The sequence below is a fragment of the Kitasatospora sp. NPDC059599 genome (genome assembly GCF_042735125.1).
GTDB lineage: Bacteria > Actinomycetota > Actinomycetes > Streptomycetales > Streptomycetaceae > Kitasatospora.
Genome location: NZ_JBHWCL010000071.1, coordinates 1 through 45338 on the forward strand (window position 1 = coordinate 1; position 45338 = coordinate 45338).

A 45338-nucleotide genomic window follows, 5' to 3' on the forward strand; every position below is an offset into this window, starting at 1 on the left:
GTCACGGCCGCCGCCCCCGGGACCGGTGGGGATCATCCCCGGTGGATCACTTGGCCTTCTTCGAGAAGTACTCGAACATGTGCTGGGCCACGTCCTCCAGGTACGGACCGGCCTCGTAGGTGTTCGCGCCGTTGCCGATGGAGGTGTCGCTGACCAGGGCCGGCTTGCCGTCCTTGGTGGCGTACCAGCCGCCGCCGCTGCTGCCGCCGGTCATGTTGCAGCCGATCAGCAGCATCGCCGGGCGGCTCGGGTCGCCGGTCTTCTTGGACGGCTTGCCGCCGTCGCAGTGCTCCAGCTCGACGCCGTCGAAGGGCTTGCCCTCCGGGAAGCCGTAGTTGGAGACCGAGGCGAGCTGGTCGCGCGGGGCGTTGAACCACAGCGGCACGGAGCCGCCGACGGTCTCCTCCAGCGACTTGCCGTTCGGGTCGGGGTTGGCGACCTTGATGATGCCGAAGTCGTACTGGCTCCACGGGCCGCCGTGCTCCGGGTCGGCCTCGCCGGTCCACTGCGGCGAGACCATGCCCGCGGTCGCGCCCCACTCGCCGTACGGCTCGGCGTCGTCCAGCTTGGACTTCTGCTTGTTGCCGTTGCTCAGCACGCCGTTGCTGTTGAACGCCGGGGCGAAGGTGATGTCGGTGTAGTACTTGTTGCCCTTGCCGCCGTGCAGGCAGTGGCTCGCGGTCCACACCAGGTTGCTCTTGCCGGGGTTGGCCGGGTCGGAGACGACGGTGCCGGAGCACACGTAGTCCTCGTTGCCGTCCTTGAAGAAGATCTTGCCGTTGACGTGCATGTTCTTCGGGAACGGGTGCGCCACGGGCTTCGCCGGGACCATGGCGGGCATCTGGTCCGGGCCGGCCGGCGGCTGGGCGGCGGTGGGCTGGGCCGGGGCGGCGCTGGTGGGCTGCGCGGTCGGCTGGGCGGGCGCCTGCGTCGGGTCCTGGGCGGGGGCCTGCGGCAGCGGCTTCGGCTTGGCGTCCAGCAGCTTCTGCAGGGTCCAGTAGCCCTTGACCGCCGGGGTGATGACGTTCGCCTGGGCCCACTTGTCCCAGTCCTCGAGCTTCCAGGTCTTCAGTTCCTCGACCGTCGGGAGCTTGATCGGGGCCGCGCCCGGCTTGCCGGTGGCACTGGCCGCGACCGAGGGAGCCGCGGTCTCGGCGCCGGCCGGGTCGGAGTTGTCCGGTCCGCACGCGGTGGCGACCACCATGGTCAGCGCGGCGACGGAGGCGCCCAGGACGGCACGGCTCGGCCGGGATATCGGTGACATGAGTTCAAATCCCCCTGTTGACTACCGCCATACGGCCCGTTCCTCGGGTACGGCCCCACCGGGCCGCAGGTATGGCAGGTGAGGAGTCTGCCATGCGGATAAGAATCTCCTTACACCCACCCCCGGCTGGGACGAGGCTGTCACCGGATCGGCACGGGATCGGCACGGGGCCTTCGTCGAGGCCCTGTTCGGGGTGCCGTCCGGGGTGCAGTCCGGGTGCCGTCCGGGTCCGGCTGTGCCGTCCGGGTCCCGCCGGGGCCCCGCCCCGGGCCCCTTGCGGGGGTTGCGGCCGGGCCCGGAAAACCGGTTGCACGCGTTTCCCGAGGTGCCTAGCGTGGTCGGGGTCATCAGCCAGACAAGGAGAAGGCCGTTGCTCTACTGAGGTCCCGGGACACCGCCCCGCCGCGCAGGCCCAGTTGCCGCGTGGTGCGCGTGTGTGCGACCTCAGTCACGGCCCCGTGGCGATCCTCCGTGTGACGCCACCCCTTCGTCCTCCTCGGCCGTACCGGTTCCGCACCAGCGGTGTCTCCCCGTGTTGCTCACCACCCCTTCGGCAACCACCCCGGGAGGCCCACATGGCACAACCCACCACCGCCGTCCTCTGCACCGACCTCACCTTCGAGTGGCCCGACGGCAAACCCGTCCTGGACGGCTTCCACCTCGCCGTCGGCCCCGGCCGCACCGGCCTGATCGGGCTCAACGGCGCGGGCAAGTCCACCCTGCTGCGGCTGATCGCCGGCGACCTCACCCCGGCCGGCGGCACCGTCCGGGTCGACGGCGAACTCGGCTACCTGCCACAGGGCCTGACGCTCGACACCACGCTGCGGGTGGACGAGGCGCTCGGCGTCCGGGCCGCCCGCGAGGCCCTGCACGCCATCGAGTCCGGCGACACCGACCAGCGCCACTTCGACGCCGTCGGCGACGACTGGGACGTCGAGGAGCGCGCCCGCGCCACGCTCGACCGGCTCGGCCTGCACCGCCTCGGCCTCGACCGCACCACGGGCGAACTCTCCGGCGGCGAGGCGGTGCTGCTGCGGCTGGCCGCCCTGCTGATGGCCCGCCCGGACGTCCTGCTGCTGGACGAGCCCACCAACAACCTCGACCGGGCCGCGCGCGAGCGGCTCTACGAGACGGTGGCCGACTGGCACGGCGTGATGCTGATCGTCAGCCACGACCGCGAGCTGCTGCGTCACGTCGACCGGATCGCCGACCTGCGGGACGGCGAAGTCGCCTGGTACGGCGGCAACTTCGAGGAGTACGAACGCACCCTCGCGGCCCAGCAGGAGACGGCCGAGCGGCTGCTGCGCAACGCCGAGGCCGACGTCCAGCGCCAGAAGCGGGACTTGGTCGAGGCCCGGAGCCGGCTCGACCGCAGCGCCGCGTACGGCAAGAAGCGCTCGGTCACCCGCAACGACCCGCACATCTTCGCCGGGATGCTCAAGCGCAAGGGCCAGGAGACCGCCGGGCGGATCCAGGGCATGCACACCGAGCGGCTGGAGGAGGCCAGGGCACGGCTCAGCGCGGCCGAGGAGGCGGTGCGCGACGACGCCGAGATCCGGATCGACCTGCCGCGCACCGCCGTCCCGGCCGGGCGCACCGTGCTCACCCTGCAGAAGGTCCGGCTGCCGCACGGCGGCACCGCCGAGCTCGACCTGCGCGGTCCCGAGCGGATCGCCCTGGTCGGCCGCAACGGGGCGGGGAAGTCCACCCTGCTGCGCACCATCGCGGGCGAACTCGCGCCGCTGGAGGGGGAGATCACCACCCCGGTGCCGCTGCGGCACCTCCCGCAGCGGCTCGACCTGCTGGACGACGCGCTCAGCGTCGCGGAGAACGTCAAGCGGTTCGCCCCCGCCGCCGGGGACAACGCGATCCGTGCCCGGCTGGCCCGCTTCCTGTTCCGCGGCGCCCGCGCCGACCAGCCGGCCGCGACGCTCTCCGGCGGCGAGCGGTTCCGCGCGACCCTGGCCGCGCTGCTGCTGGCCGACCCGCCGCCGCAGCTGCTGCTGCTCGACGAGCCGACCAACAACCTGGACCTGGCCAGTGTCCGCCAGCTCACCCAGGCGCTGGCCGCGTACCGGGGCGCGCTGGTCGTGGCCAGCCACGACCTGCCGTTCCTGCGCGGCCTGGGCGTGACCAGGTGGCTGGAGCTGGACGGGGACCTGCGGGCGGTGGAGCCGATGTAGCGGGTACCGGCCCGGGAAAGGGCGAGGGGAAAGGGCGCGGAGGCGCGCACGGGCAGCGCGGCGCCGGCCGAGGTCGGCGCCGCGGTTACTGCCGGTCGAGGCCGGTGCCGCGGTTACTGCCGGTCGCCCCCGGCGTCGTCGGTGAGCACCCGTTGGGCCGTGCTCAGGGCCGGGTCCCTGGGCACGGCCGGCTCGTCGGGGGCCGCCACGGGGAGGATCGACAGCGAACCGTTCTGACGGCGGGTGAGAAGGGGACGCCGGGCGCGATGCGCTGCGCCGGTGTCCGTGGCCCTGGTCCGCCGTCGGTGCCCGCCGCCCGTCTTCGCCGCGGGTGTCCGCCGCCGGTGTCCGCGAGTCAGGTCCGCGGGTCGGGTCCGCGGGTCAGGTCCGCGGGTCAGGTCCGCGAGTCAGGTCTGCGGTGCGGGCCGCACCTTGCCCGCGACCAGCGTCCCGAGCCGGTCCAGCCCGACGACGAGGACGGCCAGGACGACGAACTCGACGGTCAGCTGGGCGATCTGGCCCCAGACGTAGCCGTAGCCCCTGGTGGTCGGGTCGAAGAAGAAGTACGGGTAGGGCAGCGGGTAGTCGTCGAACAGCGCGTTACGGGCGAGCACGATCGCCGCGTAGCCGAGCGGGAAGGCCAGCCAGAGCGGGATGTCCTTCCAGGCCGCCGCGTTGCGCGGCTTGAGTACCAGCCAGTCGGCGATCACCATCACCGGTGTGACGTAGTGCAGGAAGAACGACGACCAGTGCGCCAGTCTGTCCGGGCCGCCGACCAGCCCCGGCAGCGGGCTGGCGCCGTGCTGCAGCAGGACGTGCGAGACCAGTCCGGTGATCAGGATGTACAGCGTGGCGGCGCCGCGCAGCCGGGGCGCGGGCGCGTCCACGCTGTCGCGCTTGAGCATCCAGTACACCGCTCCGATGAAGTAGCCGAGCACGATCACGTTGCTCTGCACGGTGAAGTACACCAGCGGTGCCGTCCCGAGGGTCAGGCCGAGGCCTGCCGAGAGCACGATTCCCATGCGCCACCACAGCGCGGGTCGGGTCCGGACTGTCATGCGGCCACCAGTTCGTTTCAGGCGATACGGGAGGTATCGGACGGCTGAGGGGAAGACCGCACTCTACTCGCCGGTACCGGGGAGGTGGAACCCGCGTGCGATTCCCCGCGGCTGCCCGCGCCGCCTCCGGGCCCTCGCGGCCCGCTGCCCGCTGCCCGCAGGCATCACGCAGCGGGCCCTCAGCCCGGCAGCACGAAGCCCGACTCGTACGCCGCGATGACCGCCTGGGTGCGGTCCCGTGCGCCGAGCTTGGCGAGCACGCTGCCGACGTGCGTCTTCACCGTCTCCTGACTGACCACCAGCCGCGCCGCGATCTCGCCGTTGTTGAGTCCGGTGGCCATCAGCCGCAGCACCTGCCCCTCCCGCTCGGTCAGCCGACCGACCGGTCCCCGGCCGGCCGAGGACTCCCGGCGGCGGTCCGTGCCGTGGCGCACCGCGAGTTCGCGGACGGCCGCCGGGAAGAGCAGCGAGTCCCCGCGCGCGACCAGTCGCACCGCCTGCACCATCTCCTCCGCCCGCGCCCGCTTCAGCAGGAACCCGGCCGCGCCCGCGCGCAGCGCGTCGTACACGTGGTCGTCGTGCTCGAAGGTGGTGACCACCAGGATCCGCGGCGGCTCGGCCATCCCGCCGACCAACTGCTCGGTGGCCCGGATCCCGTTGATGCCCGGCATCCGGACGTCCATCAGCACGACGTCCGGTCGCAGTTCGCGCACCAGGGGGACGACCTCGGCGCCGTCGGCGGCCTCGCCGACCACGGTGAGGTCCGGCTCGGCGTCGATCACCACCCGCAGGCCCATCCGGACCAGCCGTTCGTCGTCCGCGATCACCACGCGGATGTCGTCCGCACCGCCGTCCGCACCGCCGTCCGCGCCGGTCCTCCCGCCGTCGTCCGCCCCGCCGCGTGCGCCGCCGTCCGCCCCGCCGTTCATGCCGTGTCCCTCGCTCACCGCGTCCCCGCCGTTCACCGTGCAGTCCCTCCCAGCGGCAGCCAGACGGCCAGCCGCCACGTCGTTCCGTCCGCGCTCGGCCCCGCCGTGCTGCCGCCGCGCAGCGCCGTCGCGCGCTCCCCGATGCCGCGCAGCCCGCGTCCGCCGCCGGGGCGGCTCGGCCGGGCGGGGCCCAGCGGGTTGGTCAGTTCGATCTCCAGCCGGTCCCCGGCCAGCCCGACCCGCAGTCCGGCAGGCGCCGGTCCGGCGTGCCGCAGCACATTGGTCAGGCCCTCCTGCACGATCCGGTACGCCTCGCGGGAGACCGGCGCGGGCAGGCCGGGCAGGCCGGGGGCCAGCTCGGCGTCCACCGTCACGCCGGTGCGGGCGAGCTGGCGGAGCAGGTCGTCCAGTCCGGCGAGGGTGGGCCCGGCCGGTCCGGTGGCCTCCGGGTCCTCCTCGCGCAGCAGGCCGAGCACGGTGTCGAGTTCGGCGACGGCCGCCCGCGCCGTCTCCTCGATCGCCTGCAGCGCCTCGGCGGCGAAGGCGGGGTCGGTGCGCAGTACCCGGGCGGCCGCCGAGGCCTGGATGCCGACCGCGCTGAGCGCGTGCCCGACCGAGTCGTGCAGTTCGCGGGCCAGCCGGTTGCGCTGGGCGAGTACGGTGGCCCGGCGCTCGGCGGTGGCCAGCCGCTCCTCCGGGGTCGGGCCGAGCAGGGCGGGGGCCCAGCGGGCGAGCAGCGCGCCGAAGCCCGCGTTGGCGAGCACGATCAGCAGCAGGACGGCCAGGCCCAGCAACGGTCCGGTGATCATCCAACCGGGGAAGCGGTTCTCCCAGAACGCGGCGAGGTCCCGGGCGCCGCCGAAGGAGCACATCAGCACCACCGCGAACGGCGCCCCGGCCAGCGTCATCCCGGCGACCACCCCGCCGAAGAACAGGTGCAGGACGAACCAGAGCGCGGTGCGCCGGCGGGCCGGCCAGGAGCGGGCCGGCCCGGTGGCCAACTCCTCCGCCCGGGGCGCCGCGCACAGCGCCCGCGCGGCCGCGCCCTCCAGCCCCCGGACGGTCGGCACCAGTGCGGTGACGGCGGCCATCGGCAGCGAGGTGAACAGCGAGAGGAACTGCAGCAGCGCCTGCCGGGCGGGTGCCTGGGCGGCGTCGAGCGCGCCGAGCACCACCACCGACAGCAGCCAGTACGGCATCAGCAGCGCGCCGCCCAGCACCAGGTGCACCCAGCGCAGCCGGGCCCGCCGTCCGACCAGCGCCCCCGCCGCACGCCGCAGCCGTGTGCCCGCCCCCGTGATCACCCGGGTGACTCTACGTCAGCCGGGTGGTGGTGGGCCCCCCATTCGGTGAGCGCGATCGCGCCGGCGGCCAGCATCAGCAGGCCAGCCGAGAACTGCCCGGCCTGCACCAGCACCATCAGTCCGGGTACCGCGCCCGGCAGGTCGGGCACCGTCGTCGACGTCCCGAACGCCACCAACTGGTAGCCGCCCCAGCCGAACAGCGAGCCGGCGCCGATCCAGGCCGCCGTCAGCGGTACCCGCAGCCGTCGTCCCGGCCCGATCCGGAACGCGAGCACCAGCAGTGCCGCCGCCGCGACCACCGCCATGGCGGCGGTGACGGCCTCCATCGTCGCGATGGACCGGCCGCGGTCGTCGGCCCAGCGCAGCGGGAGCCCCACCGTCCCGCCGGCGGCCCAGTAGGCCCGGGCCGCCGCGACGCCGAGCGCGACCGGGGCGGCGACGGCGGCGAGGGCGCGCTGCACGTTGCGGGTGGGGGAGTCGGGCAGGTCGCCGATCCGGGCCCGCAACAGGCCCGCCCAGCGACGGCGGGCGTAGAGCACGAAGGCGGTGATCAGGGCGATGCCCTGTACTCCGAAGCCGCCGTAGACCAGGGCGAACACCCAGCCCGCCAGCCCGTCGTCGGCGTGCTGCCCGGGCGGGCGGTGCTCCGGGCCGAGCACGAGCGAGGAGAGGAGGTCCGCCGGTACGGCGACCAGGATCGTCCCGAGCAGTCCGGTCGCGACCCACATCGGGAACGCCACCAGTCCGGCGGCCGCCCGGCGCCCCCACGGCCGGACGAAGGCGAGCGTGAGGGCGAGCGCGATCGCGTCCATGCCGAAGGTGAGGAGGTTGAGCGTCCACAGTCCGTCCAGCGCCCCCGGATCGCGCACACCGACCTCGGAGCCGGTCAGCCAGAGCAGCTTCAGCGTCAGGTAGGGGACGGTGGCGGTCATCGCGACCCCGGCCGCCACCACCCGTACCGCGTCGTCCTTGTGTCTCATGCCCCCACGGTCGCGTCCCGCCCGGGCCCCGGTCCTCAGCCCCGGGCGGGATCCCCCTCCCCCCGGCGGGGGATTCGCGGCTCAGGCCATCCGGTGGATCAGCCGGTCCTCCTCGTCGACCCGCCCGTCCGGGTCGGCCACCAGCCCGAGCCGTTCGGCGAGCCGGCGGGAGGGCAGGTTGTCGGCCCAGATCAGGGCGACCACCGGGATCCCGGGGAACCGCGGGCGCCCCTGCGCCATCGCCGCGCGGGCCGCCTCCGCCGCGTACCCCTGGCCCCAGGCGGACGGCCGGAACCGGTAGTAGAGGTTGAACACCCGCTCCCCGTCCAGGGTGTGCAGGTACAGCCCGGCGAAGCCGATGATCACCTCCGGCTCCTCGCGCCTGGCCACGGCGCAGTACCCGATCCCGTCCCGCACCCAGTCGGCCACGAAGCCGTCCAGCGCCTCCTGGGCGGCCGCGAGGTCCCGCTGCGGCCCGTGCGGGTTGTACCGGTTGGTCTCCGGATCCCCGTGCACGGCGAACATGGCCTCGGCGTCCCCCTGCTGCGGCTGTGTGAGCACCAGCCGCTCGGAGACGGCGACGACCGTGCGGGTGGTGTGCTGGGCGGTGCTCATGACGATTCCCCCGTCGTGATTCGTAATGGATGCCTCGCAGGATAGGCCATTACATGTGCAGGTGCCCGTCGATATTCCCGGCTGTGCGGACCGGCGGCCGGACCGGCTCGCGGCGGAGCGGCGCGGAGGTCTTGTTACCGGCGGGTCGCTTGCCTATCATCCCGAGTGTTACAGCTTTACTGTCAAACCCCGAAGGGTTCTGCGGCCAGTGCGTGACACAAGCAGTCCAGCGGGCTCGGGCGGCCCGGCCCCGTCCGCGGGCGGACCGCCGGCGGGCGGACCGCTGGCGGGCGTGCGGGTGGTGGAACTCGCGGGCATCGGGCCGGGCCCGTTCGCCGCGATGCTGCTCGGGGACCTCGGGGCGGACGTGGTGCGGGTGGACCGGCCGGAGCCCTCGCCGCTCGGGACGGACCCGGCGTACGACCTCAGCAACCGCAACAAGCGCTCCGTGCTGGTCGACCTGAAGTCGCCCGGCGGGCCGGGGCTGGTGCTGGACCTGGTCGAGCGGGCCGACCTGCTGATCGAGGGCTACCGGCCCGGTGTCGCGGAGCGGCTCGGCGTCGGCCCGCAGGCGTGCCTGGCGCGCAACCCGGCACTGGTGTACGGCCGGATGACCGGATGGGGACAGGACGGGCCCCGGGCCGCGACCGCCGGGCACGACCTCGGGTACGCGGCGGTCGCCGGGGTGCTGGGGATGGTCGCGGCGGCGCCGGGCGGCGCCGACCAGGCGCCCGGGATCCCGGCCAACCTGCTGGGCGACTACGCGGGCGGCTCGCTCTACCTGGTCGTCGGCCTGCTCGCCGGACTGCACCATGCCCGGGCCACCGGCGCGGGCCAGGTGGTGGACGCCGCGATCGTGGACGGTGCGGCACACCTCGGCAGCATGCTCTGGGGGCTGCTCGCGGCCGGCCACTGGCAGGACCGCCGGGGCGTCAACCTGCTGGACGGCGGTGCACCGTTCTACGCGGTCTACCGGGCCGCCGACGGCGGACACCTGGCCGTCGGCGCGCTGGAGCCGCGCTTCTACGCCGAGTTCGCCCGACTGCTGGAGCTCGGCCCCGAGGCGCCCGGCCAGTACGACCCCGCCCGTTGGCCGGAGCTGCGGGCCCGGATCGCGGCCCGCTTCGCCACCCGGACCAGGAGTGAGTGGGAGGCGGTCTTCGAAGGCTCCGACGCCTGCGTCGAACCGGTGTTGACGATGCGTCAGGCTGCGGTCGACGGCCACCTGGCGGCGCGCGGGACGTACGTCGAGGCGGACGGCGTCACCCAGCCCGCCCCCGCCCCGCGCTTCTCCGCCACCCCCGGCGCGCTGCGCCGCCCGCCGGCCCGGCCGGGGGCGGACACCGCCGAGGTGGCCCGGGACTGGGGCGTCCCGGGCCTCGGCGCCGCGGCGGGCGATCCGACGGCGGACGGTTCCGGGACCGACCGCTCCGGGACTGACGGCTCCGGCGCGGGCCGCTTCGGGACTGACCGTTCCGGGGCGGGCCGCTCCGAGCCGGACGAGGCCGCTGCGGTCGACACCGCGGCAGAGCAAGGAGAGTAGCGTTGCAGCGCGAGATCTTCACCGAGCAGCACGACGACTTCCGGGCCACCGTGCGGGCCTTCCTCGCCAAGGAGGTGCTGCCGCACTACGACCGCTGGGAGAAGGCCGGGATCGTCGACCGCTCCGTCTGGCTCGCGGCCGGACGCCAGGGCCTCCTCGGCATCGCCGTCCCCGAGGAGTACGGCGGTGGCGGCACCCCGGACTTCCGCTACGCCGCCGTGCTGGCCGAGGAGTTCGCCCGGGCCGGCGCCTCCGGGCTGGCGATCGGCCTGCACAACGACATCATCGGCCCCTACCTCACCTCGCTCGCCACCGAGGAGCAGAAGCGCCGCTGGCTGCCCGGCTTCTGCTCCGGCGAGCTGATCACCGCGATCGCGATGACCGAGCCCGGCACCGGCTCCGACCTGCAGGGCATCCGCACCCAGGCGGTCGACCGGGGTGACCACTTCCTGCTCAACGGCGCCAAGACCTTCATCTCCAACGGCATCCTCGCCGACCTGGTCGTCGTGGTCGCCCGGACCACCCCCGAGGGCGGCGCGCACGGTCTGAGCCTGCTGGCCGTCGAGCGCGGCACGCCCGGCTTCGAGCGCGGCCGCAACCTCGACAAGATCGGCCAGAAGGCCCAGGACACCGCCGAGCTGTTCTTCGAGGACGTCCGGGTGCCGAAGGAGAACCTGCTCGGCGAACTCGACGGCGGCTTCGTCCACCTGATGCAGAACCTCGCCCAGGAGCGGCTCACCATCGCGGCCTCGGCGATCGCCGGCGCCGAGTACCTGGTCGAGATCACCACCGACTACGTCAAGCAGCGCGAGGCGTTCGGCCGGCCGCTGGCCACGTTGCAGCACGTCCGCTTCGAGATCGCCGAACTGGCCACCGAATGCGCCGTCACCCGGACCTTCGTCGACCGCTGCATCACCGAGCACAACCGCTACGCGCTCACTCCGGCCGACGCCTCGATGGCCAAGTGGTGGGCCACCGAGCTGCAGAAGCGCACCGCCGACCGCTGCCTCCAACTGCACGGCGGCTACGGGTACATGACCGAGTTCCCGGTCGCCCGGGCGTTCACCGACGGCCGCATCCAGACCATCTACGGCGGCACCACCGAGATCATGAAGGAGATCGTGGGCCGTTCCATCCTCGGCTGACCCCTCCGGCGAACCCTCCCGGGCCTGGCCCGGCACCGGAACCTCGAAGCCCCGAAGTCCCCGGGCCCCGAAGCCCCGGCCCCGAAGCTCTGACAGCTCTGAAGCCCTGAAGTCCGAAGCCCCGAAAGGCATTCCCATCGTGACCACCGAAGCGTACGTCTACGACGCGATCCGCACCCCGCGCGGCCGGGGCAAGGCCACCGGCTCGCTGCACGCCACCAAGCCGATCGACCTGGTCGTCGGCCTGATCCACGAACTGCGCCGCCGGTTCCCCGAGCTGGACCCGGCCGCGATCGACGACATCGTGCTGGGCGTGGTCAGCCCGGTCGGGGACCAGGGTTCCGACATCGCCCGGATCGCCGCCGTCGCGGCCGGCCTGCCCGACACCGTCGCCGGGGTCCAGGAGAACCGCTTCTGCGCCTCCGGCCTGGAGGCCGTCAACCTGGCCGCGGCCAAGGTCCGTTCGGGCTGGGAGGACCTGGTCCTGGCCGGCGGCGTGGAGTCGATGTCCCGGGTCAAGATGGCCTCCGACGGCGGCGCCTGGTTCGCCGACCCGATGACCGCCTACGAGACCAACTTCGTCCCGCAGGGCATCGGCGCCGACCTGATCGCCACCATCGAGGGCCTCTCCCGCACCGACGTGGACGCCTTCGCCGCCGAGTCCCAGGCCCGCGCCGCCAAGGCCCAGGCCGACGGCCTGTTCGACCGCTCGGTGGTCCCGGTGCGCGACCGCAACGGCCTGGTCGTGCTGGAGCGCGACGAGTTCATCCGGCCCGGCACCACCGTCGAGACCCTGGCCGGCCTCAAGCCCTCCTTCGCCCAGATCGGCGAGGCCGGCGGCTTCGACGCCGTCGCCCTGCAGAAGTACCACTGGGTGGAGGCCATCGACCACGTCCACCACGCGGGCAACTCCTCCGGCATCGTGGACGGCGCCGCCCTCGTCGCCATCGGCAACCGCGAGGTCGGCGAGCGGTACGGGCTGCGTCCGCGCGCCCGGATCGTCTCCGCCGCCGTCTCCGGCTCCGAACCGACCATCATGCTCACCGGCCCCGCCCCGGCGACCCGCAAGGCGCTCGCCAAGGCCGGTCTGACCGCCGCCGACATCGACCTGGTCGAGATCAACGAGGCCTTCGCCGCCGTCGCGCTCCGGTTCATCCGCGAACTCGGCTTCCGTCCCGACCAGGTGAACGTCAACGGCGGCGCGATCGCCCTCGGCCACCCGCTCGGCGCCACCGGCGCGATGCTGCTCGGCACCGTCGTCGACGAACTGGAACGGCGCGACCTGCGCTACGGCCTGATCACCCTCTGCGTGGGCGGCGGCATGGGCATCGCCACCATCGTCGAGCGCGTCTGAGCCCACCCGTCGCCCGCCGCCACCCTTCCCGGGGCACGTTCCCCCGGACCCCGTCCGGGAGACCCCCTCGCGTGGCACCTCGCTTTGCAGACCTGGAGACCGTGAACCCATGAGCGACACCACCACCATCCGCTGGGAGCAGGACCAGGACGGCGTGGTCACCCTCGTCCTCGACGACCCCACCCAGTCCGTCAACACCATGAACGAGGCCTTCACCGCCGACTTCGAGACCGTCGTCGGCCGGCTGGCCGGACTCGGGGACGCGCTGCGCGGAGTGGTGATCACCTCCGCCAAGAAGACCTTCTTCGCCGGCGGGGACCTGCGGATGCTCTCCGCGGCCCGCCCCGAGGACGCCGAAGCCGTCTTCGAGAAGTCGATGCGGATCAAGCGCTCGCTGCGCACGCTGGAGACCCTCGGCAAGCCGGTCGTCGCCGCCGTCAACGGCAGCGCGCTCGGCGGCGGCCTGGAGCTCGCCCTCGCCTGCCACCACCGCATCGCGCTGAACACCCCGGCGAGCCGGATCGGCCTGCCCGAGGTCACCCTCGGCCTGCTGCCGGGCGGCGGCGGAGTGGTCCGCACCGTGCGGCTGTTCGGCATCACCGACGCCCTGCTGAAGTACCTGCTGCAGGGCCGCCAGTACCGCCCGGCGCAGGCGCTGGAGCACGGCCTGGTGCACGAACTGGTCGACAGCACCGAGGAGTTGACCACCCGGGCGCGCGCCTGGATCGAGGCCAACCCGACCGCCGTCCAGCCCTGGGACGTCAAGGGCCACAAGATCCCCGGCGGCACCCCGACCACCCCGGCCTTCGCCGCCAACCTGCCCGCCTTCCCCGCCAACCTGCGCAAGCAGCTGAACGGCGCGCCCTACCCGGCCCCGCGCAACATCCTGGCCGCCGCGGTCGAGAGCGCCCAGGTGGACGTCGACACCGCGATGGTGATCGAGGCCCGCTACTTCACCGAGCTCGCCTGCGGCCAGACCAGCAAGAACATGATCCAGGCGCTGTTCTTCGACATGCAGGCGGTCAACTCCGGTGCCGGGCGCCCCAAGGACATCGAGCGCCGGACGGTCCGCAAGGTCGCCGTGCTCGGCGCCGGGATGATGGGCGCGGGCATCGCCTACGCCTGCGCCAAGGCCGGCATCGAGGTCGTCCTCAAGGACGTGAGCACCGAGGCCGCCGAGCGCGGGAAGGCCTACTCCGAGGGGCTGCTGAACAAGGCCGTCGCACGCGGCCGCTCCACCGAGGCCAAGCGCGACGAACTGCTCGCCCGGATCACCCCCACCGGCGACGCCGCCGACCTGGCCGGCTGCGACGCGGTGATCGAGGCGGTCTTCGAGAACACCGAGCTCAAGCACAAGGTGTTCCAGGAGGTTGAGGGCGTCGTCGCCCCCGACGCGCTGCTCTGCTCCAACACCTCCACGCTGCCGATCGGCGTGCTCGCCGAAGGCGTCCGGCGCACCGGCGACTTCATCGGCCTGCACTTCTTCTCGCCGGTCGACAAGATGCGGCTGGTGGAGATCATCCGCGGCCCGCAGACCGGCGACGAGGCCCTCGCCCGGGCCTTCGACCTGGTCCGGCAGATCGACCGGACCCCGATCGTCGTCAACGACTCCCGAGGCTTCTTCACCTCGCGGGTCATCGGCCAGTTCCTCAACGAGGGCGTCGCCATGGTCGGCGAGGGCATCCACCCCGCCTCCGTCGAGCAGGCCGCCGCCCAGGCCGGCTACCCCGCCAAGGTGCTCTCCCTGATAGACGAGCTCACCCTCACCCTCCCGCGCAAGATCCGCGACGAGTACCGGCGCTCGGTCGAGGGCGGCGGCGGCACCTGGACGCCGCACCCGGCCGACGCAGTGGTCGACCGGATGGTCGACGAGTTCGGCCGCCCGGGCCGCAGCGGCGGCGCCGGCTTCTACGAGTACGGCGAGGACGGCCGGCGCGGGCGGCTCTGGCCGGGACTGCTGGAGCACTTCACCGCTTCCGGTGCGGACGCCGCCGAGGTGCCCTTCGAGGACCTCAAGGAGCGGATGCTGTTCAGCGAGGCGCTGGACTCGGTGCGCTGCCTGGAGGAGGGCGTGCTGACCTCGGTCGCCGACGCCAACGTCGGCTCGATCCTCGGCATCGGCTTCCCCGCCTGGACCGGCGGCGTCTTCCAGTACATCAACGGGTACGAGGGCGGCCCGGCCGGCTTCGCGGCCCGCGCCCGCGAACTCGCCGCCGCGTACGGCGAGCGGTTCGCGCCGCCGGCGCTGCTGGAGCGGATCGCGGCCGAGGGGCGGACGTTCACGGACTGACCCGGGTGCCGCCCGGGGTCGGGCGGTGCCGTGTTCCGCACGGTGCCGCCCGACCCCGGGGCCTCACGCCCGGCGGGGTTCCCCGGCCGGCCCGTCGGGTTCCTGCCCGGCCGGTTGTCCGGGCGCCTGTCCGGTCGGCTGTCCGGGCTCGTGTCCGGGCTCGTGTCCGGCCGGTTGTCCGGGCTCGTGTCCGGGCTCGTGTCCGGCCGGTGGCCCGGTCGGTTCGGCGGGCAGCACCACGGTCAGTTCCTCGCCGAGTTCCTCCCGGAGCGAGCGCTGGAACGCCGTGACCAGGGCCTGCGCCACCATCGGCTGGATGTGGTCCGTCAACGCCTTCATCCGGGCCAGCTCGTCCGGCGCCGGCTCGCTCTCCCGGAACGGCTTCCACACCGTCTCCCGGAACAGCCGCTGCAACTCCCGTGCCGTCGCCCGGCTGTGCTCCAGCACCACCGCCCGGGCGGTCAGCAGCGTCTCCAACGGGATCGGCACGTCCAGGATCCGCACGCCCAGCGGCAGCAGGCCCGGATCCACCCGGAACACCTCCGGGTCGTCGGTCCGCTCCAGCGCCCCCATCGCCGCGAGCCGTCCGACCTGCTCCTCCGACAGCCCCCGCCCGGTGCGCCGTTCCAACTGGGCCCGGCCCAGCTCCTCGACGGCCTCCGGCGTCCAGGACGCCACCAGCGCCCGGTGGATCGCCAGGTCCAGCGGAGTGCTGTCCTCCGGCAGCCGCGCCAGGTAACGCTCGATCGCCGCCAGCGTCAGCCCCTGCCGCTGCAACTCCTCGATCAGCCCCAGCCGGTCCAGGTGCGCCGCGCCGTACAACCCCACCCGCCGCGGCCCCAGTTCCGGCGGTGGCAGCAGCCCCTTCGTCCCGTAGAACCGCACCGTCCGCACCGTCACCCCGGCCCGCGCCGCCAACTCGTCCACCGTCAGCCGCACCTCGCCCGCTACGGCGCCGTGCTCCCCCATCTGCTGCCTCCCGCGCTGGCACACTCCTGCTGTGACAGCAGCAGTGTGACAGTGCGGCCCGTGCCGGTCCACCGGCGGCGGGTGGCGGGCCGTGCGTGGTCGGCCGCGGGTGGGCGCGGCGGGTGGCGGGTGGCGGGTGGCCGGTGGTGGGCGGTAGGCGGCGGGCTGTGGGTCGGGCGCGGCGGTGGACGGGGGCCGGCGTGCGGTCGGGCGGGACACCGTGACGCCGACGCGGGCGGGGTGCCGGTTCCGCAGGACGGGGTCACGCCGACGCCCCCGCCCTTCCGCCGGAGGTCCGGCTCGGGTCGGGGGCGTCGGGTGGGGCCGCCCGGAATCTCCCGGGGTCTCCCGTGTTTCCACGGGTCCCCTGGGCTCCCCGGTCGGTCGGGGCTCCCCGGTCGGTCGGGGCCTCCGGTCCTTCGGGGCTGCCGCGTGCGGTGGGCGGTGGGCCCGGGTGCAGCCCCTCCACTCGTTGAGGCCGAAGCCGGATCATCCGCGGGCGACCCGGATCACCCCGGGGGGTGAGCCGGGCCACCCCCGCGGCGGCGCGCTGTCGGGGAGGGTCAGGCGAGGGCGGCGTGGTGGCGGCGGGTGACTTCGGGGTGGGCCCGGGTGTAGCCCTTCCACTCGTTGAGGCCGAAGTCGGCGAAGAGGGGGTTGTCGGGGTCCTCGGTGGCGCCGGGGGCGTGGTGGGCGAGCGGGAAGTCCAGCGGCGCGATGTGGGCGTCGAGGCGCGGGTTGTAGAAGAACGGGACGGAGAAGCGCTCGCGGGCGCCGGCCGGGCTGACGACCCGGTGGCTGGTGGCCTTGAGGTAGCCGTCCGTGGCGACCTCCAGCAGTTCGCCGAGGTTGACGACGAACGCGCCCTCCATCGGCGGCACGTCCAGGAAGCTGCCGTCCTGGCGCTCGACCTGGAGTCCGCCCACGGTGTCCTGGAGCAGCAGGGTGATGAAGCCGTAGTCCTTGTGGGCGCCGACGCCCTGGCCGGCGCCGTCCGGGGCGGTGCCGGGGTAGCGGACCAGCTTGAGGCGCAGGTGGGGGTGGCCCGCGAAGGCCTCGTCGTAGAAGTCGGGGCGGGCACCGATCGCGGTGAGGAGTTCGTGCAGCAGCCGGCGGGCGACCCCGCCGAGGTGGTCGATCCAGCCGAGTGCGGCGGTGCGCAGTTCGGGGAGCGCCGCAGGCCACTGGTTGGGGCCCTCCAGCCACCAGTACGGGGGCTCGCCGGCGCCGGGGACGTGCGCGGGCAGCTCGGCACCGATGTCCAGCTGGTCGCGCCAGTCCTGGCTGCCGCCGGTTCGTTCGTCGCCGGTGCGGGTGTAGCCCCGGTAGTGGGGGGAGTTGAGGTTGCTCACGGCGAGCCGGTCGGCTTCGGGGAGGGTGAAGAAGGCGCGCATGGCCCGGGTGAGCGCGGCCGTCTCCTCCGGGGTGACACCGTGGCCGACGAGCTGGAAGAAGCCGACGCCGGTGGCCGCGGCGCGGAGTTCGTCGTGCAGGCGGCGGCGGTCTTCCGCACTGCCGTCGGCGAGCGAGAGGTCGATCACCGGGAGGGCGTCCGCGGGGGTGGAACCGGAGCCGGTTTCGGATATGGGGGTGTGCTGCTGCGTCATGTGTGACATCCGCTGGGTCTCGTCCCGGCCGGGCCCGGTGGTCGACCGGGGGCGCCTGAGCAGGGCCTGGTGCGGCGGGTGCTCCGGGTGCCGGGAGGCGGGGGCGGCCGGGTGGGGCCGCCGTTGAGGGTGGGTGGTGAGAGGTTCAGCCGGAGCGTCGACAGGACATGGTGGTCACGCGGAGCAGGTCCACGTGACGGCGGCGAACAAGGATGAGCACCTCACCAGCCTAAATGACCGGTTCGGCGGCGGGCGAGCCCCCTGCAGCGGAGGGCCACTCATCACTTGTCGGTGGTCGTTCAGTCACGGAGCGTTCGATCATTCGCGTACGGCGGTCGGCGGCCCCTTTCAGGCGTTGTTGAGGTAGGCCAGGACCGCCAGGACCCGGCGGTTGTCGTCGTCGGAGGGCTGGAGGTCGAGCCGGACGAAGATCGACGCGGTGTGCTTGGCGACTGCCCGTTCGGTGATCACCAGCTGCTGGGCGATGGCGGCGTTGGAACGGCCCTCCGCCATCAGGCCCAGCACCTGCCGCTCGCGGGGGGAGAGGGTGGAGACCGGGCCGGCCGAGGAGTTGTGGGTGAGCAGCCGGGTGATCACCTCCGGATCCATCGCGGTACCGCCCTGGGCGACCCGCCGGACGGAGTCGATGAACTGGGCGCCGTCCATCACCCGGTCCTTGAGCAGGTAGCCGATCCCGCCGGTGCTGCCGGCCAGCAGCTCGCGCGCGTACAGCTGCTCCACGAACTGCGACAACACCAGGACGGGCAGGCCCGGGTGCGCCTGACGGGCGGCCAGCGCGGCCCGCAGCCCCTCGTCGGTGAAGCCCGGCGGCAGCCGGACGTCGACCACGGCGATGTCGGGCCGGTCGGCGTCCACCGCGGCGAGCAGTTGGTCGCCGTTCTCGACCGCCGCGGTGACCTCCATGCCGTTGGCCTCCAGCAGCCGGGTCAGGCCGTCCCGGAGGAGGAAGAGGTCTTCGGCGATGACAACGCGCACGGGATCTCCAGGTTCACGATGGTCGGACCACCGGACGGGCTGCTGATCGCGAGCACCCCGTCGAAGGCGGCCAGTCGGCGTTCGGTTCCGCTGAGGCCGGTGCCCCGGGACGGGTCGGCGCCGCCGCGCCCGTCGTCGGTCACCGATATCCGCAACAGCCCGCCACTGTGCCCTATTTCGATCCACACGTGCGAGGCGCCCGCGTGCTTCACCACGTTGGCCAGCAACTCGGTGACCGCGAAGTAGGCGGCCGACTCCACCGGGGCGGGTGCCCGGCCCGGCAGGGCGCCGGTGAAGGTGACCGGCAGTGGCAGGTCCAGTGCCGTCGCCTGCACCGCGTCGGCCAGTCCGCGGTCGGCGAGCACCGGGGGGTGGATGCCGCGGACCAGGTCCCGCAGCTCTCCCAGTGCCTTCACCGAGGACGTCCGGGCCTCCGCCAGCAGCGGGCCCAGGGCGTCCGGGTCGTCCTTCAGCTGCTCGGCCACGGTCAGCAGCATGCCCAGGGCCACCAGCCGGGCCTGCGCCCCGTCGTGCAGGTCCCGCTCGATCCGGCGCAGTTCGGCGGCCCCGGCGTCGATGGTGTCCGCCCGTGTCCGGGCCAGGTGGCTGACCTGGTGGGCGAGTTCGGCTCGGCGGGAGGGGCCGAGCAGGGCCCGGGCGGTCCACTCGTGGATCCGCAGGACCGGCGGGGCGGCCCACAGCGCGGCCACCGGGGCGACGGTCAGGCCCATCCCGTAGATCACGCCGAGCGCGACGAACGGCCCGTTCCGGCCGAAGACCTGCAGGGCGACCGGGGTCAGCACGATGACCGCGGCGGTGAGGAGCACCGTGCAGCCGGTGAGCAGCACCCAGGCGAGGTCCCGCCAGGTCGCCGGGTCGGTCAGCCAGCCGCCGGCCCGGAGCCGCTGCCAGGGGCCGGTGGCGCCGGGCGGTCGGCGGTACGGCACCGGGACCGGCCGGCCGCTCCACTTCCCGACCACCCGCCTGCTCTCCGTCGCGGTCCAGCGCGCGCCGAACAGGGCGAGGACCAGCAGGGAGGGCGCCAGCCAGAGCGAGACGGAGCGGCCGCCCGGTGCGGCTCCGCCGTAGAGGTGCGTCGCCATCACCGCGATCGCGCCCGGCGCGAACAGGGCGGCCCCGACGGCTCGGCCACCGCCCCCGGTGGCCCAGCAGAGCGCCCAGAGGGCGACCGGCCCCAACGGCACCGTCAGGATCAGCGGGCCGCCCGGCCCGAACGGCCGGGACTCGTCCGGGCCGAACAGCGCGGCGGCCAGCAGGACCGGCCCGGCCAGCAGCGAGACCAGGCCCGTCACGGCCAGCGTCACGGCGTACCAGGCACGCACGCCGTCCACGAGGGCCTGGCCCATCTGCCGGGCGGCCCGGCCGGTCGCCCCCGTCGCACCCGCCCCTGCTCCCGCGCCGCCCGTCCCCGTTCCGGTGCTCGCGTCCGGCCTCATGATGCGCCCCCTCGCCGTCCCGGAGTCCCCGTCCGGGGGCTCCGAAGCCCTTGGCCCCGAAGCCCCCGAGGGCCCGGTGCCGATCTTTCGGTGAGTCAGTCTGCCCGGCCGCCGCGGTCGGCGCTCTAGGCCTGGACACCTACTTCGGGGTGTATCTGGATACACCCCGCAGAGGCCGTCCAGGCGGCTGTCCGCACCCCCGTGCCGATTCGTAGCGTCATGTCCCGTCAGCCGGCCCGGGTCCCTCCGGTGCCGGACCCCGAACCGTGGAGGGCCCGTGAACGCGCCGATCATCCGGATCCGCGGCGTCAGCAGGACGTACGACCGATCCGCCGCCGCCCGCCCCGCCCTGGCCGGCCTCGACTTGGAGGTACGGGCCGGCGAGGCGCTGGCCGTGGTCGGCCGCTCGGGCAGCGGCAAGTCCACCCTGCTGAACCTGATCGCGGGCCTCGACCGCCCGAGCGAGGGAGCGGTGGAGGTGGACGGCGTGGCCGTCCACCGGCTCGGCGAGGCCGCGCTGGCCGAGTACCGGCGGCGCCGGATCGGCATGGTGTTCCAGTTCTTCAACCTGCTGGACGACCTGAACGTCGAGGACAACGTCCTGCTCCCGGCCCAGCTCGCCGGGATGCGGAAGGAGCAGGCCCGCGCCCGGGCCGGCGAGCTGCTGGAGCGGCTGGGGGTGGCCCGGCACGCCAGGGCCTTCCCCGGCCGGCTCTCCGGCGGTGAGCGCCAACGGGTCGCGGTGGCGCGGGCGTTGATGAACCGCCCGCCGTTGCTGCTGGCCGACGAGCCCACCGGGGCGCTGGACACCGCCTCGGCCGCCGACGTCCGCGACCTGCTGCGCGGGCTCAACGCCGAGGGCCAGACGATCCTGCTGGTCACCCATGACACCGCGCTCGCCGAGGCCTGCGCGGACCGGACGATCGAGCTGCTCGACGGCCGGCTGGTCCGGGACACCGCGGCCGTGCCCGCTCCCGGGGGCGCGCGGTGATCCGGGGGCGGGGAGCGCGGTGGAGCGGGCTGACGGGGAACGGGTGCGGGCGGGCGAACGCCGCGCAGGAGCGGAACGGGGTGGGCGGATGAGCGCCCTCGGCAAGGTGGTCCGGGCCGGGGTGGGCCGCAAGCGGGTGCAGACCCTGGTCATGGTGCTCACCACGATGATGTCCGTGACGGCGTGCATCCTCGCGATCGGGCTGCTGGTCGCCGCCCGTGGCCCGTACCAGCGGTCCTTCGCCGACCAGCACGGCGCACACCTCAACGTGCTGTACGACCCGGCCGGGGCGAGCCCCGCCCAGCTCGACGCGGCCGCCCACGCGCCCGGCGTGACGGCCTCGGCCGGTCCCTACCCGGCGGTCACCGTCCGGGCGCGGACGGGAGAGGACACCAGGATCCCGCCGCCGGGCAGCCCGCTCCCGCCGATGACACTGGTCGGCCGGGCCCAGGACGGCCCGATGGACGGCCTGCGGATCACCACGGGCCGCTGGGTCGCGGGCCCCGGCGAGGTGGTGTTCCTCGACGGCCACTCCCCGCTGGCCGTCGGCGACAGCATGCGGTTCCCGGACCTGCCGGGGCAGCCGACGCTCAAGGTCGTCGGCCTCGCCGCCTCCGTCTCCTGGAGCGCGGACGGCTGGGTCGCCCCCGAGCAGGTCGCCGGGCTGACGGCGCCCGGCACGACGCCCGCCGCCCAGTACCTCTACCGCTTCGCCCGCGCCGGTACCGACGCCGAGGTGGAGGCCGACCACGCCGCGATCGCTGCCGCGGTGCCGCCCGGCGCGCTCACCAAGGCGACCTCCTACCGACCCGCCCAGGCGGAGGCGGACCGGACGGCCTCGACCTTCGTCCCGTTCGTCACGGCCTTCGGGGTGCTCGGCCTCGCCCTGTCGGTGCTGATCATCGGCGTCGTGGTCAGTGGCGCGGTCACCGCCGCCACCCGGCGGATCGGTGTTCTGAAGGCCCTGGGCTTCACGCCGGCCCAGGTGACGCGCGCCTACGTCGGCCAGGCGCTGATCCCTGCCGGAGCGGGCACGGCACTCGGCGTGCTCGGCGGCAACCTGCTCTCAGTGCCCGTCCTCGGCATGGCCCACAAGGCCCTGCGCGGCGGTCTGCTCGGCATCCCGCTCTGGGTGGACCTCACGGTCGCGGCGGCGGCCCTGGCCGCCGTGACGGGCACCGCGCTGGTGCCGGCCCTGCGGGCCGGACGGCTGCGCACGGTGGAGGCACTCGCGGTCGGCCGGACGGCGCCGGGCGTCGAACGGGCCGCCGCCCGGGGCGGTGCGGGCCGGGCCGGGACGGCGGGCCTCCTGACGGGGATCCGGAACGGGATCGGCCGACTGCCGGTGCCGCGCTCGCTGAGCCTCGGGCTGGCGGGCCCGTTCCACCGGCCTGGCCGTTCGGTGACGACGGGGGCCGCGGTCGTGCTCGGCACGGCCGGAGTCACGCTCTGCGTCGGCCTGACGCTCTCGCTCGGCCTGGTCCAGGACGGTCTGGAGGCCGGGCGCGCCGACAAGGTCGTGGTCCGGACCCCGATCGAGGGCACCACGGAGCCCGTCGACCAGGTGGACGAGGCGGCCGTGGCGCGGGCGATCGGCGCCCGCCCGGGGACCAGGGCCTGGTACAGCACCGTCCCGTCGCCGGTGGCCCTGGCCGGGAACACCGGGCGCTCGGACGTGGTCGCGTTCAGCGGCGACGCCTCGTGGAACGGCTACCAGCTGGTCACCGGCCGCTGGTTCCACGGACCCGGCGAGGTCGTGGTCGGATCGGCCTACCTCCGCGCCAACCAGGCGAAGGTCGGCGACACCGTGACCCTCACCGACCACGGGCGCACCACCCCGGCGAAGATCACCGGCGAGGTTCTGACCACCGGGGACTCCGTATTCCTGGACCGGGCCGCGCTGGCCCCGATCGGCGGCGCCGTCGCCACCGAGGCGATCTCCTTCCACATCGACCTCACCCCCGGCACCGACGCGAAGGCGTACGCCGACGCGCTCGACGACGTGGTCCGGCCGATGGGATTGGGCGCCGAGCCGGGCGAGCAGCACATCAGCATCGTGGTGCTGGCGATGAACACCCTGGCGGGCACGCTCACGCTGCTGCTCTCCGTGGTCGCGGGGCTCGGGGTGCTCAACACAGTGCTGCTGGACACCCGGGAGCGGGTACACGACCTCGGCGTGCTCAAGGCGCTCGGGATGTCGCCCCGGCAGACCGTCGGCATGGTGCTCACCTCGGTCTGCGGGAGCGGGCTGGTGGCCGGCCTGATCGGGGTGCCGATCGGGATCCTGGTGCACCACCAGGTGATGCCGGCGATGGCCCGCGCCGCCGGGATCGGCGTGCCCGGCGAGGACCTCGGGGTCTTCGACCCGTCGGTGGTGGGGCCGCTGATACTCGGTGGGCTGGTGCTGGCCCTGCTCGGCGCAGCGCTCCCCGCCACCTGGGCGGCCCGGACCCGGACGGTCACGGCGCTACGGACGGAGTGACGGCAGGAGAGCGCTCGGCGGCGGCCCGCTCCCGCAGGACCGTCCCCTGCGGGAGCGGCCCGTCCGGGCGCAGCTACCGCAGGGGCAGCCGCACCCAGGAGCAGTCCGTCCCGGAGCAGCCGAGTTCGGGACAGCCGAACTCGGGACGGCCGAGGCCAGGACAGTCCGGCTCGGGACCGCCCGGCTCAGAGCAGCCGCGCTGCCGCGTACGCCTCCATGGCGCTCCGCTGGTACGCGGCCAGGCCCGGGGCGATGGCCTCGTACGCGGTGCTCCACTGCTCGTTCTCGGTGCAGGACCGCGCGATGGCGAGGTACTCCTCCGCGGGGACGGACCGGATCGTGCCGAGCAGCCCGTACTCCTCGGCGGTCATGCTCTGCACGGGCTCGGCGTCGGCCGGGTGGCCGGCCGCCATCAGCTCGGCCAGGCGGATCATGCGCGCGGTCCGCTCGCGCTGCCCGGCCTCGATCTCCTCCGGGCTCATCGCGGCGGTCGCGTGCCGGGCCGCCTCGGCGTGCTCGGGGAAGTCGCGCAGGCTCGCGTCGACGTCGTCGGGCCGGATGCCCTCGAACAGGTTCTCGGGGCGGTTGATGGTCATGGGTGTGCCGTCCTTCCGGGAGTGTTCCAGGTCGACGATCGTGCGGGAAACGGTGGCGGCCAGGGCGTCCAGCCGGTCGCGTTCGGTGACCAGCCTCCGGTGGTGGCCCCGCAGGGCGTCCAGCTCGTCCACCTGATCGCCCAGGATCCGGGCGATCTCGGTCAGCCCCACGCCCAGCGCCCGCAGGACGAGGATCTGCTGCAGCTGCAGCAACTGCCGTTCCTCGTAGTAGCGGTGGCCGTTGGAGCCGATCCGGGCCGGCGGCAGCAGTCCGATCTCGTCGTAGTGCCGCAGTGTCCTGGCGGTCACCCCGGACAGCCGGGCCACCTCTGCGATCGGCCAGGCCATGGCCGCCTCCCCTCGCTTCCGATTCCCCACGGTCGTCGTACCGGGGCCGGTTCCTCCGGCCCTGGTCACGACGGTACGAGCTGCCGTTGCGGCAACTTCAAGCCCTTGTGTCCGAGGTCCGTCCCGACCCGGCCGCCGGGGCGTCGTCGAACCAGTCCAGGGACTGCCCGTGCGGCCCGGTGAAGGCCACCGGGCGCCCGTCCAGGGCCAGCGCGAACAGCCCGGATCCGGCCGGGGCCGGGCGGGGGAGGCGCCGGGCGACGGCGGGCAGGACGGAGACCGCCTCGTTGGAAATCCAGTGCCCGGGCAGCTCGTGGACGGTCGCCGCGAACTCCTCCCGTGCCTCCGGGGGCAGGTACGCGAGGACGGCGCTGTGGAACACCACCGGTGTGGCCCCCACCGGTACCCGGGCCACCAACTCCCGTACCGTCGCGTTGAGATCGCCGCGCACCAGCAGCGGAGGTTCGGCCCGGGCGACCCGGACAGCGCCGCGCAGCCGGTCCAGCCGGTGGGTCTGCTCCGGCCAGACCAGCGACTCCAGCCAGCGCACGTCCTCCTCGGCCCGGACGTCCAATGGGTTGAGGTCGATGCCGGCCCGCCACACCACCTCCGGCAGCCGCTCCCGCAGGGAGGCGGGCAGCGGCACCGGCCCGCTGACGGCGCAGTCCAGCGCCACCGGGCTCGCCGCTGCGCCGAACTCGGCCACCGGGTCACCCGCGCCGTCCGCGGGCAGGTACCGGTAGCGATAACGGTCGGGGTAGAGGCAGAGCCCGGCCGAGGCGCCGACCTCGATCAGGGCGAGCGGCTGCGGCAGCGTCGCCAGCAGCGGCAGCAGGGTGGCGCAGCGGCCCGCCTCGTTGGTCTGCGTGCGGCGCTCCAGCATCGTGGCCGAGGTCTCGTCCCAGTGGGCCGTCACCCAGTCACGGAAGGCCGGCCAGCCCTCCGCCACCGGCCCGCCCAGGTGGCGCACCGCGCCGAACAGCAGGTTCGGTTGCCGCTTGGCGGCGGGCAGTCCGTCCAGCAACGCGCACAACCGCCCGTCCTCGGCGACGCGTTCGGCCAGTTCCCGGTAGGTCGCGGAGTTGCCGCGGGCCTCCTGCTCCGCGAACGTGCGGTAGAGGTCCCCTGTATCGCCGTGCATCCCGCAGGTGTCCTTCCGAGTGATCGACCCGCCCCACCCTACGGCCGGTCCGCAGCACTCCGGGTGCCCTCCCGCCGTGCTCCCCGCCGCACCGCCGACCGGCTCGGGCCGATCCGGGTCAGTCCGACCAGCCTGACCAGTCCGAACAGACCGACCAGCCGGGAACAGCCCGGGTCAGCCCGGTCCGGGCCCCGGTTGCCGCCACCCCAGCCCCGGGTACGGGCGCGGCCGGACCAGCCGGACCGGGCCGGTCGCCGCCCACGCCACCACCGTCAGCAGGTCCTAGAACAGCACCGGCGCCCAGAACGGGGTGGCGGACAGGCTCCGGCGCTCGAACCGGCACCAGGCATCGGGCGGCAGCCAGGACGCGCCCGTCTCCAGCAGCCGTCAGCCGCCCGCCGTCAGCCGCCCGCCGCCCGGCCGTGCTCGCAGTGCTCGGCGCAGTCCAGCGACCGGACGTACAGCAGGCCGTACAGCACGCCGGCCGAGGCGAGGGAGAGGGCGACGGCACCGGCGGACGGCGGCGTCACCCCAGCATGCCGCCCATGTGCCCGTCCTCGGCGAGCAGCCGCCAGGAGCAGCCGGGCGAGGCGAAGGCTTCCGGGTCGACGGCTTCCACCAGCCGGTCCACCACCGTGCTCAGCAGCGACTGCGGGTCGAACACCGCCCAGGTGTCGTGGCTCCGGCCGTGGTCCCAGCGCTCCCATTCGGCGCGCAGCCGCTCGTACGTCCAGAGCGCGTAGAGCAGGGCGGACAGGTCGCGGTTCAGGTAGGCCTCGGGCTGGCCGTCGTCGTACCAGTCGGGCAGTTCCAGTTGGCCGGTGGCGCCGTCCAGGGCGATCGTGAGGTCGGTCGGCCAGTCCCCGAGGGCGATGAAGTCCCGCTGGTACGGGCGCTCCTCCTCGCCGTCGAAGTACTCGGGGTACGCCTCGCCCATGGTGACCAGCGGTTCCTCGCACACTCCGAAGATCGCTCCGCCCAGCGGCAGTCCGACCTCGGTCAGCAGGCGTCGGGTCGGCTCGTGCACCAGGGCGGCGGGCAGGTGCTCGGGCCGGAAGCGGTGCACCTGTCCGGGGCCGTCGTCCTCGTCCGTCAGCGCGGCGAGTTCCGCCACGAGCTCGGGGCCGACCTCGTACGCGGGACCGTCCGGGCCGCCGGGCAGCGCACCCCAGCCCAGCGCGTGCACCAGCAGCGCGGTGCTCCAGTGCGCGGGCGGCGCGGAGTCGTCGGAGAACAGACCCGGGTCGGCCTCCCGCATCAGCCGTTCGGCCCTCGCCACCGCCTCGGCGACGACGGCCGGGCCGCGCTGCCCGTCCAGGGCCTCCGGCCGTCGGGCGGCCTCGGCGACCGCCTCGACCTCCCGTACCAGGCCGGCCAGCGCGGGCAGGTCGGAGGCGAGCAGGTCCCGTCGCGGGCCGCCGTTGTCGAGGAGCACCTCGCCGGTCGTCCCGTCGAGCAGCACCAGGTTGCCGACGGCGGCGAAGGGCGTGCAGTAGTCCGTCTCCCCGAGGACGAAGAGCCGTTCCCCGTCGGCGGGGAGCGGCCGCAGCACTCCGGTCGCGAGCGCGCCGAAGTCCAGGAACGCCCCGGCGGCCGGCAGGCCCTCCCGTGCCAGGAACTCCCGGCTTCCCGCGTGCACCACCCCGCCGGGCAGACCTGCCACCTGCTCACACCCCACGTGCCCCACCCTTCCCCGGCCCTGACCCCCAGACCCTAGCGGCCCGGCCCGACATCGCCACGGAGGTTTCGGGGGTGGGGGCGGGCCGGGGGTGCGGTGACGGGGCGGTTCCGCCACGGACGGTCGGGCGGTCCGGCCCGCCGGAGACTCCCGCCTCCGCACCCCTGCGCCGTCATGCCCTCGGGGCCAGGCCCCCCTACGCCCCGAGGTCCGCCGGGTCCACGTTCCAGCGCTCGGGCAGGTCCGCGTCGCAGAGGGCGCAGGCGTAGTGCTCCTCGCGGACGAGGTTGCACCCGGCGCACCGGGGGCAGCGGCGGAAGACCGCCGCGTACGTGAAGGCGTCCGGGTGCGGCAGGCCGATGCGGGTGAGGGCGGCGGTCACGGCGGGCCAGGAGGCGGTGTCGGGGCAGTAGCCCGTGGAGTGGTTGCTGACCGTCCCGACCTCCCAGCCCCCGGGGACCTCCCGGCCTCCGCCGTCCGCCCGGTCCCCGGCCGACCGGCGGAACCCGATCTCCCCGGCGCTCAGCACCACGTCCCCACCCGCGCAGGCGACGTGCTCGCTGCGGCGCGGGGCGAGCCGCAGCGCACCGCCCAGGTCGACCACGAAGGTGAAGGGCTCCGCCAGCTCCTCCGCCGTCCGCGCGGCCACCCAGGCCGTGAACTCGTCGGCCGTCCGCACCGGTTGACCGCCGGGACCCCCGGCCCCGCGCAGCTCGGGCGGTCCCACGTACCGGTACGCCCGGCCGAAGCCGTCCGCGACCTCCGCCGCGACTCCCCGTCCGGCCAGCAGTGCCTTCCAGTACGCCATTTCGGCGGCCGTCCCGCTCAGCCCGAAGTCCCGCAGCTCGGCGAGGAGCGCACGCGCCTCCTGCAGCGGGGCCGACGTGCCCTCGCGGAGCGCCCGCAGTGCCGCGACCGGGTCGGTCAGCGGCCCGGCGAGTCGGAGCCGGGCCGGTCCGTGGGCGGTCAGCAACGCATCGCGGACGTCGGCCGGGATCGCCTCCGGGCCCGAGTGCTCGCACAGGTAGGCGTCGCAGTGCGGGCAGGAACGCTCGGCGTCCCACCACAACTCCCGCCCGTGCACCAGGAACTGTCCGACGCTGCGGACGGCGGTGCCCCCGCAGTCCCCGCACCGGACGGCCATTCGCGCACCCTGTTCCGTAACGGTCATGCCGGACACCCTACGGCGGCCGTCCGTTCATCGGGCCATCCGGTGATCCGGCCGTCCGTTCATCAGTCGGTCGGGCCGTCCTGCCGTCCGGAGGGCGGCACACGCCGGTCGGGCGGGTGGACAAGACGTCAGTCAGGCGGAGGGTCAAACCCACCGGCAACATCACCACGTCACATCCTCACTGTCAGGCGAGCCCGCCGGCCTTCCGGGCCGCCCGCTCCACGCGGTCGTGGTGGGCCCGCCACCAGTCCGCGTCGCCCTCGGCGGTGTTGGCGCCGTCGGGCCGCTGGCCGACGGCGCCGTCGACGAGTTCGCGGACCAGGTCGGCGTGGCCGACGTGGCGGTGACTCTCGGCGATCATGTGGACGAGGACCCGGTGCAGGGTCTGCTCGGGGCGGTCGCCGAACGGCAGCCGGCCGGTCGCGTCCAGCGGCAGGGCCTCGATGGTGGCGTCGGAGTGTGCGCAGGCCCGCCGGTAGCGCCCGACGATCTCCTCGGTGCTCTCGTCGGCCCGCGCCCACAGGTCGCCGTTCGGTTCGGTGTCGCCGGTGAACCACAGCGGGGTCGGCTCCGGGAAGGGCCGGCCGAAGGTCTCGCCGAAGTACATCGCCTCGGCCCCGGTGAGGTGCTTCACCAGACCCAGCAGGTTGGTCCCGGTGGGGGTGAGCGGGCGGCGCACGTCGTACTCGGACAGGCCGTCGAGCTTCCAGAGCAGCGCGTCGCGGGCGTCCTGGAGGTACACCCGGAGGTCGGTCTTGTCATCCGTCACGGTCATGGGACCAGTCTGCTGATCGCAGGAATTCCTTCCATCGTTTTCCGGCGCAGGACGATCGCCAACCCGTGTCATGATCAAGGCCGTTGACCCGGTGACCGTCACGAAGGGACGGACCCGGCCGACAGCCGGACCCGGGACGAGACGCTGTTCGCCGGAGCGTGCCGCCCACTACGCGCGCGGCACGTTCCCGTACGCGCCCCGGCCTGGCGGAGGCGCCCGGCCGGGGCACTGGGGCCGGCCGGGGCACTGGGGCCGGCCGGGCGGGGGCGGCTGCTCGACCTGGGGTGCGGGCCGGGGACGCCGGCGCTGGGGCCGGCGCACCTGTTCGGCGAGGCGGTGGGGGCGGACCCGGACGCCGGGATGATCGCCGAGGCGCGGTGGGCGGGCGCCGGGCAGTCCGGGGTCACCTGGGTGCGGGCCCGGGCCGAGGAACTGCCGCCGGGCCGAGGAACTGCCCCCGGGGCTGGGCACCTTCATGGTGGCCACGCTCGGCCGGTCCTTCTGTCGGACGGACCCGCGACCCGGTGGCGGCGACCGTTCGTCGGATGCTGCGCCCCGGCGGCGCGCTGGTACACGTATCGGACCTGAGGCCGGGCACGGAGCCGGGGCGGGCTTCACCGGTCCGCAGCGGATCGTCGTCCCGGGCGGGCAGCCGCCGGAGCGTACGGTCGACGACACGGTCGCGGGCGTCTTCCCATTCTCCTCCTCGGCCCCGCACCTCTTCACCGACCGCCGTCCGGCCTTCGAGACGGACCTCCGAGAGCTGCTCGTGCGGGCCTCTCCGGAAGGCCTGTTCTCGGAACGGCGTCCGGGCACCGAGGTGTTCATCCGGCGCCCCCCGCAGTGGAAGTGGCGAATCGTCAATTCCACTGCGGGGGAGGGTCCGTCAGCGGACCACGTCGAAGACCTGCTTCTGCAGGCCGTTGCCGTAGACCTCGTGCTCGACCAGCTTCAGCTTCTGGGCGTCCTTGTCCGTACCGCTGAACAGGCGCTTGCCCGCGCCGAGCAGCAGGGGGTAGACGAGCAGGTGGTAGCGGTCGATCAGGCCGGCGTCCGAGAGTGCCCGGTTCAGGGCGGCGCTGCCGTGGACGATGATCGGGCCGCCCTCGGTCTCCTTCAGGGCGGCGACCTCGTCGAGCGAGCGCAGGATGGTGGTCTCGCCCCAGTTCGACACCAGGTCCTCGTCGGTGAGGGTGGTGGAGACGACGTACTTGGGGAGGGACTTGTAGCGGGCGAAGTCCGCCATGTCCGGCCAGACCGGGCTGAAGGCCTGGTAGCTGACCCGGCCCAGCAGCATCGCGGTGGCCTCCTCCTGCTCCCGGCCCTTGATCTCGAACGCCTCGGGGAGGAATTCGACGTCCTTGAAGGTCCAGCCGGAGTTCCGGTAGCCGGGCTCTCCGCCGGGGGAGTCGACGACGCCGTCGAGCGAGATGAAGGCGGTGCTGATCAGGGTGCGCATCGGTGGTTCCTCTGTTCCTCGTTCTCGGAGGTTTCCGGTCATCGGGTGAGCGATCGGGCGGGCGATCGGGCCTACGCCGGGCGGGTGCGCAGGCGGGCAGCCTGTGGGCGGTCAGACGAGGAGGCCGGTCAGCCACCGCTGCCAGGCGGCTTCGGCGCCGTCCGTCGCGGGGCCGAAGAGGTGGTGGAACATCAGCGCCAGCCCCTGGCCGTGGTGGAAGGTGTAGAGCCCGTCGGCGGTGCGGATCCCCAGGCGTTCGTCGTCGGCCCAGACCACCTCGCCGTCCAGCGGCGGCAGGCCGGCCGGTTCGGCGTGGGCCCGTGCGCCCACGGTGACCGGGAGGGACAGCGACAGGGCGTCGGCGAGGGCCGTGCGGAGCTCGGGGTCCGGCCGCCCGGCGGACGGTGCCGCGGCGAAGACGGGGACGGCGGTGCGCCCGGTGAAGTGGGTGAGGTACTCGCGGAGCGTGTGGAGGTGGAAGGGCCAGCCGCGGCGCAGCGCGTCGTACTCGTCCTGCCAGTCGTCGCCGAGCAGGCCGCTGTGGACGACGCGGAGCACGGTGGCGCCGCCGTCCCGCCCCTCGATCAGGTACTCGAAGGCCATGAAGCGGCCGTCCTCGGCGGTGGCCGTGCGGGTGGCCAGGCGCTTGCCGGGCTCGTAGGCGGTGATCACCGCTTCCGCGCGGTGGCCTCCGGTCTCCATGACGGCGGTGCCGCCCTCGCGCGGGTCCAGTTCGTTGCGGCCCATGAACCAGGAGTCGATCCCCGGTCCGGTGGCGATCGCCTCCCAGACCTGTTCGGGGCTCGCCGGCAGGGAGGTCGTCAGCTCGATCTCGAACGGGTGGGTCATCGCGGGTTCTCCTGGTTCGGTTCGGCTCCGGCCTGCGGTGCTTCGGCCGCGGCCCCGGCTCCGCTTCCGGGTTCGGCCTGAGGTGTCCCGGCCTGCGGTGCTTCGGCTCCGGGCCGGGCCGTCGCGGGGATCTGGTGGAGTCCGACGACCACCCGGTGGCTGCGGCCCCCGGGGGCGGACTCGTCGTGGTAGCGGCTGACGAGGGTCGCCACGGCCTGGGCGAGTTCCTCGGCGAACGCCGTCCGGTCGGCGGCGGAGGCGAACCGCACCTGGGCGTCGATGCCGAAGGTGGCGACCCGCCGCCGGGCCCGGGCGGCGCCGGTCAGCAGGGTCCCGACCTCCTGCACCAGTCGGGAGCCCAGGGCCAGCAGCCAGTTGGCGGAGAGCTGGTCGGGGGAGCGGTCGGGGTCCGGGCTGACGGCGGCCAGGACGCTGGGGGAGATCACGTAGGAGGCCGCGGTGGCGCGGTACACCCGTTCGGTGACGTTGCCCTTGCGTCGTTCCTCGGCGAGTTCGACGAGTCGGTGCCGCTCCAGTTCCTTCAGGTGGTAGTTGACCTTCTGCCGGGGCAGGCCCAGGCGGGCGGCCAGCATGGCGGCCGAACCGGGTTCGGCCAGGGCGGCGAGGATCCGGGCCCGGATCGGGTCCAGGGACGCCTCGGCCGCGGCGGGTTCTTCGATCACAGCGACGTCCAGCACTCCTCCAGCTTCCAGCCGACAAAAAAATTTGTCAAGGAAAAAAGGTTTGTCGGTAGCCCGGTCGGCCGAGCGCTTTCGCCCGTCCGGCGGCGGCACCCGCCCCGACCTGCACGGAGAGTGACGGGTGGGGCTGCCGAGTCGGACTTGAATCTTTGCGAACAGATGTTCGATCCTGGAGCTGTGCCCGTTTTCGAATCTGTTTTCGAATCCACCGTCGAGCAGCCCGCACGCCCCGCGCTCCGACCGGTGGCGCTCCCGGCTGCCCTGCCGGGGGAGCCGGGCGAAGGACGGGCGGAGGCCCGGGGCCTGCTGCCGGTGCCGTCCGCGCTGCGGGAGGTGCTGCCGGACGGCGGACTGCGCCGCGGGACGGCGGTGTCCGTGGCGGGCGGGGACACCGGACTGCTGCTGGCGCTCGCCGCCGGGGTGCGGGAGACCGAGGGCGGCTGGGCCGCGGCGGTCGGGCTGCCGGACCTCGGGCTGGCCGCCGCCGAGGGGTACGGGCTGGACCTGCGCCGACTGCTGGTCGCGGACGACCCGGGGCCGCACTGGGCCGAGGTGGTGTCCGTGCTGGCCGGCGCGGTCGAACTGGTCATGCTGCGCCCGGACGGCCCGGTGCCGCCGAAGCTGGCCGCCCGGCTGGCGGCGGTGCTGCGGCGCAGCGGCTGCGTTCTCCTGGTGGCCGGTCCGTGGCCGGGCGCGGCGCTGCGGCTGGGGGTGCGGTCCGGACGCTGGTTCGGGCTGGGCGACGGCCACGGGCAGCTCACCGGCCGGCAGGTCGAGGTGGTGGCCGAGGGCCGCGGCTCGGCGGTGCGCGGCCTGACTGCCCGGCTCTGGCTGCCCGACGAGCACGGCGCGGTGCGCCCGCTGCCGGAACGCCCGTTCCAGGAACGTCCGTTCCCGGAACGCGAGCGCCCGGAACATGCGCTCCCGGAACACGTGCTCCGGCCGCGCCCGGACCAGCTGCATCCGATCAAGGTCGGTCCGATCCAGGCGGGCCCGCCCGAGGAGCAGTCACAGCCCGTGACGGAACCGGTCGCAGCCCGTGTCGCGGCGGTGGTCTGAGATGCCCGGGAGCGAGGTGCCCGGGGGCGGGACGCCGACAACCGGGACGCCGACAAGCGGGACGCCCGCGAATGGAGTACCCGCGACCGGGACGCCGGCGAGTGGAGTACCCGCGAGTGGAGTACCCGCGACCGGGACGCCCGCGACCGCCGGGGACCGGACCCCCCGGGTGCTGGTCGTCTGGTGCCCGGACTGGCCGGTGGTCGCCGTCACCGGCGACGACCCGGTGGCGGTGACCGAGGGCGGGCGGATCCTCGCCTGTTCGGCGGGTGCTCGGGCGGCCGGGGTGCGGCAGGGGCAGCGGCTCAAGCTGGCCCAGCGGCTCTGCCCGGAGCTGGAGCTGCGCGACCGCGACCCGGAGGCGGAGACCCGCCGCTTCGAGCCGGTGGTCGCGGCGGTGGAGGCGTTCACGCCCCGGGTGGAGGTGATCCGCCCCGGCCTGTGCGCGATCCCGGTGAAGGGCCCGGGCCGCTACTTCGGCGGCGAGGAGGCGCTGGCGGCCAAGGTCCGTACGGCGGTGGCGGACGCCCTCGGCCGGCCGCCCGTCCCGGACGCCGTCCCGGGCGCGGTGGCGGTCGAACCCTCCGGAACGCGAACGCCCGAGCCCTCCGGAACACCCGAGCCCTCCGGAACACCCGAGCCCTCCGATTCCCCAGGAACTCCCCAGACCCCAGGAATCCCAAGAACCCCAGGAGCCCCCGAGACCCCCGACCCCCTCGGCGCGGCCCCGCCGGCCACCCCCCACGCCCAGGTCGGCGTCGCGGACGGCCTGTTCGCCGCGGTGCTCGCCGCCCGCGCCGGGGTGCTGGTACCGGCCGGCCGGACCGCGGAGTTCCTCGCCCCGTACCCGGTGAGCGCGCTGGGCGACGAGGCCCCGGCCGAGTTGCTCGGGCGGCTCGGCCTGCCCACCGTCGGGGCGTTCGCCGCGCTGCCGTCCGAGGCGGTCGCGGACCGCTTTGGCCCGTCCGGGACGGTCGCGCACCGGCTGGCCCGCGGGCTGCAGCCGCGTCCACTGGTGCCGCGCGACGAGGAGCCGGACCTCGCCGTCGAGCAGCGCTTCGACCCGCCGGAGCCGCTGGCCGAGCCGTTGGTGTTCGTCGGCCGCACGCTGGCCGAGGCGCTGCACCAGCGGTTGGCCGGGGCCGGGCTGACCTGCCGCCGGGTGGCGGTCGAGGTGGCCTGCGCGGACGGCCGGACGGTCTCCCGGCTGTGGCGGCACGAGGGCCGGCTGTCGGCGACGGCGCTGGCCGAGCGGGTCCGCTGGCAGCTCCAGGCGTGGCAGGGCGCCGGCACCTTCGCGGCTGCCGGGGAGGGCCCCGACACCGGTTTCACCCTGCTCCGCCTGGCCCCCGACGGTCTCTCCCCGGACCAGGGCCGCCAGTTGGCGCTGTGGGGCCAGGCCGTCGCCGACGACCGGGTGGAGCGCGCGGTCGCCCGGGTGCAGGCGGTGCTCGGGCATGCCGGGCTGCGCCGGATCGAGCCGGCCGGGGGGCGCGGCCCGGGGGAGCAGGCGGTCAGGGTGCCGTGGGGCGAGCCGTACGAGGCGGCGGTTCCGGTCGACGCGCCGTGGCCGGGGCGGCTGCCGGAGGTGTGGCCGGCCGTGGTGCTGCGGGATCCGGCTCCGGTGCGGGTGCTGGACGCGGCCGGGCAGCCGGTCACGGTGGACGGGCGGGCGGGGGTGTCGGCTCGTCCGGCCCTGGTCGTGGTCCGGGGCCGGGAGGAGCGGGTGGACGGCTGGACCGGGCCGTGGCCGGCGGTCGAGTACTGGTGGGACCAGTCGCTCGCCCGCCGCCGGGCGCGGTTCCAGGTGGTGGTGGGTGGCGGCCGGGCGCTGCTGCTCACCGTGGAGGGGGGTGCGTGGTACGTGGAGGCCGGCTACGACTAGGCCCGGACAGGGGCCTGGGCCCGGACAAGGGCTTGGCGGCCCCGGACCCGGACGAGGGGGGAGGACGAGCACGAGAACGACGAAGGCGACCCCCGATGGGCTTCACCAGCCACCCCACCGTCCCCTGGAGCGAGCTGCACCGCCGGCTGACCGGCGCGGCGCCGGACCGCACGGTCGTCCCGCTGCGCCGTCCCGTTCCGGAGGAACCCCCGGCCGCCCCGAAGGGCTCCGCCGAGCCCTGGGCCGAGCTGCACGTCCACTCCGCCTTCAGCTTCCTGGACGGCGCCAGCGACCCGGAGGCCCTGGTCGCCGAGGCGGCCCGGCTGGGTGTGGAGACCCTCGCGGTCACCGACCACGACGGCCTGTACGGCGCCGTCCGGCTCGCGGAGGCGGCCCGGGGCACCGGCGTGGCCACCGTGTTCGGGGCCGAGCTGACCCTCCGCCACTCCCCGGAGGAGACCGAGCACCTGCTGGTCCTCGCCCGTGACCCGGTCGGCTACCGCCGTCTCTCCGCCGCGATCGCCGCCGCCCAGCTGGCCGGCGGCGCGAAGGGCCGCCCGGTGTACGACCTCGCGGCGCTGGCCGCCGCGCACGGCGGCCACTGGGCGGTGCTCACCGGCTGCCGCCTCGGCCGCGTCCCGGCGGGCCTCGCGGACGGTACGGCCGGGCAGCGGCTGCACACCCTCACCGAGGCGTTCGGCCGCGAGAACGTGCACGTCGAGCTGATCGACCAGTGGCTGCCCGGCGACGACCGGCGCAACGACGCCCTGGCCGCGCTCGCCGCCGGACACGGACTGGCCACCGTCGCCTCCACCAACGCCCACCACGCCGGCCCCGCCCAGGGCCGCCTCGCGCAGAGCCTCGCCGCGCTGCACGAGCGCCGCACCCTGCAGGACGCGGTCGGCCGGACCCTGGCGGCCGGCACCGCGCACCTGCGCTCGGGCCGCGAGATGGCCGGCCGGCTGGCCCGCTTCCCGGGCGTGCAGCGGGCCACCGTCGAACTCGGCCGGGCCTGCGCCTTCGACTTCGCCACACTGGACCCGGAGCTGCCGGGCTTCCCCGTCCCCGAGGGCGAGACCGAGATCAGCCACCTGCGTGCCCTGGTCGCGGCCGGCGGACCGGCCCGCTTCGGCCCCGGCAACGCCGCCGCCCGCCGCCAGCTCGCCAAGGAGCTGGACGTGATCGAGGACCTCGACCTGGCCGGCTACTTCCTGATCGTGCACGACATCGTGGACTTCTGCCGGGACCGGGACATCTGGTGCCAGGGCCGCGGCTCGGCCGCCAACTCCGCGGTCTGCTACGCCCTGGGGATCACCGCCGTCGACCCGATCCACTACCGGCTGCTGTTCGAACGCTTTCTGTCCACCGCCCGGGACGGGCCGCCCGACATCGATCTGGACATCGAGAACCGCCGCCGCGAGGAGGTCATCCAGTACGTCTACGGCCGTTACGGGCGCGAGCACGCCGCCCAGGTCGCCAACGTGATCACCTACCGGCCCCGGCTGGCGATCCGCGACGCCGCCCGGGTGCTCGGCTACCCGCAGGGGCAGGTGGACGCGTTCAGCCGGCAGACCGACTTCCGCTCCGCCCCCGGCGCGGACGCCGTCATCCCCGCCGACGTGCTCTCGCTCGCCGCCCAACTCCACGGCCTGCCGCGCCACCTGGGCATCCACTCGGGCGGCATGGTGCTCACCAAGGAGCCGATCGGGGAGATCTGCCCGACCGAGTGGGCCCGGATGCCCGGGCGTTCCGTCCTGCAGTGGGACAAGGAGTCCACCGCCGGCGCCGGGCTGGTGAAGATCGACCTGCTCGGCCTCGGCATGCTCGCCGCGCTGCACGACGCCTGCGCGCTGGTCGCGGAGCACCACGGCCTGCGCTACGACCTGGCCACCATCCCGGACGACGACAAGGGCGTGTACGCGATGCTGCGCCGGGCCGACACCGTCGGCGTGTTCCAGGTCGAGTCCCGGGCGCAGATGGCGACCCTGCCCCGGCTCAAGCCGGACCACTTCTACGACCTGGTGGTCGAGGTCGCGCTGATCCGACCCGGCCCGATCCAGGGCGGCTCCGTCCACCCGTACCTGCGCCGCCGCGCCGGGGTGGAGCCGCCGGGCTGCCCGCACCCGCTGATGGAGAACGCGCTCGGCAAGACCCTCGGGGTGCCGCTGTTCCAGGAGCAGATGATGCAACTCGCCATCGACTGCGCCGGGTTCACCCCCGCCGAGGCCGACCGGCTGCGGCAGGCGATGGGGGCCAAGCGTTCGCACGAGCGGGTCGCCCGGCTGCGCGAGCGGCTGCTGGGCGGGATGGCCGAGCGCGGCATCCCGCCGGAGGTCGCCGAGGACGTCTACGGCAAGATCGAGGCCTTCTCCAGCTACGGCTTCCCGGAGAGCCACGCGATCAGCTTCGCCTACCTGGTGTACGCCAGCGCCTGGCTCAAGCACCACTTCCCGGCGGCCTTCACCTGCGCCCTGCTGGCCAACCAGCCGATGGGCTTCTACTCGCCGCTCAGCCTGGTCGCGGACGTCCGGCGGCACGGCGTGCGGGTGCGCGGGGTGGACGTCAACGCCAGCGGGGCGCGGCCCACCCTGGAGCCGTACCGGGGGCCGACCCCGAAGCCGCCGCTGACCGCGGGACGCCCGCAGCCGGCCATCCGGCTCGGCCTGGAGACCGTCCGCGGCATCGGCACCCCGCAGGCCGAGGCGATCGCGGCCGGGCAGCCGTACACCGACCTGGAGGACTTCGCCCGCCGCACCGGCCTGCCCGCGCCCGCCCTGGAGGCGCTGGCGACCGCGGGCGCCTTCGACTGCTTCGGCCTGACGCGACGTCAGGCACTGTGGGCGGCCGGGGCGTTCGCCGGGATTTCGGCGGAGCTGCTCCCCGGCACCACACCCGGTACCGAGGCTCCGGACCTGCCCGGCATGAGCCCGGTCGAGGAGACCATCGCCGACCTGTGGGCCACCGGCACCTCCGCCGTCGGCCACCCGCTCCAGCACCTGCGCGACCGGCTGGAGCGCGGCGGCGCCCTGTCGGCCGCCCAACTCCCGGACGTACCACCGGGAACGGCGGTGGTGGTCGGCGGCCTGGTCACCCACCGGCAGCGGCCGCCGACGGCCGGCGGGGTGCTCTTCCTCAGCCTGGAGGACGAGACCGGCCTGATCAACGTGATCTGCAACCGCCCGGTCTGGGAGTCCCAGCGCCGCACCGCCCTGGACCGGGCCGGGCTGCTGGTGCACGGCCGCATCGAGCGCGACCGGGGCGCCACCAACCTGATCGCCACCCGGCTCACCCCGCTCAGGATCGGCCTCTGAGGGCGTTCCGATCCCCCGGGCCCGATGCCCGGGCTCGATGCCCGGGCTCGATGCCCCGGTGCGGGATCCCCGGTAGCGGAATCCTCGGTGCGGCCCTCGGCGGGGAACCCCTCAGTGCGGGTACCCGATCTCCGCGAGGTCCCCCGCGAGCTCCGCCAGGTCGGTGTCCGGGTTGAGTGCCGCCACCACGGCCGGGGTGAGCGGCCGCAGCGCCAGGACGTGCTCGATCGCGGCCAGGGACGGCGCTTGCTCCGGCTCGAAGTACTCCTCGGCCCAGTCCCGGTAGGCCTCGGCCGAGACGTCCAGCAGCAGTGCGAACGGGCCCGCCGCGCCCCCGTCGACGGCGTCGCCCTGCCAGGCCGCGTCCCCGGGCGCCCGCCAGAAGAAGGCGGTGGCGACCGGCTCCGCCTCGTCCCCGGCGCCCAACTGCTCGACGCAGCCGCGGAACTCCTCGGGGACGGCGGCGAGCGGCTTCAGGGTGGTGGACACCTCGTGGTCGAAGCTCCGCCCGTAGACGCCGACGGGGGAGAACAGCACGAACCAGTCGTTGCCCTGGCCGTCGCGCATCGAGCCGAGGGCCTCGTCCTCGGACCAGCGGGAGTCGTAGGAGTAGTACCGGCCGCCCCAGTCGTCCGGGCTGAGGACCGCGTCGAGCACGGCCAGCGCGCGGCAGCGGTCGCGCAGCTCGGGGACGGTGGGCAGGCGGCCGATCAGGTCGTTCATGTCCGCCATTGAACCCCAGGGGTCCGACAGGCACCCCGGACTCCCCGCACCCCGGTCCCCTCTCGGGCGCGGACTCCCTAGGCCCCGGGCTGCCGCCCCTTGCCCGGGGCGCCGGCGAAGGCCTGGGCGATCGGGAGCCAGGCGGTGGCGACCGGGCCGGTGGCGGTGAGGTCGAGGTCGTCCCGGTGGCGGCGCTGGGTCACCAGGAGACAGAAGTCCAGGGCCGGGCCCGTCACCACGTCCTGTGCGCCGGCCGGGCCGAAGACCCACGTCCCGCCGTCGGGGGCGGTCAGTTCGAGCCGGACCGGGTGCTCCGGCGCGGGCAGGCCGTGCGCGCCGAAGGCGAAGCCCAGGGTGCGCAGCCCCAGGTGGGCGATGTGCCGCAGCCGGGCGGTGGGCTCACGGGTGACGCCGAGCGAGTCCGCGACGTCCTGGCCGTGCGCCCAGGTCTCCATCAGCCGGGCGGTGGCCATCGAGGCGGGCTTCATCGGCGGGCCGAACCAGGGCAGCCGCACGTCGGAGGGGGCGGCGGCCAGTGCGGCCAGCACGTCCTCCCGTCCGGCCCGCCAGCGGGAGAGCAGCGCGGCGGGCTCGGCGGCCGCGCCTTCCCGGGCACCCTCCTCGACCGGGTCGGCGCCGGCCTCCAGCAGTGCGCCGACGCGGTCGCGGAGTGCCGCGCCGAAGCCTTCCGCGTCGCGCGCGGCCAGCGCCGTCCAGTCGTCGGTCCAGGCGAGGTGGGCGATCTGGTGCGCGACGGTCCAGCCTTCGGCGGGCGTCGACCGGCTCCAGCCTTCCGCCGGCAGACCGGTCACCAGTCCGTCCAGGACGGCGCTCTCGGCCCGCAGGTCCTCCAGGAGCCCGCCCAGGACGTCCGCCGGGGTCGGGGTCGGGGTCTTCGGGTCGGTCATCGGCTTCCCTCCGGTCACGGCGGCCGCTACCCGCCGGTAGCCTCGGCCGCACCTTACGCCCGTGCCGTCACGGGCGCGCGCCACTCCACGAAAGACGCACGTCAGGACTCTCGCCACCGGTCCCGGCGCGTGTGAGAATCGCGCGATGAAAAGCGCGGACACCCCCCGAACTGCGCGACCCCACGGCCGATCCGCCCGCCCGGACGGCGATGCCACCCGCCCGGACGGCGATGCCACCCGCCCCGACGGCGATGCCACCCGCCCCGACGCCGTCGCCGCACGTCCCGGCCGGTCCGCACGCCCCGACGGCGGCGCCGCAGGACCGGGCGAGGCCGAAGTCGCCGCGCGGGCCGCCGCGCTGGTGCGGGACGCCGTGCTCGGCGACCTCGCCCGCCGGGTGGTGGCGGAGTGCGGGGTGGACGTCGGGCTGGTCGGGCTGCCGGAGTCGCTGCCCGGGCGCGGGAAGGGCGGCGAGGGCATGGTGCTGCGCCACTGGGCGGGCACCCGGGCCGATCTGCTGCACAACGTGGCCGTCCCGGCCGGCCTCGGCCTCGGTGGCCGTGCGCTCGCCGAGCGCGCGCCGACCTGGGTGCCCGACTACCGGGCGGCGACGACCATTTCGCACCACTACGACGCGGCCGTGGCCGCCGACGACCTGTACGCGATGCTCACCGTCCCGCTGATGGACGGCGCCACCGTGCACGGCGTGGTCTACGCCTCGGTGCGCGCCGTCGTGCCGTTCGGGGACGTCCGGATATCCGCGGTCGGCGCGCTGGCGGGGGCCGCCGCCCGGGCGCTCGCCGGGGCGGCCGAGTGGAGCCGCGAGAAGCCCCGGCCGGCCGCCCCCGCACGGCCGTTGACCCCGCGCGAGCACGAGGTGCTGCGCTGGGCGGCGACCGGCCGGACCAACCCGGAGATCGCCGCCCGACTGGGCCTGACCTGCAACACCGTGACCGGCTACCTCAAGTCCGCGATGCACAAGCTCGGCGTCCGCAACCGGACCGAACTCGCCCTCGCGGCGAGGGAGTCGGGCCTGGTCAGTTGACCTGCCGCTGCCGTCCGGTCCAGTACGGCTCGCGCAGCCGGAACTTCTGCAGCTTCCCGGTGGCGGTGCGCGGCAGCGCGTCCCGGAACTCCACCGAGGTGGGCGACTTGTAGCCGGCCAGCCGCTGCTTGCAGTGCGCGATCAACTCGGCCTCGGTGACCGGATCGTGGCCCTCCCGGAGGACCACCAGCGCCTTCACCGTCTCGCCCCACTTCTCGTGCGGCACCCCGATCACGGCCGCCTCGGCGACCGCCGGGTGGCCGTACAGGCAGTCCTCCACCTCGATCGAGGAGACGTTCTCCCCGCCGCTGATGATGACGTCCTTCTTCCGGTCCGAGATGCTCAGTTGGCCGTCCACGACGGTGCCGCCGTCGCCGGTGTGGAACCACTCGTCCCGCAGCGCCTCGGCGGTCGCCTCCGGCTGCTGCCAGTAGCCGTCCAGCACGGTGTTGGAGCGCACCAGCACCTCGCCGGAGGCGTCCACCCGCACCCGGGTGCCGAGTGCGGGCGCGCCGGCCTGCACCAGCTTCTCGGCGCGCTCGGCGGCCGGCAGGGCGTCCCACTCGGCCCGCGAGCGGTTGACCGTGACGATCGGCGCGGTCTCGGTCAGGCCGTAGAGCTGCATGAACTCCCAGCCCAGCTGCTCCTCGACCTGCTGCACCACCGAGGTCGGCGGCGGGGCGCCGGCCACGATCATCCGCACCCGGTCCCGGCCGGGCACCGGGCCGTCCCAGTCGGCGGCCGCGTCCAGCACCATCTGCACCACGGCGGGAGCGCCGGACAGGAAGGTCACCCCGTGCTGCTCGACCCGGCGCAGGATCTCCGCGCCGTCCACCTTGCGCAGCACGACGTGCTTGGCGCCGAGCCCGGTGAGGGAGAACGGCAGGCCCCAGCCGTTGGCGTGGAACATCGGCAGGGTGTGCAGGTAGACGTCCCGGTCGTTCGCGCCGTAGTGCAGGCCCATCAGCGTCGCGTTGAGCCAGACGTTGCGGTGGGTGAGCTGGACGCCCTTGGGGCGGGCGGTGGTTCCGCTGGTGTAGTTGATGGTGGCGGTGTCGTTCTCGGAGAACGCGTACGGCCGGGGGGAGTGGTCGTGGTCGTACAGCAGGGCGTCACTGTCGGCGCCGAGCACGAACGTGTGCTTGGCCGGCACCCCGTGGAGCGCGTCGGCGACTTCGGGGTCGACGAGCAGGACGGAGGCGCCGCTCTGCTCGACGATGTACGACACCTCCTCGGCCTTCAGCCGGAAGTTCACCGGCACCAGCACCCGGCCGTGGCCGCTCACCCCGAAGAAGGAGGTGAGCAGCCGCGCCGAGTTGTGCGAGACGATCGCGACCCGTTCGCCGGGCCCGACGCCGAGCCGGTCCAGCCCGGCCGCCTGGGCCCGGGCGAGTTCGGCGACCCGGCGGTAGCTCAGCTCGCCCCAGGATTCGGCCGGCTGCGCCGGCTCGTCGACGATGCCGACCCGGTCGCCGTAGACCAGCTCGGCCCGGTCGAGGAAGTCCATCACGGAGAGTGGAATCTGCATGGGCCCACTGTCCTCTCCCACCCGCCCCCTGCACACCCCCGATCGGGGGTGTCACGCGCGTGTCGCCCCCTCGGCCGCGGCGAGGGCGGCCGCCAGCCGGTCCCGCGCCTCGGTCTGGGCGGCGATCCGGCGCTCCAGCACCCCCAGCCGGGCCCGGGCGACCGCGAGCACCCGTTCCGACGGCGGGCCGGCGAGCACGTCCCCGTCCAGGCAGTCCAGCAGCGGGCCGAGGTCGTCCAGGGTGAGCCCGGCGCCGACCAGCGCGCGGATGTTGCGCACCCGGACGACCGCCGACTCCCGGTAGTCGCGGTAGCCGTTCGGCTCGCGCCCGGAGTCGATCAGCCCGGCCTGCTCGTAGTGCCGCAGCGCCCGGACGGTCGCGCCCGTCGCCCGCGCCAGCTCGCCGATCCGCACCCGTTCGGCCCCCTCCGCCTCGTCCGCGGGTCAGCCCACCAGCGCGCCCCCGTCGACGGACAACACTACGCCGGTCACGAACGAGGCCTGCGGCGCGGCGAGTTGCACGATCGCCCAGGCGACCTCCGCCGGGTGGCCGATCCGGCCCAGCGGGGTGTGCGCGATCTGCCAGGCCCGCAGCGCCGCCAGCTGTTCGGGGCTGCGCCCGGCGTGCTCGCCGATGGGCGTCCCGATCGCGCCCGGTGCCACCGCCACCACCCGGATCCCGCGCGGCGCCAGCTCCACCGCCCAGCTGCGGGTCACCGTCTCCAGCGCGGCCTTGCCCGCCGCGTACACCGAGCCGGACGGCCAGCCGCGCTGTCCGACGGCGGTGCTGACGTTGACGATCACGCCCCGGCTGTCCGCCAGCGCCGGCAGGGCGGCCTGGCCCAGCAGGACCGGGGCCAGCAGGTTGGTGGCCAGCAGGGCGTCGATGCCCTCCCGGGTGTACGCGCCGAGCTTCCCGCCGCCGGTGACACCCGCGTTGTTGACCAGCACGTCCAGCCGTCCGAACCGCTCCAGCGCCGCCCCGACGATCGCCTCCGGCGCGTCCGGCCCGGTCACGTCCGCGGCCAGCGGTTCGATCGAGGCCGGGTGCGCGGCGGCCGTCTCCGCCAGCGGCCCCGGCCGCCGCCCGACCGCCAGCACCCGTGCGCCCCCGGCGGCGAAGGCCCGCGCCGTCTCCCGCCCGATGCCCGTCCCGGCTCCGGTGACGACCACGACCCGGTCCTGCGGGACGCTCCCGGCGCTCCCGCGGGAGTCACCCCCGCGGGCGTCGTCCACGGGTCCGTCGTCCACGGGTCCGACGTCCGCGCAGGTGCCGTACCTGCGGGCGTCGTTCCTTCGGGTGTCGTTCAGCGGGAACTCGTTCATGGACGCCACCTTCCGACCCTGCCGCAGGCGTCAGGGTCAAGCGGGATCCCGCAACCGGCGGGCGGACGTCCGGGGCCGGCGGCCGGACCGGGGGGACAGGAGCGCCGCCGTCCGCTTGCTGTGCCCGGCGCGAACAGCGGGCCCGCGACCCCGGCGGGCGAGCCGTCCGCCTGCTAGGAAGGTCACGACGCACGGTCACGCACCCACGGGGAGAACATCCATGAGCGACCAACGGCCCACGAGCCTGTACGACGCCGTCGGCGGCCTCGACGCGCTGCGCCGCCTCAGCCACACCTTCTACCGGGGCGTCCTCGCCGACCCGCTGCTCGCGCCGGTCTTCGCCGACTTCACCCCCACCCACATCGAGCACGTCGCGGTCTGGCTGGCGGAGGTCTTCGGCGGCCCGACCTCCTTCACCGACGAACTCGGCGGCCACCAGGCCCTGTTGCGCGCCCACCTGGGACTGAGGATCACCGAGGAGCAGCGGCTGCGCTGGATGGAGCTGATGGCCGAGGCCGTCCGCGCGGAGCTGCCGGCGGACGAACTGCTGCGCGCCCGGGTGCTGGAGTACTTCGACTGGGGCACGAAGATCGCCGAGGACGTCTCCGCCTCCCCGGCCGGCACCGACCTCGGCGAGCCCGGCCCGACCCCGCGCTGGAACTGGGAGGGGCAGGCGAAGTGACCGCAGCCGCAAACCCGGTGGCCGAGGGCCTGGTGCTGCGCCCCTTCGAGGACGCCGACGCGCCGGCCCTGGTCGAGGCCTACCGGGACGAGACCCTGCGCCGCTTCACCCGCACCCCGGTGGACGACGAGGAGCAGGCCGCGCACTGGCTCGGGCAGCAGCGCGAGGGCCGGGCGGCCGGCACCCGGTACTCCTTCGCGGTGCTGGACGCCGACGGGCTGGTCGGCAACGTCGTGCTCAAGCGCGGCACCCCGGGCGGGGAGAGCGCGGAGGTGGGGTACTGGACGGCCGGTCCGGCCCGCGGCCGGGGCGTCGCCCCGCGCGCGGTGGAGGCGCTCACCGCCTGGGCCTTCGCCGTCTTCGCCGAGGACGGCCTGCGCCGGATCGACCTGCTGCACGAGGGCGACAACCACGCCTCCTGCCGGGTCGCGGAGAAGAGCGGCTACGCCTTCGCGGAGATCCTCCCGGCGTTCCCGCCGTATCCGCTGGACGGCCACCGGCACTCCCGGAAAAGGCTGGACGGATCCGAACGGGGCGGTTCAGAGTAGGCCCATGGCTTCTCTGGTACGACATGTGACGATCGATTGCGCCGACCCGTTCGCCCTGGCGACGTTCTGGGCCGGGGCGCTGGAGGGCACCCTGGGCGAGGACGACAATCCGGGCGACGAGGAGGCCCTGGTGGAGTCCGCCGGCGCCGCGCTGTTGTTCATCCGGGTGCCCGAGGGCAAGCCGGCGAAGAACCGGGTCCACCTGGACCTGCAGCCGCAGGACCGCAGCCGGGACGAGGAGGCGGAGCGCCTGGTCGCCCTGGGCGCCACCGTGCTGGCCGACCGGCGCCGGCCGGACGGCACGGGCTGGATCACCCTGGCCGATCCGGAGGGCAACGAGTTCTGCGTCGAGCGCAGCAAGGCCGAGCGCGCCACGACCGGGCACGCCTGACCGGACATGCCTGATCGGGCACGCCTGACCGGGCACGCCTGATCGGG

The 45338-nt window shown here is 74.6% G+C and carries 37 protein-coding genes and 2 pseudogenes; 15 read left to right on the forward strand and 24 right to left on the reverse strand.

Features of this window, described 5'->3' with window-relative positions; translation table 11 throughout:
• Positions 1 to 46 precede the first annotated feature (46 nt).
• Positions 47 to 1264, reverse strand: a complete 1218-nt coding sequence (locus ACFV04_RS23840) for a hypothetical protein (protein ID WP_360259829.1) — start codon at positions 1262 to 1264, stop codon at positions 47 to 49.
• A gap of 575 nt (positions 1265 to 1839) precedes the next feature.
• Between ACFV04_RS23840 and ACFV04_RS23845 the strand changes: the two genes are divergently transcribed.
• Positions 1840 to 3447 carry an ABC-F family ATP-binding cassette domain-containing protein gene (locus ACFV04_RS23845; RefSeq protein WP_380347237.1) on the forward strand — a complete coding sequence of 536 codons (1608 nt, stop codon included), beginning with the start codon at positions 1840 to 1842 and terminating at the stop codon, positions 3445 to 3447.
• A gap of 407 nt (positions 3448 to 3854) precedes the next feature.
• On the opposite strand, the gene ACFV04_RS23850 is transcribed toward ACFV04_RS23845, so the two are convergent.
• From ACFV04_RS23850 to ACFV04_RS23870, 5 genes are all read right to left on the reverse strand, one after another.
• Positions 3855 to 4505, reverse strand: a complete 651-nt coding sequence (locus tag ACFV04_RS23850; RefSeq protein WP_380531958.1) for a Pr6Pr family membrane protein — start codon at positions 4503 to 4505, stop codon at positions 3855 to 3857.
• Positions 4506 to 4684: 179 nt separating this feature from the next.
• Positions 4685 to 5470, reverse strand: coding sequence for a response regulator (locus ACFV04_RS23855; RefSeq protein ID WP_380531961.1), 786 nt, complete (start codon positions 5468 to 5470; stop codon positions 4685 to 4687).
• Positions 5467 to 6738, reverse strand: a complete 1272-nt coding sequence (locus ACFV04_RS23860) for a sensor histidine kinase (RefSeq protein WP_380347240.1) — start codon at positions 6736 to 6738, stop codon at positions 5467 to 5469. The genes ACFV04_RS23855 and ACFV04_RS23860 overlap by 4 nt, the downstream gene beginning before the upstream one ends.
• The gene (locus tag ACFV04_RS23865) at positions 6735 to 7718 is read right to left on the reverse strand and encodes a hypothetical protein (RefSeq protein WP_380531964.1); all 984 of its coding nucleotides are present in this window, start codon (positions 7716 to 7718) and stop codon (positions 6735 to 6737) included. Before ACFV04_RS23865 ends, ACFV04_RS23860 begins: the two co-directional genes overlap by 4 nt.
• Positions 7719 to 7799: 81 nt before the next feature.
• Complete coding sequence (locus ACFV04_RS23870) at positions 7800 to 8333, reverse strand: GNAT family N-acetyltransferase (protein WP_380347242.1); 534 nt, start codon at positions 8331 to 8333, stop codon at positions 7800 to 7802.
• 292 nt (positions 8334 to 8625) lie between these two features.
• On the opposite strand from ACFV04_RS23870, the gene ACFV04_RS23875 reads away from it, so the two are divergent.
• From ACFV04_RS23875 to ACFV04_RS23890, 4 genes are all read left to right on the forward strand, one after another.
• Positions 8626 to 9876, forward strand: a complete 1251-nt coding sequence (locus ACFV04_RS23875; RefSeq protein WP_380531967.1) for a CaiB/BaiF CoA transferase family protein — start codon at positions 8626 to 8628, stop codon at positions 9874 to 9876.
• 2 nt (positions 9877 to 9878) lie between these two features.
• A complete protein-coding gene (locus tag ACFV04_RS23880) occupies positions 9879 to 11021 on the forward strand; it encodes an acyl-CoA dehydrogenase family protein (protein WP_380347244.1) in 1143 nt (380 codons plus the stop codon).
• Between the two features lie 139 nt (positions 11022 to 11160).
• Positions 11161 to 12375 carry an acetyl-CoA C-acetyltransferase gene (locus ACFV04_RS23885; protein ID WP_380347245.1) on the forward strand — a complete coding sequence of 405 codons (1215 nt, stop codon included), beginning with the start codon at positions 11161 to 11163 and terminating at the stop codon, positions 12373 to 12375.
• 109 nt (positions 12376 to 12484) lie between these two features.
• The gene (locus ACFV04_RS23890) at positions 12485 to 14665 is read left to right on the forward strand and encodes a 3-hydroxyacyl-CoA dehydrogenase NAD-binding domain-containing protein (protein WP_380531971.1); all 2181 of its coding nucleotides are present in this window, start codon (positions 12485 to 12487) and stop codon (positions 14663 to 14665) included.
• 249 nt (positions 14666 to 14914) lie between these two features.
• Here the strand turns inward: ACFV04_RS23890 and ACFV04_RS23895 are convergent.
• The 4 genes and pseudogenes from ACFV04_RS23895 to ACFV04_RS23910 form a co-directional block, all read right to left on the reverse strand.
• Positions 14915 to 15634, reverse strand: a pseudogene (locus ACFV04_RS23895) (MerR family transcriptional regulator); the annotation flags it as partial.
• A gap of 563 nt (positions 15635 to 16197) precedes the next feature.
• Positions 16198 to 17241 carry a 2-oxoglutarate and iron-dependent oxygenase domain-containing protein gene (locus ACFV04_RS23900; protein ID WP_360259804.1) on the reverse strand — a complete coding sequence of 348 codons (1044 nt, stop codon included), beginning with the start codon at positions 17239 to 17241 and terminating at the stop codon, positions 16198 to 16200.
• A 348-nt stretch (positions 17242 to 17589) separates the two neighbouring features.
• Entirely contained in the window at positions 17590 to 18237 is a 648-nt protein-coding gene (locus tag ACFV04_RS23905; RefSeq protein WP_360259802.1) for a response regulator transcription factor, read from the reverse strand.
• Positions 18189 to 19694, reverse strand: coding sequence for a sensor histidine kinase (locus tag ACFV04_RS23910; protein ID WP_380531975.1), 1506 nt, complete (start codon positions 19692 to 19694; stop codon positions 18189 to 18191). Before ACFV04_RS23910 ends, ACFV04_RS23905 begins: the two co-directional genes overlap by 49 nt.
• Before the next feature lie 277 nt (positions 19695 to 19971).
• Between ACFV04_RS23910 and ACFV04_RS23915 the strand changes: the two genes are divergently transcribed.
• On the forward strand, positions 19972 to 20685 hold the full coding sequence (locus ACFV04_RS23915) for an ABC transporter ATP-binding protein (RefSeq protein ID WP_360259798.1): 714 nt from the start codon (positions 19972 to 19974) through the stop codon (positions 20683 to 20685).
• A gap of 88 nt (positions 20686 to 20773) precedes the next feature.
• Positions 20774 to 23167 (forward strand): FtsX-like permease family protein, encoded by a 2394-nt coding sequence (locus tag ACFV04_RS23920; protein ID WP_380531979.1) that lies wholly within the window; start codon positions 20774 to 20776, stop codon positions 23165 to 23167.
• Positions 23168 to 23352: 185 nt separating this feature from the next.
• Here the strand turns inward: ACFV04_RS23920 and ACFV04_RS23925 are convergent, their stop codons facing one another.
• From ACFV04_RS23925 to ACFV04_RS23950, 6 genes are all read right to left on the reverse strand, one after another.
• The gene (locus tag ACFV04_RS23925) at positions 23353 to 24111 is read right to left on the reverse strand and encodes a MerR family transcriptional regulator (protein WP_380347250.1); all 759 of its coding nucleotides are present in this window, start codon (positions 24109 to 24111) and stop codon (positions 23353 to 23355) included.
• Between the two features lie 97 nt (positions 24112 to 24208).
• On the reverse strand, positions 24209 to 25252 hold the full coding sequence (locus ACFV04_RS23930) for a DUF2332 domain-containing protein (RefSeq protein WP_380347251.1): 1044 nt from the start codon (positions 25250 to 25252) through the stop codon (positions 24209 to 24211).
• Positions 25253 to 25653: 401 nt separating this feature from the next.
• Complete coding sequence (locus ACFV04_RS23935) at positions 25654 to 25782, reverse strand: hypothetical protein (protein ID WP_380347252.1); 129 nt, start codon at positions 25780 to 25782, stop codon at positions 25654 to 25656.
• Positions 25779 to 26915, reverse strand: a complete 1137-nt coding sequence (locus ACFV04_RS23940) for an SUKH-4 family immunity protein (protein WP_380531982.1) — start codon at positions 26913 to 26915, stop codon at positions 25779 to 25781. The genes ACFV04_RS23935 and ACFV04_RS23940 overlap by 4 nt, the downstream gene beginning before the upstream one ends.
• 211 nt (positions 26916 to 27126) lie before the next feature.
• A complete protein-coding gene (locus ACFV04_RS23945) occupies positions 27127 to 28101 on the reverse strand; it encodes a hypothetical protein (protein WP_380347254.1) in 975 nt (324 codons plus the stop codon).
• Between the two features lie 184 nt (positions 28102 to 28285).
• A complete protein-coding gene (locus ACFV04_RS23950; RefSeq protein ID WP_380531986.1) occupies positions 28286 to 28876 on the reverse strand; it encodes a DinB family protein in 591 nt (196 codons plus the stop codon).
• Between the two features lie 144 nt (positions 28877 to 29020).
• Here ACFV04_RS23950 and ACFV04_RS23955 point away from each other — a divergent pair.
• A pseudogene (locus tag ACFV04_RS23955) lies at positions 29021 to 29711 on the forward strand (class I SAM-dependent methyltransferase); the annotation flags it as partial.
• A 51-nt stretch (positions 29712 to 29762) separates the two neighbouring features.
• Here ACFV04_RS23955 and ACFV04_RS23960 read toward each other — a convergent pair.
• The 3 genes from ACFV04_RS23960 to ACFV04_RS23970 form a co-directional block, all read right to left on the reverse strand.
• Positions 29763 to 30335: a dihydrofolate reductase family protein gene (locus ACFV04_RS23960; RefSeq protein WP_380347257.1), complete on the reverse strand. Its 573-nt coding sequence runs from the start codon at positions 30333 to 30335 to the stop codon at positions 29763 to 29765.
• A gap of 111 nt (positions 30336 to 30446) precedes the next feature.
• Positions 30447 to 31184: an SRPBCC domain-containing protein gene (locus ACFV04_RS23965; RefSeq protein WP_380531990.1), complete on the reverse strand. Its 738-nt coding sequence runs from the start codon at positions 31182 to 31184 to the stop codon at positions 30447 to 30449.
• Positions 31181 to 31882, reverse strand: coding sequence for an ArsR/SmtB family transcription factor (locus tag ACFV04_RS23970; protein WP_380531993.1), 702 nt, complete (start codon positions 31880 to 31882; stop codon positions 31181 to 31183). The genes ACFV04_RS23965 and ACFV04_RS23970 overlap by 4 nt, the downstream gene beginning before the upstream one ends.
• A 246-nt stretch (positions 31883 to 32128) precedes the next feature.
• On the opposite strand from ACFV04_RS23970, the gene ACFV04_RS23975 reads away from it, so the two are divergent.
• The 3 genes from ACFV04_RS23975 (at position 32129) to ACFV04_RS23985 (ending at position 38140) form a co-directional block, all read left to right on the forward strand.
• Positions 32129 to 32944 carry a hypothetical protein gene (locus ACFV04_RS23975; RefSeq protein ID WP_380347260.1) on the forward strand — a complete coding sequence of 272 codons (816 nt, stop codon included), beginning with the start codon at positions 32129 to 32131 and terminating at the stop codon, positions 32942 to 32944.
• A 169-nt stretch (positions 32945 to 33113) separates the two neighbouring features.
• The gene (locus ACFV04_RS23980) at positions 33114 to 34829 is read left to right on the forward strand and encodes a DNA polymerase Y family protein (protein WP_380531996.1); all 1716 of its coding nucleotides are present in this window, start codon (positions 33114 to 33116) and stop codon (positions 34827 to 34829) included.
• Positions 34830 to 34924: 95 nt separating this feature from the next.
• Complete coding sequence (locus ACFV04_RS23985; protein WP_380531999.1) at positions 34925 to 38140, forward strand: error-prone DNA polymerase; 3216 nt, start codon at positions 34925 to 34927, stop codon at positions 38138 to 38140.
• Positions 38141 to 38251: 111 nt separating this feature from the next.
• Here ACFV04_RS23985 and ACFV04_RS23990 read toward each other — a convergent pair whose 3' ends face one another.
• Complete coding sequence (locus tag ACFV04_RS23990) at positions 38252 to 38863, reverse strand: hypothetical protein (protein ID WP_380532001.1); 612 nt, start codon at positions 38861 to 38863, stop codon at positions 38252 to 38254.
• Between the two features lie 77 nt (positions 38864 to 38940).
• Positions 38941 to 39771 carry a TIGR03084 family metal-binding protein gene (locus ACFV04_RS23995; protein ID WP_380532004.1) on the reverse strand — a complete coding sequence of 277 codons (831 nt, stop codon included), beginning with the start codon at positions 39769 to 39771 and terminating at the stop codon, positions 38941 to 38943.
• A 145-nt stretch (positions 39772 to 39916) separates the two neighbouring features.
• On the opposite strand from ACFV04_RS23995, the gene ACFV04_RS24000 reads away from it, so the two are divergent.
• Entirely contained in the window at positions 39917 to 40816 is a 900-nt protein-coding gene (locus tag ACFV04_RS24000; RefSeq protein ID WP_380347265.1) for a LuxR C-terminal-related transcriptional regulator, read from the forward strand.
• Here the strand turns inward: ACFV04_RS24000 and ACFV04_RS24005 are convergent.
• Genes ACFV04_RS24005 through ACFV04_RS24015 form a run of 3 tightly spaced genes read right to left on the reverse strand, consistent with a single transcriptional unit; the run spans position 40809 to position 43670 of the window.
• Positions 40809 to 42344, reverse strand: a complete 1536-nt coding sequence (locus ACFV04_RS24005; protein ID WP_380532007.1) for an AMP-binding protein — start codon at positions 42342 to 42344, stop codon at positions 40809 to 40811. The two genes, ACFV04_RS24000 and ACFV04_RS24005, sit on opposite strands and share 8 nt — an antisense overlap.
• Positions 42345 to 42395: 51 nt before the next feature.
• Positions 42396 to 42758: a MerR family transcriptional regulator gene (locus ACFV04_RS24010; RefSeq protein ID WP_380532010.1), complete on the reverse strand. Its 363-nt coding sequence runs from the start codon at positions 42756 to 42758 to the stop codon at positions 42396 to 42398.
• A gap of 30 nt (positions 42759 to 42788) precedes the next feature.
• Positions 42789 to 43670: an SDR family NAD(P)-dependent oxidoreductase gene (locus ACFV04_RS24015; protein ID WP_380532013.1), complete on the reverse strand. Its 882-nt coding sequence runs from the start codon at positions 43668 to 43670 to the stop codon at positions 42789 to 42791.
• Between the two features lie 220 nt (positions 43671 to 43890).
• Here ACFV04_RS24015 and ACFV04_RS24020 point away from each other — a divergent pair, with 220 nt between their 5' ends.
• Genes ACFV04_RS24020 through ACFV04_RS24030 form a run of 3 tightly spaced genes read left to right on the forward strand, consistent with a single transcriptional unit; the run spans position 43891 to position 45291 of the window.
• Entirely contained in the window at positions 43891 to 44352 is a 462-nt protein-coding gene (locus tag ACFV04_RS24020) for a group II truncated hemoglobin (RefSeq protein WP_380532016.1), read from the forward strand.
• The gene (locus tag ACFV04_RS24025; protein ID WP_380347270.1) at positions 44349 to 44900 is read left to right on the forward strand and encodes a GNAT family N-acetyltransferase; all 552 of its coding nucleotides are present in this window, start codon (positions 44349 to 44351) and stop codon (positions 44898 to 44900) included. The genes ACFV04_RS24020 and ACFV04_RS24025 overlap by 4 nt, the downstream gene beginning before the upstream one ends.
• Positions 44901 to 44904: 4 nt before the next feature.
• A complete protein-coding gene (locus ACFV04_RS24030) occupies positions 44905 to 45291 on the forward strand; it encodes a VOC family protein (RefSeq protein WP_380347271.1) in 387 nt (128 codons plus the stop codon).
• Positions 45292 to 45338: the final 47 nt, after the last annotated feature.

Excerpts from the sequence above, each read along its gene's own strand:
- ACFV04_RS23990 (WP_380532001.1), bottom strand. The coding sequence starts at position 38,863 with ATGAACGACCTGATCGGCCGCCTGCCCACCGTCCCCGAGCTGCGCGAC.
- ACFV04_RS23925 (WP_380347250.1), bottom strand. The coding sequence starts at position 24,111 with ATGGCCTGGCCGATCGCAGAGGTGGCCCGGCTGTCCGGGGTGACCGCC.
- ACFV04_RS23995 (WP_380532004.1), bottom strand. The coding sequence starts at position 39,771 with ATGACCGACCCGAAGACCCCGACCCCGACCCCGGCGGACGTCCTGGGC.
- ACFV04_RS23960 (WP_380347257.1), bottom strand. The coding sequence starts at position 30,335 with ATGCGCACCCTGATCAGCACCGCCTTCATCTCGCTCGACGGCGTCGTC.
- ACFV04_RS23910 (WP_380531975.1), bottom strand. The coding sequence starts at position 19,694 with ATGAGGCCGGACGCGAGCACCGGAACGGGGACGGGCGGCGCGGGAGCA.
- ACFV04_RS23890 (WP_380531971.1), top strand. The coding sequence starts at position 12,485 with ATGAGCGACACCACCACCATCCGCTGGGAGCAGGACCAGGACGGCGTG.
- ACFV04_RS23985 (WP_380531999.1), top strand. The coding sequence starts at position 34,925 with ATGGGCTTCACCAGCCACCCCACCGTCCCCTGGAGCGAGCTGCACCGC.
- ACFV04_RS23870 (WP_380347242.1), bottom strand. The coding sequence starts at position 8,333 with ATGAGCACCGCCCAGCACACCACCCGCACGGTCGTCGCCGTCTCCGAG.
- ACFV04_RS24015 (WP_380532013.1), bottom strand. The coding sequence starts at position 43,670 with ATGAACGAGTTCCCGCTGAACGACACCCGAAGGAACGACGCCCGCAGG.
- ACFV04_RS23845 (WP_380347237.1), top strand. The coding sequence starts at position 1,840 with ATGGCACAACCCACCACCGCCGTCCTCTGCACCGACCTCACCTTCGAG.
- ACFV04_RS23865 (WP_380531964.1), bottom strand. The coding sequence starts at position 7,718 with ATGAGACACAAGGACGACGCGGTACGGGTGGTGGCGGCCGGGGTCGCG.
- ACFV04_RS23930 (WP_380347251.1), bottom strand. The coding sequence starts at position 25,252 with ATGCACGGCGATACAGGGGACCTCTACCGCACGTTCGCGGAGCAGGAG.
- ACFV04_RS24000 (WP_380347265.1), top strand. The coding sequence starts at position 39,917 with ATGAAAAGCGCGGACACCCCCCGAACTGCGCGACCCCACGGCCGATCC.
- ACFV04_RS23950 (WP_380531986.1), bottom strand. The coding sequence starts at position 28,876 with ATGACCGTGACGGATGACAAGACCGACCTCCGGGTGTACCTCCAGGAC.
- ACFV04_RS23945 (WP_380347254.1), bottom strand. The coding sequence starts at position 28,101 with ATGACCGTTACGGAACAGGGTGCGCGAATGGCCGTCCGGTGCGGGGAC.
- ACFV04_RS24020 (WP_380532016.1), top strand. The coding sequence starts at position 43,891 with ATGAGCGACCAACGGCCCACGAGCCTGTACGACGCCGTCGGCGGCCTC.
- ACFV04_RS23965 (WP_380531990.1), bottom strand. The coding sequence starts at position 31,184 with ATGACCCACCCGTTCGAGATCGAGCTGACGACCTCCCTGCCGGCGAGC.
- ACFV04_RS24030 (WP_380347271.1), top strand. The coding sequence starts at position 44,905 with ATGGCTTCTCTGGTACGACATGTGACGATCGATTGCGCCGACCCGTTC.
- ACFV04_RS23850 (WP_380531958.1), bottom strand. The coding sequence starts at position 4,505 with ATGACAGTCCGGACCCGACCCGCGCTGTGGTGGCGCATGGGAATCGTG.
- ACFV04_RS24005 (WP_380532007.1), bottom strand. The coding sequence starts at position 42,344 with ATGCAGATTCCACTCTCCGTGATGGACTTCCTCGACCGGGCCGAGCTG.
- ACFV04_RS23900 (WP_360259804.1), bottom strand. The coding sequence starts at position 17,241 with ATGACGCAGCAGCACACCCCCATATCCGAAACCGGCTCCGGTTCCACC.
- ACFV04_RS23840 (WP_360259829.1), bottom strand. The coding sequence starts at position 1,264 with ATGTCACCGATATCCCGGCCGAGCCGTGCCGTCCTGGGCGCCTCCGTC.
- ACFV04_RS23920 (WP_380531979.1), top strand. The coding sequence starts at position 20,774 with ATGAGCGCCCTCGGCAAGGTGGTCCGGGCCGGGGTGGGCCGCAAGCGG.